47 protein-coding genes and 2 tRNA genes (2 of these 49 cut by a window edge) are annotated in these 57,671 nt (G+C 58.8%); 34 read left to right on the top strand and 15 right to left on the bottom strand.

Annotated elements, in window-relative coordinates; translation table 11 throughout:
• From CKW16_RS04700 to CKW16_RS04685, 4 genes are all read left to right on the top strand, one after another.
• Positions 1 to 613, top strand: partial view of an esterase-like activity of phytase family protein gene (locus tag CKW16_RS04700; RefSeq protein WP_095127421.1) — the 3' portion only. 377 nt of this gene lie to the left of the window's left edge; 613 of the gene's 990 nt are visible here — the last part of the coding sequence; the start codon falls outside the window, past its left edge; it ends in the stop codon at positions 611 to 613.
• Positions 610 to 1,134, top strand: coding sequence for a TIGR02281 family clan AA aspartic protease (locus CKW16_RS04695; RefSeq protein WP_095127420.1), 525 nt, complete (start codon positions 610 to 612; stop codon positions 1,132 to 1,134). The genes CKW16_RS04700 and CKW16_RS04695 overlap by 4 nt, the downstream gene beginning before the upstream one ends.
• Before the next feature lie 7 nt (positions 1,135 to 1,141).
• On the top strand, positions 1,142 to 3,409 hold the full coding sequence (gene parC / locus CKW16_RS04690) for a DNA topoisomerase IV subunit A (protein ID WP_095127419.1): 2,268 nt from the start codon (positions 1,142 to 1,144) through the stop codon (positions 3,407 to 3,409).
• Positions 3,410 to 3,585: 176 nt separating this feature from the next.
• Complete coding sequence (locus CKW16_RS04685) at positions 3,586 to 4,299, top strand: membrane integrity-associated transporter subunit PqiC (RefSeq protein ID WP_095127418.1); 714 nt, start codon at positions 3,586 to 3,588, stop codon at positions 4,297 to 4,299.
• A gap of 249 nt (positions 4,300 to 4,548) precedes the next feature.
• Here the strand turns inward: CKW16_RS04685 and CKW16_RS04680 are convergent, their stop codons facing one another.
• On the bottom strand, positions 4,549 to 6,090 hold the full coding sequence (locus tag CKW16_RS04680) for an AhpA/YtjB family protein (protein ID WP_095127417.1): 1,542 nt from the start codon (positions 6,088 to 6,090) through the stop codon (positions 4,549 to 4,551).
• A gap of 135 nt (positions 6,091 to 6,225) precedes the next feature.
• Here CKW16_RS04680 and serB point away from each other — a divergent pair, with 135 nt between their 5' ends.
• Entirely contained in the window at positions 6,226 to 7,440 is a 1,215-nt protein-coding gene (serB, locus tag CKW16_RS04675; RefSeq protein ID WP_095127416.1) for a phosphoserine phosphatase SerB, read from the top strand.
• A gap of 138 nt (positions 7,441 to 7,578) precedes the next feature.
• Here serB and CKW16_RS04670 read toward each other — a convergent pair whose 3' ends face one another.
• The gene (locus CKW16_RS04670) at positions 7,579 to 9,357 is read right to left on the bottom strand and encodes a molecular chaperone (protein ID WP_095127415.1); all 1,779 of its coding nucleotides are present in this window, start codon (positions 9,355 to 9,357) and stop codon (positions 7,579 to 7,581) included.
• Between the two features lie 199 nt (positions 9,358 to 9,556).
• Here CKW16_RS04670 and CKW16_RS04665 point away from each other — a divergent pair, with 199 nt between their 5' ends.
• On the top strand, positions 9,557 to 9,958 hold the full coding sequence (locus CKW16_RS04665) for a lectin OAA (protein WP_095127414.1): 402 nt from the start codon (positions 9,557 to 9,559) through the stop codon (positions 9,956 to 9,958).
• Positions 9,959 to 10,014: 56 nt separating this feature from the next.
• Here the strand turns inward: CKW16_RS04665 and asd are convergent, their stop codons facing one another.
• Genes asd through CKW16_RS04650 form a run of 3 tightly spaced genes read right to left on the bottom strand, consistent with a single transcriptional unit; the run spans position 10,015 to position 13,290 of the window.
• Positions 10,015 to 10,875, bottom strand: coding sequence for an archaetidylserine decarboxylase (asd, locus tag CKW16_RS04660; protein WP_095127413.1), 861 nt, complete (start codon positions 10,873 to 10,875; stop codon positions 10,015 to 10,017).
• Positions 10,876 to 10,893: 18 nt separating this feature from the next.
• Positions 10,894 to 11,709 carry a rhodanese-like domain-containing protein gene (locus CKW16_RS04655; RefSeq protein WP_095127412.1) on the bottom strand — a complete coding sequence of 272 codons (816 nt, stop codon included), beginning with the start codon at positions 11,707 to 11,709 and terminating at the stop codon, positions 10,894 to 10,896.
• 42 nt (positions 11,710 to 11,751) lie between these two features.
• On the bottom strand, positions 11,752 to 13,290 hold the full coding sequence (locus CKW16_RS04650; protein ID WP_095127411.1) for an HDOD domain-containing protein: 1,539 nt from the start codon (positions 13,288 to 13,290) through the stop codon (positions 11,752 to 11,754).
• A gap of 166 nt (positions 13,291 to 13,456) precedes the next feature.
• On the opposite strand from CKW16_RS04650, the gene motA reads away from it, so the two are divergent.
• The 5 genes from motA (at position 13,457) to CKW16_RS04625 (ending at position 16,911) form a co-directional block, all read left to right on the top strand.
• Positions 13,457 to 14,308: a flagellar motor stator protein MotA gene (gene motA, locus CKW16_RS04645; RefSeq protein ID WP_074873180.1), complete on the top strand. Its 852-nt coding sequence runs from the start codon at positions 13,457 to 13,459 to the stop codon at positions 14,306 to 14,308.
• A gap of 3 nt (positions 14,309 to 14,311) precedes the next feature.
• The gene (gene motB / locus CKW16_RS04640) at positions 14,312 to 15,346 is read left to right on the top strand and encodes a flagellar motor protein MotB (protein ID WP_095127410.1); all 1,035 of its coding nucleotides are present in this window, start codon (positions 14,312 to 14,314) and stop codon (positions 15,344 to 15,346) included.
• 253 nt (positions 15,347 to 15,599) lie between these two features.
• Positions 15,600 to 15,869 carry a hypothetical protein gene (locus CKW16_RS04635; protein WP_095127409.1) on the top strand — a complete coding sequence of 90 codons (270 nt, stop codon included), beginning with the start codon at positions 15,600 to 15,602 and terminating at the stop codon, positions 15,867 to 15,869.
• Positions 15,870 to 16,327: 458 nt separating this feature from the next.
• Complete coding sequence (locus CKW16_RS04630; protein ID WP_095127408.1) at positions 16,328 to 16,582, top strand: type II toxin-antitoxin system HicA family toxin; 255 nt, start codon at positions 16,328 to 16,330, stop codon at positions 16,580 to 16,582.
• Positions 16,579 to 16,911, top strand: coding sequence for a type II toxin-antitoxin system HicB family antitoxin (locus CKW16_RS04625; RefSeq protein ID WP_095127407.1), 333 nt, complete (start codon positions 16,579 to 16,581; stop codon positions 16,909 to 16,911). Before CKW16_RS04630 ends, CKW16_RS04625 begins: the two co-directional genes overlap by 4 nt.
• Before the next feature lie 115 nt (positions 16,912 to 17,026).
• Here CKW16_RS04625 and CKW16_RS04620 read toward each other — a convergent pair whose 3' ends face one another.
• From CKW16_RS04620 to rsgA, 4 genes are all read right to left on the bottom strand, one after another.
• A complete protein-coding gene (locus tag CKW16_RS04620; protein ID WP_095127406.1) occupies positions 17,027 to 17,512 on the bottom strand; it encodes a toll/interleukin-1 receptor domain-containing protein in 486 nt (161 codons plus the stop codon).
• Entirely contained in the window at positions 17,512 to 18,471 is a 960-nt protein-coding gene (locus CKW16_RS04615) for a caspase family protein (protein ID WP_095127405.1), read from the bottom strand. The genes CKW16_RS04620 and CKW16_RS04615 overlap by 1 nt, the downstream gene beginning before the upstream one ends.
• A gap of 3 nt (positions 18,472 to 18,474) precedes the next feature.
• Positions 18,475 to 18,882, bottom strand: coding sequence for a TIR domain-containing protein (locus tag CKW16_RS04610; RefSeq protein ID WP_095127404.1), 408 nt, complete (start codon positions 18,880 to 18,882; stop codon positions 18,475 to 18,477).
• A 212-nt stretch (positions 18,883 to 19,094) separates the two neighbouring features.
• A complete protein-coding gene (gene rsgA / locus CKW16_RS04605) occupies positions 19,095 to 20,126 on the bottom strand; it encodes a small ribosomal subunit biogenesis GTPase RsgA (RefSeq protein WP_046056847.1) in 1,032 nt (343 codons plus the stop codon).
• Positions 20,127 to 20,233: 107 nt separating this feature from the next.
• On the opposite strand from rsgA, the gene orn reads away from it, so the two are divergent.
• The 4 genes from orn to CKW16_RS04585 all read left to right on the top strand — a co-directional run bounded on the left by orn (position 20,234) and on the right by CKW16_RS04585 (position 27,716).
• Positions 20,234 to 20,776 (top strand): oligoribonuclease, encoded by a 543-nt coding sequence (gene orn, locus CKW16_RS04600; protein WP_008035288.1) that lies wholly within the window; start codon positions 20,234 to 20,236, stop codon positions 20,774 to 20,776.
• Positions 20,777 to 20,956: 180 nt separating this feature from the next.
• Positions 20,957 to 21,568: a trimeric intracellular cation channel family protein gene (locus CKW16_RS04595; protein ID WP_008153267.1), complete on the top strand. Its 612-nt coding sequence runs from the start codon at positions 20,957 to 20,959 to the stop codon at positions 21,566 to 21,568.
• A gap of 436 nt (positions 21,569 to 22,004) precedes the next feature.
• A complete protein-coding gene (locus CKW16_RS04590) occupies positions 22,005 to 23,000 on the top strand; it encodes a hypothetical protein (RefSeq protein ID WP_095127403.1) in 996 nt (331 codons plus the stop codon).
• A 78-nt stretch (positions 23,001 to 23,078) separates the two neighbouring features.
• Positions 23,079 to 27,716, top strand: coding sequence for an RHS repeat domain-containing protein (locus CKW16_RS04585; RefSeq protein WP_256580443.1), 4,638 nt, complete (start codon positions 23,079 to 23,081; stop codon positions 27,714 to 27,716).
• Between the two features lie 57 nt (positions 27,717 to 27,773).
• Here CKW16_RS04585 and queG read toward each other — a convergent pair whose 3' ends face one another.
• Positions 27,774 to 28,868 carry a tRNA epoxyqueuosine(34) reductase QueG gene (gene queG, locus CKW16_RS04580; protein ID WP_095127401.1) on the bottom strand — a complete coding sequence of 365 codons (1,095 nt, stop codon included), beginning with the start codon at positions 28,866 to 28,868 and terminating at the stop codon, positions 27,774 to 27,776.
• A gap of 63 nt (positions 28,869 to 28,931) precedes the next feature.
• Between queG and CKW16_RS04575 the strand changes: the two genes are divergently transcribed.
• The 12 genes from CKW16_RS04575 (at position 28,932) to CKW16_RS04520 (ending at position 43,935) form a co-directional block, all read left to right on the top strand.
• Complete coding sequence (locus tag CKW16_RS04575) at positions 28,932 to 30,431, top strand: NAD(P)H-hydrate dehydratase (RefSeq protein ID WP_095127400.1); 1,500 nt, start codon at positions 28,932 to 28,934, stop codon at positions 30,429 to 30,431.
• Positions 30,419 to 30,889, top strand: coding sequence for a tRNA (adenosine(37)-N6)-threonylcarbamoyltransferase complex ATPase subunit type 1 TsaE (tsaE, locus tag CKW16_RS04570; protein WP_046045717.1), 471 nt, complete (start codon positions 30,419 to 30,421; stop codon positions 30,887 to 30,889). Before CKW16_RS04575 ends, tsaE begins: the two co-directional genes overlap by 13 nt.
• Positions 30,890 to 32,317 carry an N-acetylmuramoyl-L-alanine amidase gene (locus tag CKW16_RS04565; protein WP_095127399.1) on the top strand — a complete coding sequence of 476 codons (1,428 nt, stop codon included), beginning with the start codon at positions 30,890 to 30,892 and terminating at the stop codon, positions 32,315 to 32,317.
• Positions 32,314 to 34,224 carry a DNA mismatch repair endonuclease MutL gene (mutL, locus tag CKW16_RS04560; RefSeq protein ID WP_095127398.1) on the top strand — a complete coding sequence of 637 codons (1,911 nt, stop codon included), beginning with the start codon at positions 32,314 to 32,316 and terminating at the stop codon, positions 34,222 to 34,224. Before CKW16_RS04565 ends, mutL begins: the two co-directional genes overlap by 4 nt.
• Positions 34,224 to 35,195, top strand: coding sequence for a tRNA (adenosine(37)-N6)-dimethylallyltransferase MiaA (gene miaA / locus CKW16_RS04555; protein ID WP_095127397.1), 972 nt, complete (start codon positions 34,224 to 34,226; stop codon positions 35,193 to 35,195). The genes mutL and miaA overlap by 1 nt, the downstream gene beginning before the upstream one ends.
• Before the next feature lie 94 nt (positions 35,196 to 35,289).
• The gene (gene hfq / locus CKW16_RS04550) at positions 35,290 to 35,550 is read left to right on the top strand and encodes an RNA chaperone Hfq (RefSeq protein WP_007902656.1); all 261 of its coding nucleotides are present in this window, start codon (positions 35,290 to 35,292) and stop codon (positions 35,548 to 35,550) included.
• A gap of 12 nt (positions 35,551 to 35,562) precedes the next feature.
• On the top strand, positions 35,563 to 36,864 hold the full coding sequence (gene hflX, locus CKW16_RS04545; RefSeq protein WP_095127396.1) for a ribosome rescue GTPase HflX: 1,302 nt from the start codon (positions 35,563 to 35,565) through the stop codon (positions 36,862 to 36,864).
• A 96-nt stretch (positions 36,865 to 36,960) separates the two neighbouring features.
• Positions 36,961 to 38,133 carry an FtsH protease activity modulator HflK gene (gene hflK, locus CKW16_RS04540; RefSeq protein WP_095127395.1) on the top strand — a complete coding sequence of 391 codons (1,173 nt, stop codon included), beginning with the start codon at positions 36,961 to 36,963 and terminating at the stop codon, positions 38,131 to 38,133.
• Positions 38,133 to 39,002, top strand: a complete 870-nt coding sequence (gene hflC, locus CKW16_RS04535) for a protease modulator HflC (protein WP_056746351.1) — start codon at positions 38,133 to 38,135, stop codon at positions 39,000 to 39,002. Before hflK ends, hflC begins: the two co-directional genes overlap by 1 nt.
• Before the next feature lie 316 nt (positions 39,003 to 39,318).
• Positions 39,319 to 40,506 carry an ATP phosphoribosyltransferase regulatory subunit gene (locus CKW16_RS04530; RefSeq protein WP_007939588.1) on the top strand — a complete coding sequence of 396 codons (1,188 nt, stop codon included), beginning with the start codon at positions 39,319 to 39,321 and terminating at the stop codon, positions 40,504 to 40,506.
• Between the two features lie 54 nt (positions 40,507 to 40,560).
• Entirely contained in the window at positions 40,561 to 41,850 is a 1,290-nt protein-coding gene (locus CKW16_RS04525; RefSeq protein ID WP_095127394.1) for an adenylosuccinate synthase, read from the top strand.
• Positions 41,851 to 42,000: 150 nt separating this feature from the next.
• Complete coding sequence (locus CKW16_RS04520) at positions 42,001 to 43,935, top strand: methyl-accepting chemotaxis protein (RefSeq protein ID WP_095127393.1); 1,935 nt, start codon at positions 42,001 to 42,003, stop codon at positions 43,933 to 43,935.
• 107 nt (positions 43,936 to 44,042) lie between these two features.
• On the opposite strand, the gene CKW16_RS04515 is transcribed toward CKW16_RS04520, so the two are convergent.
• From CKW16_RS04515 to CKW16_RS04500, 4 genes are all read right to left on the bottom strand, one after another.
• Entirely contained in the window at positions 44,043 to 45,608 is a 1,566-nt protein-coding gene (locus CKW16_RS04515; RefSeq protein ID WP_095127392.1) for an iron ABC transporter permease, read from the bottom strand.
• Entirely contained in the window at positions 45,608 to 46,618 is a 1,011-nt protein-coding gene (locus tag CKW16_RS04510) for an extracellular solute-binding protein (RefSeq protein WP_095127391.1), read from the bottom strand. The genes CKW16_RS04515 and CKW16_RS04510 overlap by 1 nt, the downstream gene beginning before the upstream one ends.
• Before the next feature lie 191 nt (positions 46,619 to 46,809).
• A tRNA-Leu gene (locus CKW16_RS04505) sits at positions 46,810 to 46,896 on the bottom strand.
• 166 nt (positions 46,897 to 47,062) lie between these two features.
• Positions 47,063 to 47,149, bottom strand: a tRNA-Leu gene (locus tag CKW16_RS04500).
• Positions 47,150 to 47,375: 226 nt separating this feature from the next.
• Between CKW16_RS04500 and rnr the strand changes: the two genes are divergently transcribed.
• The 7 genes from rnr to dnaB all read left to right on the top strand — a co-directional run bounded on the left by rnr (position 47,376) and on the right by dnaB (position 54,681).
• A complete protein-coding gene (gene rnr, locus CKW16_RS04495) occupies positions 47,376 to 50,006 on the top strand; it encodes a ribonuclease R (protein WP_095127390.1) in 2,631 nt (876 codons plus the stop codon).
• Positions 50,003 to 50,770, top strand: a complete 768-nt coding sequence (rlmB, locus tag CKW16_RS04490) for a 23S rRNA (guanosine(2251)-2'-O)-methyltransferase RlmB (protein WP_095127389.1) — start codon at positions 50,003 to 50,005, stop codon at positions 50,768 to 50,770. Before rnr ends, rlmB begins: the two co-directional genes overlap by 4 nt.
• Before the next feature lie 316 nt (positions 50,771 to 51,086).
• The gene (rpsF, locus tag CKW16_RS04485; protein WP_003217491.1) at positions 51,087 to 51,509 is read left to right on the top strand and encodes a 30S ribosomal protein S6; all 423 of its coding nucleotides are present in this window, start codon (positions 51,087 to 51,089) and stop codon (positions 51,507 to 51,509) included.
• 28 nt (positions 51,510 to 51,537) lie between these two features.
• A complete protein-coding gene (rpsR, locus tag CKW16_RS04480) occupies positions 51,538 to 51,768 on the top strand; it encodes a 30S ribosomal protein S18 (protein ID WP_002551829.1) in 231 nt (76 codons plus the stop codon).
• A 36-nt stretch (positions 51,769 to 51,804) separates the two neighbouring features.
• Positions 51,805 to 52,698, top strand: coding sequence for a hypothetical protein (locus CKW16_RS04475; protein ID WP_095127388.1), 894 nt, complete (start codon positions 51,805 to 51,807; stop codon positions 52,696 to 52,698).
• Positions 52,699 to 52,717: 19 nt separating this feature from the next.
• Positions 52,718 to 53,164, top strand: a complete 447-nt coding sequence (gene rplI, locus CKW16_RS04470; protein ID WP_003197251.1) for a 50S ribosomal protein L9 — start codon at positions 52,718 to 52,720, stop codon at positions 53,162 to 53,164.
• Positions 53,165 to 53,286: 122 nt separating this feature from the next.
• Entirely contained in the window at positions 53,287 to 54,681 is a 1,395-nt protein-coding gene (gene dnaB / locus CKW16_RS04465; RefSeq protein WP_095127719.1) for a replicative DNA helicase, read from the top strand.
• 30 nt (positions 54,682 to 54,711) lie between these two features.
• Here the strand turns inward: dnaB and CKW16_RS04460 are convergent, their stop codons facing one another.
• Positions 54,712 to 57,671: the 3' portion of a dermonecrotic toxin domain-containing protein gene (locus CKW16_RS04460; protein WP_095127387.1), read on the bottom strand. Its footprint extends 1,015 nt past the window's final position; the window shows 2,960 of its 3,975 coding nt (coding positions 1,016–3,975); the start codon falls outside the window, past its right edge; the stop codon is at positions 54,712 to 54,714.

Below are 57,671 nucleotides of genomic sequence, written 5' to 3'. Positions count from 1 at the left end.
CGAATCCCATGCTGCGATTCTGCAAGTGCCACCCGTTGGGCCATCGTCCTGGCTGAAGATCTCGCCGATTCTGATTCGTGAAGCCCGGGCCAGCGGCATGCTGCTGCACTTCAATGCGTTGTTCGAGGGCCTTGCGATCAATCCAGCGGGTGATCAATTGTGGCTCGCCGCCGAGCGTCAAAGCCGTGGTTTGTTGCTGATCAAGCGCAAGCAAACGGTATGGGATTGCGATGGTGGCTGTGTGTTGCTGAGCGAAGCCGGGAAAGAAATGCAGCCGGCGCAGTTTCCCCGAGCCAAAGCAGTGTCCCGAGACTTTGCCGACCTGTCGCTGTTCAACGGCAAGCTGTTTACCCTTGAGCGCAACGCTTACCAGATCTGCCGCCGTGATTCGGTGACGGCCAAGGTCGAGCGCTGCTGGTCGTTTGCCAATGAAGCCTTGCAGGCGCATCGCCGCTATTCAAATCCTTACGGCCTGACCGAAGCGTTGATTGTTGACGCCGAGGGCGCGTGGATTGGCACCGACAACAACAACGATGCCCGCGCCGATGGCGAGGAACGTCCGATCGTCTGGCGCTTTTCCGCGCCTGAAGGTGGCTGGAGTGCCAAGTCATGAGTCAGCAGCCACCGGGCAAACGCGCCGGTCGGGTATTTATGGTGCTGGCCTGGTGCGCGGCGCTGTTTCTGGCGACGCGGTTTTTCGGCCAGTGGGAAGCGCGTCAGCAGAATCCCAACACCGTCATCAGCTCTGAGCAGGGCGAAGGGTTTATCGAAGTGAAACTGGCCAGCAACACACAGGGTCACTTCGTTGCCAGCGGCCAGATCAACGGTCAGCCGGTGGATTTCATGCTCGATACCGGGGCGACCGACGTGTCGATCCCGGCGGAAATGGCCGAACGGCTGAAACTGGAAAAGGGCTTTGGGGTGACCCTGAGCACGGCCAACGGTCGCACCCAGGGTTACCGAACCCGCATCGACCGGCTGCAACTGGGCGACATTGTGCTGCGTGATGTGCGCGCCCTCGTCGTGCCAGGCCTGGATGGCAAGCAAGTGCTGCTCGGAATGAGCGCGCTGAACAAACTTGAATTTACCCAGCGCGGTGGCACCATGCTGCTGCGCCAGACAACGAACCGATGAGGCCCGCATGAGCGACTCCCTTGATCTCAGCCTGGACGGTGTAGAACGCCGGTCACTGGCTGACTTCACCGAAAATGCCTACCTCAACTACTCCATGTACGTGATCATGGACCGTGCCTTGCCGCATATCGGCGACGGCCTGAAACCGGTACAGCGGCGCATTATCTATGCGATGAGTGAGTTGGGGCTGGACGCCGATTCCAAGCACAAGAAATCGGCGCGTACCGTCGGTGACGTACTCGGCAAGTTCCACCCGCACGGTGACTCGGCCTGCTACGAAGCGATGGTCCTGATGGCCCAACCGTTCAGTTACCGCTACACGCTGGTCGACGGCCAGGGTAACTGGGGTGCGCCGGATGATCCCAAGTCCTTCGCCGCCATGCGTTACACCGAAGCGCGGCTGTCGCGTTATTCCGAAGTGCTGCTCAGCGAACTGGGCCAGGGCACTGCGGATTGGGGCCCGAACTTCGACGGTACCCTCGACGAGCCGCTGGTGTTGCCGGCACGTTTGCCGAACATCCTGCTCAACGGCACCACCGGCATCGCCGTGGGCATGGCCACCGACGTACCGCCGCACAACCTGCGCGAAGTCGCTACGGCGTGCGTGCGTTTGCTCGATGAGCCGAAAGCCACGGTCGAACAGCTCTGCGAACACATCCAGGGCCCGGATTACCCGACCGAAGCGGAAATCATCACGCCGCGCGCCGACCTGCTGAAAATGTACGAAACCGGCAAGGGCTCGGTGCGCATGCGCGCCGTGTACCACATCGAAGACGGCGACATCATCGTCACCGCGCTGCCGCATCAGGTTTCGGGCGCCAAGGTGCTGGAACAGATCGCGGCCATGATGCAGGCCAAACCGTCCAAGGCCCCGCAGATCGCTGACCTGCGAGACGAGTCCGACCACGAAAACCCGTGCCGGATCGTGATTATTCCGGGCGCACGCAAAAACTTTGACCATGACGCGCTGATGCAGCACCTGTTCGCCAGCACCGAGCTGGAGTCGAGCTACCGGGTCAACATCAACATCATCGGCCTCGACGGCAAGCCGCAGCTGAAAAACCTGCGCGCGCTGTTGGTCGAGTGGCTGGAATTCCGGGTCCAGACTGTGCGTCGTCGCCTGCAATTCCGTCTGGACAAGGTCGAGCGTCGCCTGCACCTGTTGGACGGTTTGTTGATTGCCTACCTCAACCTGGATGAAGTGATTCACATCATCCGCACCGAGGAGCACCCGAAAGCCGCGCTGATCGAGCGTTTCGCCCTGAGCGAAATCCAGGCCGACTACATTCTCGACACCCGTTTGCGTCAGTTGGCGCGACTGGAAGAAATGAAGCTGCGTGCCGAGCAGGATGAACTGCTCAAGGAACAGGCCAAGCTGCAAGCCCTGCTGGGCAGCGAAGCCAAGCTGAAAAAGCTGGTCCGCACCGAACTGATCAAGGACGCCGAAACTTACGGCGACGACCGTCGCTCGCCAATCGTCGAGCGCACCGAAGCCAAGGCCCTGACCGAGCACGATCTGCTGCCGAACGAGAAAGTGACCGTCGTCCTGTCGGAAAAAGGCTGGGTTCGTTCCGCCAAGGGGCACGAAATCGACGCCACCGGGCTTTCCTACAAGGCCGGGGATGGTTTCAAGGCCTTGGCGCCCGGTCGCTCCAACCAGTTTGCGGTGTTTATCGATTCCACCGGTCGCAGCTATTCGGTGGCCGCGCACACGCTGCCATCGGCCCGAGGCCAGGGCGAGCCACTGACCGGTCGTCTGACGCCGCCACCAGGGGCGAGCTTCGAATGCGTGCTGATGCCGGAAGACGATTCGCTGTACGTGATCGCCTCTGACGCCGGTTATGGTTTCGTGGTCAAGGGTGAAGACCTGCAAGCCAAGAACAAGGCGGGTAAGGCGCTGTTGAGCCTGCCGAACAACGCCAAGGTGATTCTGCCGCGTCCAGTGGCTGATCGTGAGCAGAACTGGCTGGCCTCGGTGACCACCGAAGGTCGCCTGCTGATCTTCAAAATCAGCGATCTGCCACAATTAGGTAAGGGCAAAGGCAACAAGATCATCGGGATCTCCGGTGAGCGTGTGGCCAGTCGCGAAGAATATGTCACGGACATCGCCGTATTGCCGGATGGCGCCACGTTGGTGCTGCAGGCCGGAAAACGTACCTTGTCACTGAAAGCAGACGACCTCGAACACTACAAAGGTGAGCGTGGACGTCGTGGTAACAAATTGCCACGTGGCTTTCAGAGGGTAGATGCGCTGCTCGTCGAAAACCTCAATTAAGCGTCCTAGAGCGCTCGATCTACGATTTAACGCGTAGATCGACGCTTTGGCGCTGGAGTCGGAACGCATATTCACGGATGATATGGCCTTTCAAGCGCCGGCGTGGCCGAGCGTTCTTCACATTTATTGAGTATTTTCACTGTGGTTAGCCTTGTGGCAACCACCTGGATGGGACGATGACTGCTCTGCGCCTTCCTTTTATTTTGATGCTCGCCGGCGTTCTTGGCCTGGCGGGTTGCAGCACTCACCAACCGGTGTCGCTGTATCAGCTGGACAGCGGAAGTCCGGCTCAGCCTGCGCAAAGCGCGGGCATGGCTGTATTGCTGGGTCCGGTAACTGTAGCTGATTACCTTCAACGCGAAACGTTGTTGCAGCGACAGCCGGATGGCAGCCTGCAAGCGTCGGCCGATGGTCGTTGGGCGGGTAGCCTGTCATCCGACATCGATCAGCTGCTGCTGCGCCAGGTAGCGGGTCATCTGGACAGCCAGCGCGTGGTGCTGGCGCCAGCGACAGTGGGCTTCACGCCGGATGTGCAGGTTCTGCTGACGATTACTCGCCTGGACTCGGGTGAGGCGCAACCGGCGATCCTTGATGCGCAATGGCGTCTGATCGACCGTCGTGGCCAGGTTCGTGATAACCGCATCATTCACCTGCAGGAACAGCATGCAGGCGGCACGGCGGCTCAGGTTCAGGCTCAGGGTGTATTGCTTCAGCGTCTGGCCGAGCAACTGTCGACGGCGCTCAAGCCGCTGGCCAATCAGCCACCGATCGCCGAAGCGCCAAAAAAACCGGCTGCCAAGCCGGCGGCACCTGCGGCGGAAGCGGAAAAGCAGCCGAAGATCCCGATGGCTTCGCCGATCCGGACCGATATGGAAGTGTTCAGGTTCTAAGCCTGGATTGAGCCAAGAACAAAGCCCGCCATGTGCGGGCTTTGTTGTTTCTGCAGTTTAGAGCTCTCTGGTGCTGCTGGCGGCCTCTTCGCGGGCAAGCCTCGCTCCTACAGGGTTTGTGTCGTTCATGCGATTGGCGTACGACACCGAACCTGTAGGAGCAAGGCTTGCCCGCGATGGCATCAGTGAGGGCAACAAAAAGCCCGCAGACGAGTGATCATCTGCGGGCTCGGTTGTAACTTCTATGGCTTACGCCCGACGCTCATGCATTCGCGCCAGTTGCCGCTCGAGCATCGACGGATAAGGCTCCATCAGCCGCTCTACGCAACAAGCACCCTCAGGGCTTGCGATCGGTCGGATTCGTGCGCGCTGGCGGATCAGCGCGTCGTCACCGATCTTGCGCTCCACCAGCAACAGGTTGCGGCTGTGTTGCGACAGGGCCAGTGCATCCTGAGCGGTTTCAGTCAGCAGCAGATCAATCTGGCTCAGGCCGAACAGCTCGTCACCCAGTGTCAGGCCCAGCTGCAATTGCAGGGTGATGCCGCTGTCGGCGACTTCGATCTGCAACTGATGGCCCAGAGCTCGCAACAACTCACCGCAGCAGATGGCGTTGGTCAGGTAGTCGTCGCCGCTGTCTTCGGTGTGGAACAGCATCAGCGTGCTGCCATCGTTCAGGGTGTGCAGCTCACTCTGGTAGAGCGAGGCGGCTTGATCGAGGCAGTCGCGATAGCGTTTGAGCAGTTCTTCCAGACGTGTGCGGGGCAGACGACGCAGTTGATCCTGAGCGCCCAGTTGCACGGCCAGCACCGCGCTGTGCTGCGGCACGTTCGATAGTTGCGGTTTTGCTACCGGTTTCGGCGCGGTCGATGCTGATTCATCACGCAAGTCGGCAAATGCATCGTCGTCATCGTCGTCATCATCGTCTTCAACGGTGCTGACAATGCGCCGTGGCGCAGGTTTGAGGCCGGCCACAGGCTTGGTTTCATCGAAACTCGGGTCACGCAAATTACGCACTTCGAAGGTTGGCTCGTTATCGTCCGCGTCTTCGTAGTCGCTTTCGTCGTATTCAGGCTCGGGAGCGGGTTCCAGCTCGGCGGGCTCTGGCGCGAAGTCGGCGTGCAGCTGGCGAGCCAGGTCGCCGATCTCATCCTGACGCTCGGTGGCCGGGGTGTATTCGTCGATATGGCGCAGCCACACCCGCAATTGCAGCAGCGGCGTGGAGATGTGCCGACCCAGGCGCAGGCTCAAGGCCAGGGACAGCGCCAGCAGAATCGCGCTCAAAATGCCCATGCTTTGCAGGCTGATGGTCATCGGCTGCTGGAACTGATCCATGTCCAGGCTGATGCGCAGTTGCCCGGCGGTCACGTCCTGGAAAGTGATCTTGCTCTGGTACATGCCTTCGGCTTCGCCCAGCAGGCTATGCTTGGGGCGCTGACCGGCTTCGGCGAGGATGCGGTTGTCCACGCTGTAGATGGCAGCGTGAGCCACCAGCTTGTTTTTGGTCAGGTTGTTGAGCAGCACGTTGAGGCTGAGGATGTCGTTGGACACCAACAGCTCCGTGGCGGACGTGGCAGTCTGGGTGGTCAGGCTTTCACCCAGGGCATCCGCCTGCTCGTGCATGGCCTGCTTGAACTGCAAACCCATCACGCAGGCATAGATCACCAGGGCCAGAGCGACCAGGATCACGTTATGGCTGGCGATGCGCAATGCAATCGGTACACGGCGGTGGCGCAGTGCACGGAAGATCAGCAGAAAGAAGTTATCGGTTTTTACTGGCGTGGGCCGGTTCACTTGAGCTCGGCTCTTTTGTCCGTGAAGTTGACGCGCAGTATAGCGACAGGCCCTAGACCGTCAAAGCGCTCACGGTGCCCGATGGTCACTGAATGTGGGTAGAATGCGGTTTTTTTCCACCTGCGGGGGTGCGCCTTGCGCGAAATCGTCCTGATAAACATCACGGGAGTCGACCGTCCGGGTCTGACTGCGGCCATTACCGGCGTTCTGGCCCAGGGTGGTGTGAACATTCTCGACATTGGTCAGGCGGTGATCCACGACACCCTGTCGTTCGGCATCCTGGTTGAAATTCCTGACACCGAGCAAGGCAAGTCGGTGCTCAAGGACATCCTGTTCACGGCTTACAAACTCGATCAGCAGGTGCGTTTCACGCCGGTGTCCGAAGAGGATTACCAGCAGTGGGTCGGCAATCAGGGCAAAAAACGCCACATCGTGACCCTGCTGACCCGCAAAGTAACCGCCGGGCAATTGCAGGCCGTGAGTTCGATCACCGCCAAATATGGCCTGAATATCGACCACATCGATCGTCTGTCCGGGCGCATGCCGCTGGACACCCCGGCCGATCAGGGCAAGGGTTGCATTGAGTTTTCCGTTCGTGGTGAAGCGGCTGATCCGCAAGCGCTGCGGGCCGAATTCCTCAGCGTCGCTCAGGAATTGAACGTCGACATCGCCTTCCAGGAAGATTCGCTGTTCCGTCGTAACCGCCGTCTGGCGGTGTTCGACATGGACTCGACGCTGATCGAAGCCGAAGTCATCGACGAACTGGCCAAGGCTGCCGGTGTGGGCGATCAGGTGTCTGCGATCACCGAGCGGGCGATGGCCGGCGAATTGGACTTCCGCGCCAGCTTCAAGGAACGCCTGGCCTTGTTGAAAGGGCTGGACGTCAGCGTGCTGGATTCCATCGGTGCCTCCCTGCGACTGACAGAAGGTGCCGAAACCCTGTTCGCCGAGCTCAAGCGTCTGGGCTACAAAACCGCCATCCTGTCGGGCGGCTTTACCTACTTCGCCAAGCAATTGCAGGCCAAGTTGGGTATCGACTATGTGTTCGCCAACGAACTGGAAGTCGTGGACGGCAAAGTGACTGGCGTGGCGGTCGAGCCGATTGTTGATGCACAGCGCAAGGCGGATCTGCTGAAGGAGCTGGCGCACAAGGAAGGTTTGCGTCTGGAGCAGACCATTGCGGTCGGCGACGGCGCCAACGATTTGCCAATGCTGGCGATTGCCGGGTTGGGCGTCGCGTTCCGTGCCAAGCCACTGGTGAAACAGTCGGCGAAGCAGGCGATTTCCAACCTTGGGCTGGATGGCGTGCTGTATCTGCTGGGCTTCCGGGATCGCGACGGGCAACTCTGAGTCTTGTATTGGCTGACAGGGCCTCTTCGCGGGCAAGCCTCGCTCCTACAGAGGTTGCGTTGTTCAAACGGTTAACGCTGAACCTGTAGGAGCAAGGCTTGCCCGCGATGGGGGCGCCGCGGTCTTACAGATTCACCCTCAAAGCGACTTCCACAACGAATCAAAATCCTCCTCAGCGCCGCTCACCGCGGCGTTGTCGTTTCTGGCGGCCTCCAGCGAGCGATAAGCAAACTGATTAAAGCTGTTGGTGCTCGCCACCCGCCGATCCAGCCCGGCTCGGCGTTCCTGGCCGTTGGTGTTGATCAGCACTTTGCTGCCTTCCTGAAAGGGCAGGCGCGGGGCAAGCAGCGTGGCGGGCAGGTCGATGGCGCTGATCTCCGGTAGCAAAAGACCGCGAAGATATTGGCTGTGGTCATCACGGGTGCGCACCAGTTGCAGGCCGCAAGGCTCGGCGCAGGGCGCAACCTGCTCGACGCCCATCTGCGTGCCGCCGCCGCGCACCTGGCGGATCCAGCGCACCACCGCAATGCTCCAACCCTGACCGGCAGAATCCTCGATTCCGACCATCTCACCCGCCTGTAACTCGGCAGGCACAGCGCCGGGCCAGGCCAGGCAGTAACCGCCGGGGCTGTGATTGATCACTGACAGGACGTGGGTCGGGAAGTGCTGATTGCGGTCGGATGCTTCGTGGCTGTCGTCATTCTGAAGCTGCGGGTATTCGATCTCTTCGTAGGGCAATAGAGCGTCTGCATTGCCTTGGGGAGCGGCGTCGAAGGCCTGGTGCCATTGGTCCTTTTCCCGGCCGGCCACTGACGTTACCGAAAATTGTGCAGGCCGGGCGCCGTGGTTTTTCAGGATGTCGCTGAATGAGCGTTGCCCACCCAGATAAAAGTGCAGCGCGCTCATGCCTATGCACAGGGTCAACGTGCCTTGGCCGACGGTGCGCTGGAAACTGCGTTCGGCAGTCTGGCCCCAGGCGGCATGAAGGTGTTGCAACGTATCCAGGCTTAACCCTGCTGGCACGGGTAGCGGTGATGAACTGTCGTTTTTTTGCAAATGAGCTTCAATCGCCGCGACCAACGGCTGCGGATCAATCCCCAGTAGGCTCTCTTGCTGCTCGACCCGGAACTTGGTGCGGTAACGCGGTCCGGTGTCGAGGTCTGGCACGACGGCGAACAGTCCGGTGGCCGGGTTGCCGGGTTGCAGCTTGATCCATTGGCTCCAGGGCTCCAGCACCTCGGCAACCCGGGCAATCTGGTGCTGGCGCAGTTGGTTGCAGCGTGAGGCGCCCAGCAGCAAGGTGACCACGTAAGTCTGTTCGATGCTCAGGTTTTGCGTCTGGCTGGCCAGCTCATCGCGCAGGCTCGTGTGCTGGAGTCGGTGCGCGCAGGCGATCCGGTAGATTTGATGCAGCTCCAGCCACAGGCCTTCCGGCACCGGGCAATAGAGTTTGGTAGCGCGAATCAGCGGCCCGTTCAGGCAATGGATTGCCCGTTGCAGCGCCTGGGTCAGCAGCGGCGCACGGTCCTTGCTGAATTTCGGTGTGATGCGCACGACGATCTGTTTATAACCAATGGCCAAGTGACTTTGCAGCGCCTGGCAGAGGTTGGCGATCTTGCGGGAACGCTCGTCGAGGACAATCGACTGATGCAGGAAATGCTGCTCAAGGTGTTTGCAGACGTAGTACACCTCGGGCCGTAGCAGTTCGAGCAATTGCAGGCGATTGTCGCTGGGCGTGAGCAGCTGGTTGAGTTCGCTCAAGCCTTGATACAGCTGGCGAGCGGTTTCGCCGATGTTGGCTTTGGGTAGATTGGCGATCCAGCGCTTGAGATCACGCGGGGTGGCTTCACAGAACGACAGGCGTGACTGCGTCGGGATCGGGGCGCGTAGCAGGAGGTGGGGGCTGGTCTCATTCATGCCGTGGAAAAACTCCAACCGGTAAATGGGCAGTGAATGACCTGACTGTAGCAGCTATGGATTTCTACCGTTTGTCTGTCAGTCAAATGCCCTCCGGGCGTACTACTAATCTGACAGTCGTGCGACTGGATACGCACAGTCGTACGGCCTGCTGCCTACGCAGGGCAGGTCTCTTTGTAACTTCAAGGAGATGAAGTTTATGTCTAGATATGTAGTGGCAAATCAATGGGGCGGTAGTTCGGCACCCTGGCATCCGGGCGGAGACTGGGTGTTAGGCGCGCGGGACAACCAGAACGTTGTCGCGATCGAGATCAAATCGGGCGATGGCGGGAAGAGTTTCACCGGCACCATGACGTATGCGGGTGAAGGTCCCATTGGTTTCAAGGCTCAGCGCACGGGCCAGAACCAGTACAACGTTGAAAATCAGTGGGGTGGCAACGATGCCCCGTGGCATCCGGGTGGCAAATGGGTCATCGGAGGCCGGGATAATCAGAACGTTGTGGCGTTGAGCGTGACCTCCAGCGATGGAGGGAAAAACCTCAGTGGCACCAATACCTACGCCAACGAAGGGCCGATCGGCTTCCGAGGACAGATAGAGTAACGGGACCACCGAAATATCCGACCCCGCGAAGACGTTCGCGGGGTTCGGATCAGGGATCAGGCTTTTGCCAGAGCCATGCCCTGGCCCATCTGCACCGGCGAACCGGCCGCCAGTTCTTCAGCCCACTTAACTTGATCAGGCCCGAACAGCACGACAGCGGTCGAACCCAGTTTGAACCGACCCAGTTCTGCACCTTTCTCCAAATGGATCGGCGCACGGGCAGCTTCGTCGTAGCGGAAGGTTTTCAGCTCGCGTTTCGGCGGCGTGACCAGCCCGGCCCAAACGGTTTCGATCGACGCAACGATCATGGCGCCCACCAACACCACGGCCATCGGCCCGCGCTCGGTGTCGAAAATGCACGCCACACGCTCGTTGCGGGCGAACAGTTCCGGAACGTTTTCGGCGGTGGTCTGGTTGACCGAGAAGATCCGGCCCGGGATGTAGACCATCTCGCGCAGGGTGCCGGCCAGCGGCATGTGCACGCGGTGGTAGTCCTTCGGCGACAGATAAATAGTCGCGAAATCACCGCCCATGAATGGCGCTGCGTTGGCAGCGTCGCCGCCCAGCAATTCCAGCACGCTGAAGCTGTGACCCTTGGCCTGGAACACGCGACCGTGTTCGATCGGGCCAAGTTGGCTGACCGCGCCGTCGGCCGGGCTGAGGATCGCGCCTGGCGTCTCGTCCAGCGGGCGAGCGCCGTCCTTCAAGGCGCGAGTGAAGAACGCATTGAAATGCTCGTAGGCCGTCAGGTCTTCGACCAGTGCCTGCGACATGTCCACTTGATAACGCTTGGCGAACCAGGCGGTGAAGGCGTTCTTGAACCAGCGCACGCGGCATTCGGCAATGCAGCCGGCCAGTCGCGACAGCAGGTGATGGGGCAGCAGGTATTGGCTGAGGATAAACAAACGCTTATTCATTAACTGTCCTTAAAAACCTTAAATCTCTACGGGCGTATCGGGGTGGTTGCCCCATTCGCCCCAGGAACCGGCGTAGCCTTTGACCCGCGGATAACCGAGGGATTTGGCCACCAGATAGGTGAAGCCAGAACGGTGGTGAGTCTGGCAGTGGGTAATCACTTCTTTGTCTTTGCTGATCCCGAGTTTTTCCAGGATCTGCGGCATGTCGGTACGGATGCGCAGGTTGCGCGTCTGATCCATGCCCGCGGTCCATTCGAAATTGACCGCGCCGGGAATGTGCCCGGCCTTGGCCGCCAGGACTTTCTCGCCGGAGTACTCCAGCGGCCCGCGTGCGTCCCAGATCGCCAGGTCGGCGGCACCGAGACGGCTTTGCAGGTACTCGCGGGTGGCAGTGGGTTCGTCGTGCAAGGTCAACGCAACCGGCCCGCCGACCGCTGCCGGGATCTGGATCGACATGGGCAAACCTTCTGCCAGCCAGGCCTTCAGGCCGCCGTCGACATAGTGGTACTTGCTGTGGCCGATGACATCCAGCAGCCAGATAAAGCGCCCGGCCCAACCGCCGCCCTCGTCGTCATAGACCACGTAGACCGCGTTTTTGTTGTGTCCCAGTTCACCGAACAACGCTTCGAGTGCCGCTTGCGGCGGCATCAGTCCCGGCGCAGGCGCCTGACCGAGTTGCGTGCGTTTCGGATCGACAAAACGCGCACCAGGGATATGCCCTTCGGCATAGCGGGCGCTGCTGGTCAGGTCCACCAGAATCAGTTCGCGGGAGTCGAGACGGGCGAGCAAGTCGCTCGGCTCGATCACCAGCGGCAAGCCAGAGAAGTCAGACATGTGAGGTCTCCAGAACACAAAGGGGAGGATTGTATCGCAGCGTCATTGGCCGCGGTGACTAAAGCTGTGCAGCGCTTTCTCGATGCATTGCGCGGTTTTGCCGAAGGCTTGCACGGTGATTTCCGAGAACGGCCCGCCGCCCTGATCCGCCACCACAATCATGATCACCCGACCATTATTGACCAGTGAGCGCAACAGCAAGTGTTCGCCGCCGAACTGTGAGCGCAGGCTGGCCGGCAACAGGGTCGAAAATTGTGCGTTGTTGGCCGGCGTCAGGCGTACCTGGGCTTGCTGCGAGAGCAGGCGTTGCAGCACGGTGCTCTGGCTGACGGCGAAGTTCAGACCGGCCACTTCTTTTGGCAGCCCGGCCGTCTGGTGCACTCGCAGATTGTCATGGGTACGGTCGGCCATCAGGATCATCACCCGACGCATGCCGCACGCGACCAAAGCGTCCCGGGCAGACGTGGTCAAGTGCATGGCATTGGTGAAGCGACTCGGCTCGACCAGCAACTCGGCACACTGTCTGCGCCATTTCGCCAGGTCTTCGGCAGTCGGTGCCGGGGCCGGCAGCAATCCGGCGTGGACACGGTTCATGCCCCACGGCCAGATCAGCGACACGGCCGGGTGCCAAAGGTCTGGCATTGCATGATGACGGGCGCTGTTGGCGGCCTGTTGGTGCAACTGCTGCTGCACTTCGTCCATCGGTATTTGCAGGTAAAGGCTGGTCAGATACTGCCAGCGTTCACTGTGCGGACTGTCCCAGGCCTGTTGTGCCGACAGCGCCAGTCCGTTGGCCAGCAGCACCGTGTTGGCCGGTTGATTGAGCCAGCGGCGCAGGGTCGGATCGTCATCGAGGCGGTTCTGCTGGCGCAATGGATGATCGCTGTCGCGCGCGATGCGCAGCACTTTCACCAGCTCACGTTGCTCGTTGAGCAGCAGCCGATAACCCTGTTGCACCCAGATCGGCAGGCGCCAGATGTCCACGAGCGCCAGGCAGATATCCAGCAGACGAGCGCCGAACAATTGCTTTTCAACTTTGCGTGCCGACTCGCCTTTATGGATGACCCGCAGCTCCCACTCTTCGAGCAACTGCGGGTGAGTCAATGCCATCGGCCAGAGCGGCGAGAGAAACAGCAGGCTGCCCCAGTGGATGTCCTGCCACAGCCGCGCCAGGCGACTGGCGAAAAAACCGTTGGCCTGTTGGGTCGCGTGCTGGCTGATCAGTTGTAGCTGACGCAGGGCCACCGGAATTTCTAACTGAGGTTCGGCGGGCAGGCGGGCGAGCAGTTCTTCGGTGCGCTTCAAACCGAGGCGATTGATCGCCACCTCAAGGTTTTCCGCAGGCTCGGTCATGCTGCCATGGGTGTGGCGATTGGCTTCGCGAATCACGCTCAAGGCCAGCGCCGGGCTGTCCTGTATCAGTTCGGCAATATCGCGCAAAGAGCTGCGACTGTTGGCGATGGCCTTGCAGACACGGTCATGACTGGCTTGCGGAACCGGCAGGCGCACGCCATCGAGAAGCTTGACCCAGCCTTCGAGAGTGGTTGGTTTTGGAGTTGGAACGTTCGTTTCGTTAGCCATGGTTGGACGCGATCATCGTCTGCATTACCTATGCCCGGAGCGGGCCAAATTGGCTTTTCGCCTGAACTGGCTATAGTCTGGCGCAGTTTTGCCGATAAGTAGAAGAAGAGATTTTTTAACTTCCGAATATGACCTTGAACCCGACTCAGTAAGTGCTCTCCTACCTATGGCTAAAATTATCGGCATCATCGTCGTATTCGCGAGCGTGCTCGGCGGATACGTGCTCTCCCACGGCAAGATTGCCGCCCTGATTCAGCCCTTCGAGGTGTTGATTATCGGTGGCGCGGCCCTCGGTGCATTCCTCCAGGCCAACCCTAGTTACATGACCATGCACGTACTCAAGAAATCCTTGGGCATGTTCACTTCGCGTTTCAGCCACACGTTCTATCTGGAAGTGCTGGGCCTGATCTACGAGATCCTCAACAAGAGCCGCCGCGAAGGCATGATGGCTATCGAGGGCGACATTGAAGATGCCGCTGCGAGCCCGATTTTCGCCAAGTACCCGGCTGTGCTCAAGGACGAACGCATGACCGCGTTCATCTGCGATTACCTGCGCATCATGTCCTCCGGCAACATGGCTCCCCATGAGCTTGAAGGCCTGTTCGACATGGAGCTTTACAGCCTCAAGGAAGACCTCGAGCATCCATCCCACGCGGTGAACGGCATTGCCGACGCCATGCCTGGTTTCGGTATCGTCGCGGCGGTACTCGGTATCGTGGTGACCATGGCTTCCCTGGGTGAAGGCGATCAGAAATCCATCGGCCTGCACGTCGGTGCGGCACTCGTCGGTACCTTCTTCGGTATTCTCGCGGCGTACGGTTTCTTCGGTCCGCTGGCCCATTCCCTGGCCCACGATGCCAAGGAAGAACTCAACGTCTACGAAGCCATCAAGGCCTCGCTGGTGGCTTCGGCTTCCGGCATGCCGCCATCGCTGGCGGTGGAATTCGGCCGCAAGGTTCTGTACCCGGCGCACCGTCCTAGCTTCGCTGAGCTGGAACAAGCGGTTCGCGGTCGCTAAGTCATGGAAAATAACCAGCCGATAATCATCAAGCGCGTCAAGCGCATCGCCGGTGGGCATCACGGGGGCGCCTGGAAAATCGCCTTCGCGGACTTCGCGACGGCGATGATGGCGTTCTTCCTTGTGCTGTGGCTGCTGTCCACCGCAACGCCTGAACAGAAGATCGCCATCGCCGGTTACTTCAAGGACCCGGTCGGTTTTTCCGAAAGCGGCACGCCGTACATCATCGACCTGGGCGGCACGCCGACCCTGGCGCCGGAGAACACCCTCAACCCCGAGGTGAAATCTCAGCCGCAGCCAGACAAGGTGACCATCGACGCCGAGCAGGTTGAAGGCATGGCCGAGCAGGTCGAGAAGGAGCGTCTCGAGCTGTTGCTGCAAGAACTGCAGAACAAGGTCGAAGAGAACCCGCAACTCAAGAAATTCAAAGACCAGATCCTGTTCGAGATCACGCCGGACGGTTTGCGCATCCAGATCGTGGACGCCGAAAACCGGCCGATGTTCGACTCCGGCAGTGCCCGTCTGAAGCCGTACTTCGAAGACATCCTGCTGGCCATGGCTGACACCATTAAAGCGGTGCCGAACAAGATCAGCATCAGCGGCCACACCGATGCCAAGCCGTACTCGGGCACGGGTGATTTCGGTAACTGGGAGCTCTCGGCCAACCGTGCCAACGCGGCACGTCGTGCGCTGATCGCTGGCAGCTATCCGGATGCACAGGTGGCGCGGGTCGTCGGTTATGCCTCGTCAGCACTGTTCGATCGCGAGAACCCGTTCAATCCGGTCAACCGCCGTATCGACATCGTGGTACTGACCAAGAAAGCCCAGCGTGCCATCGAAGGTTCGCAAGGTGCGGAACCGGCGCCAGAGCAAACGCCAACGCAAGGGCAGGGCGGCCCGGGCGAAGTGCCCGTCACGCCAGCCGATCCGAATGCGTTGCCGGCGGATAAGGAACCGTTGCCGGCGCATGAGCTTCGCGAGCGTTTGAACCTGTTCGAAGATCCTGCGCCGAAACCGGCGGAACCGCCGAAGCAGTGACCCATAAAAGAGCCGACAGCGATGTCGGCTTTTTTGTGCCTGCAAGAATGTATTTAGATCTACCTGATCGCGGTAAAAATCAAGGAATGAGGGCATGTCCGAGAAAGGTGTAGGAAGTATCCGAGACGTATAAACCGGGTTTTTCTTCGCTTAAGGCTCGCCTATAGTTTGTCCGTCGCCGACGAATCGGTGATCGACTTTAGCCAGTCGAACCACAGATGAAATCTCTCGAAATTATCCGGAGTTTTGACCCATGGCTAAATACCATCCGCTCCAAGGCAACTTTAGCGTCGGCCCGACGCTATACATCGACACTGAAGCCCGTGCTTCCGACCTTCTTGAAACCGCCGTCCACCGACTCAAAGCCGCACGTAATCTGCTTAACAGCGTCACTTGCCTGTGCGTGAAGGATGCCGAAGGTCATGATCTAGAGCATTTCGCCAATGCTGCTCACATATTGATACAGGATGGCTGCGACGCCTTGGATGCGCTGGGCTGGAGGCTGGAAAAAGAAGCACGCTGAAGATTGGAAAGCCGCGGTATTCGCGGCTTTTTTGTCACACATGTCTAGTCCTGAAATAGGTTTACACCTGTTTCACCCTAACGCTCGATGCATCGCATCGGGCGTTTGTATTTTAAGGACGGTTGTCTCTGCTTTAATTGGGGCGCCAGTGCCTGGCTGCAGTTGATGAGAAGTCCTCAACCCTTACAATCGCCCACAACACGCCCCCTATCGGTTGAAGTGCTTCGGTGCTGAGACCGCTTAGGGGGTTTTTATTGCCTAGGATTTTTCCGTCTTGCCGGTCGCGTTTCTGTCAGTCTTGGTCATTTTCATCCGTCCAGGCCCAGAAGAATCAGATTCGGGAAGCCATCTTCCAGCTGGGAGCATCAGTTGGCCTGCCATGCGCTTGGGGTGTGGACAGGGCCGATGAGTCAGGATTCAGGGTTGCTTTCTTTTGCGCGGTATCATAATTTCATACCATGAATAACAAACAGCTCAGCACCCTGAAAGCAGTATTCTCAAGGCCGACCCCTGCCGCGCTGGAGTGGGCCCGTATCGAGTCATTATTCGGTACCGCTGGCGCCAAGACCATTGAAGGCAATGGGTCCCGGGTGCGCTTTGAGCTGAACGGTGTGGTCGCCACCTTTCACCGACCACACCCGGACAAAGAAGCAAAGCCCTACCAGGTTCGTGATGCTCGGGCTTTCCTTGAACAAGCAGGAGTCACCCCATGAGCGTAATGAATTACAAAGGCTATGCCGCCCGAATTGAATACAGCGAGGAAGATGGCCTGTTTGTCGGCCATATTGCTGGTATCAGAGATATTGTTGGGTTTCATGGCGAGTCAGTACAGGAGCTTCGAGATGCATTTGAAGAGGCCGTCACTGATTATCTGGAGACTTGCACCAAGCTCGGGCGCACACCGCAGAAGCCCTATTCTGGCCACCTCAGTCTGCGTTTAGCGCCGGCACTCCACGCAACTGTCGCCGTAAAAGCGCAGCTAGCCCACAAGAGTATCAATCAGTGGGTAGCTGACGTTCTTGATCGTGAGGTGCATGCCTGACCACTGCCATTGCACCTTCCTGAAAAGAAGCCAGAAGGTGTAAACCTTGTTCAGGGCGAGACACGAGACAAAATACAAAAAAAGCCGCGATCATCGCGGCTTTTTTTTGCACCTGTCAGAAACCGCGTCGGATGCGGTTCTTGAGTTGATCGTGGAACAGGTCTGCATTTCCTTTGTAGATGCCGCGAACCGACTCACTGATCGATTCCAGTCCCATCGAGCGTTTGGTTATCACCTCCTCACGATAAGCATCAATGAAAAAATTGATGTCCGTATCGCCGCTCAGTTTCGGCCATTTGTCGAGGTACAACGGTAAAGCGCTGGGGCCAACCTGATACGAGCAGATGCGGCGATTGCTGATCGTCGCTTCTCCGATTTCGAACGGCACCCACCAGGACTGTGCGGTGTTCTCCGAAATCACGGCGAGCAAGTGCGTGCACGCGGTGATGTTGCGGGTGATGACCCCGGTGATGTCGTCAGTGGTTTGTGATTCCGGATCCAGCACGTCGAAGTACGTCTTGATGTTGGCCTGAATCAGACGGGTGTTGATGGCGATGGCGTGGGGCCGATCGCTATGGCGGTAGCTGATAAACACAGGCATCAGAAATGTCCCTTGATCGCGAGCTCGCGGTAATAGGCGCCGAGGGCGGTGAGGCGGCAACCGGTGGAATGGATGGCCGCGTAGTACATGTGCTCGGCGTCCACCGGTTCGATCAGGCTGTGGCGGTTGCACTTTTGCAGTTGGGCGAAGATTTCGCCGTGCTCCGGGTCGAACGTGGCTTCGGTAGGTTCGTAGCTCGGGTCGAGGGCGAACATTGATTCCGCCTCTTCGAACCAATCAGGCAGTTTGCGCAGAATTTCTTTGGGGATCAGCGGCGAGACTTCTCGCAATGAAATGAACTGTGACACATTGGTCTTGAAAACAGGTCGTTGTTCCCAGGCATCGAGCGCGTTGTCGACAAAGGAATAGAGGCTGCCGGGGGTGATTTTCCCCAATATATTTGCGGCGCCGCCGTGCAGGGCTTGCAGCAACAGCCCCGTGAAAACCCCGTGGTTGGCGCCTTCCATTGCCGGCTCTTCCTTTTTGCACGCGGTGAGGATGGTCATGCCTTCGCACACCATGCTGCTTTCGCTGCGTAGCGCCCGCACTTCGCCCGCCGAGCCCGCCTGGCAGCAGTCGAGAATAATCACTTTGTTTTTGATTTTTACAGCTTTGGTCGCCCAATTCAGGATGTCGCTGATGCGAATTCCATCTTTGGGGGATTTGTAGTCCTGGGGGATCAGCATGCCTTCGTCCGTGTCGACGTCGAAGTTGCCGTGACCGGCGAAGTACAGCAGTGCAACGCTGCAATCGCCTGAAAACAATTCCTGGATATGCCCTTCGAGCTTTTCACGGCTCAGATAATCTTCGGCGGAGGTCAGGACCAGGTTCTTGAAATTCGGATCGCCATTGGCGTCGGTTTTCAGCACCGAAGCCATGGCCATCGCGTCGTTGTTGCAGCCACTCAATTGCGAAACATGGCTGTAGTTATTAATGCCGATGAACAATCCCTTGCGCATGGTTCAGCCCGCCGCGTGAGTGCGAATGGCACTGATGATGCTGTTGGTGTTCCACGCGCACTCTGCGTGTGCTGCCCGGCGCACCACGGTAGAAATTCGCTCCGCACCAAACGGCTTCACCGCAATGATCACCTTGCCCATACGCCTGGCGATCTCGATTTCCTTGTTGATCCACTTGCTGTAGGTCGAATACATCCCCGCCATGATCAGCACTGCCGAGCAGAGCCGAATCTTGTTTTCGATGGCTTCTTCAAGTTGCTTGTCGGTTTTCGCGCCGATGATCGGGTTGTCCGGTGGCACCGAAAAATTCTTGAACGTGAAGCCGGGTTTCGCGTTGAGCAGGCGGACCAGATTGTCGTGGGCGTCTGAGTAGTTCCACGAGTGGCTGATGAACAAATGATAGGTTTGCATGGGTGTCCCTCGGTATCGCCAATGTGCGAAGAGGGCTTGAATGTATGCACTTGAGTGGTCGCAACAAGACCTGCACTGATAAAGAGAATTCCCTTACAAACAGGCGTGCAAGAGCCTTACAGAAGTCTCTGACGTTTAAAGGGTGAGGATATTTGTAGGATGCTACAAGCGGCGCGCCGCCCCGTCAGTGTCGAGGCAGCGGGCGCGTCTGTTTAGTAGCTGGTTTCCGGCAGGCTGGCGATGATTGAGCGATAGCTGTTCATCCGTTGCTGCTGCACGCGACCCTCTTCCAGTGCCTTGAGCAAGGCGCAACCCGGCTCGCGGTCGTGCTTGCAGTCGCGGAAGCGGCAGGTGCCGATCAAGTCGTTGAACTCGATGAAACCGGCTTCGACGTCGGCACGGCTGACGTGGCCCAGGCCGAATTCGCGGATGCCCGGGGAGTCGATCAGCTCACCGCCACCGGGGAAGTGGAACAACCGCGCGGTAGTGGTGGTGTGAGTGCCCTGGCCGGACAACTCGGACAGCGGGCCGACACGGGCTTCGACTTCAGGCAACAGGCTGTTGACCAGCGAAGACTTGCCGACGCCGGACTGGCCGACGAACACGCTGATGCGCCCGTCCAGTTGTTTTTGGAGTTGCTCCATGCCATTGCCGTGGTGCGCCGAGACTTCCAGCACCGGATAACCCAGGGTGCGGTAAACGGCCAGTAAGGCATTCAACGCCGGGGCGTTCTGCTCGTCGATCAGGTCGAACTTGTTGAGCAACAGCAGCGGACGAATCCCTGCGTGCTCAGCAGCGACCAGATAGCGGTCGATCAAGTTGGCATGGGGTTCGGGCAGCGGCGCGAAGACAATGACGATCATGTCGACGTTGGCGGCTACAGGTTTGAGCTGACCACGGCTGTCCGGACGGCAGAGTTCGGTTTTACGCGGCAGTTGCGCCACGATCACACCGATGCCCTGGTTGCCGGCACGCCAGACCACCTGATCGCCGGTCACCAGCGCCGGCAGGTTGGCGCGCAAGTGACAGCGGAACACCTGGCCGGCCAAATCACCATCGAGGGCTTCGACTTCGACCTGCACACCGAAGTGCGCGATCACCAGGCCCGTCTGTTCCGGACCCAGATCGCCACCCTCAAGTGCCTCGACAGCCGAGGACTCGCGTTTGGCGGCGCGGGCAGCGCGTTCGCCCTGAATCTTTTCGATGCGCCAGTTTTGACGACGATTGAGTTGGCGTTTGGCCATGGGTGTTCCGTATCAAGAATGCAGCGATTAGGTAAAACGGCCGCGAGTTTAGCACGCCCGGCTGCCGCCCTAGGCTAAACTGCGCAGCATTGCCTAGGAGCCGACACATGCAAAACCCGCAGAATCTGATCTGGATCGACCTGGAAATGACCGGTCTGAACCCTGATACCGACGTCATCATCGAAATGGCCACCATCGTCACCGACAGTGACCTGAACACCTTGGCCGAAGGTCCGGTGATCGCCATCCATCACAGCGACGAAATCCTCGCCGGCATGGACGAGTGGAACACCCGTCAACACGGCGGCTCCGGGCTGACCCAGCGCGTTCGCGACAGCCGTATCAGCATGGCCGAGGCTGAAGCCGAAACCATCGCTTTCCTGGAAAAATGGGTGCCGAAGGGCAAGTCGCCGATCTGCGGCAACAGCATCTGCCAGGACCGTCGCTTCCTTTATACCCACATGAAATCGCTGGAAAGCTTCTTCCACTACCGCAACCTCGACGTCTCGACGCTGAAAGAGTTGGCCGCACGCTGGGCGCCGGACGTGCGTGACAGCTTCAAAAAGGGCAGCACTCACCTGGCCCTGGACGACATCCGCGAATCGATCGCCGAGCTGCAGCATTACCGCAAGCATTTCATCAAGTTCTGATCCGGCAGCGTCTGCACTGACGCCTTCGCGGGCAAGCCTCGCTCCTACAGGGGATGCGCGAACTCTGTAGGAGCGAGGCTTGCCCGCGAAGAAGTCGACTCGGTCTACCTGCGTGAACGCCCCCTTTTGGTGCTGCGACTAAATGGCTAGACTGCGCGCCTTCCTGCAAGGACCGCCGCCATGTTGCTGATGCTCTACCTGATCGCCATTACCGCCGAAGCCATGACCGGTGCCCTGTCTGCCGGTCGTCGCGGGATGGACTGGTTTGGCGTGGTGCTGATCGCCTGCGTCACGGCGTTGGGTGGGGGTTCGGTGCGTGACGTGCTGCTCGGTCACTACCCGCTGACGTGGGTCAAACACCCGGAATACCTGGTGTTGACCTCGGTGGCGGCGATGTTCACGGTGTTCGCTGCACGCTGGATGCGCCACCTGCGCTCGCTGTTTCTGGTGCTCGACGCCGTGGGCCTGGTGGCGTTCACCCTGATCGGTTGCATGACTGCGCTGGAAATGGGCCACGGCATGCTGGTGGCTTCGGTCAGTGGCGTAATCACCGGGGTGTTCGGCGGCATCCTGCGCGACATCTTCTGTAACGACATCCCGCTGATCTTCCGCCGCGAGCTCTACGCCAGCGTCTCGTTCGCAGCGGCGTGGTGCTACATGCTCTGCATCTACCTGCAATTGCCGGGTGAACAGGCGATTCTCATCACCTTGTTTGGTGGCTTCCTGTTGCGGTTACTGGCGATCCGGTTTCATTGGGAAATGCCGAAGTTCGTTTACAACGACGAAGCCTGAGTTGCTCTGCCTCGTTCTACTTTGCGCCCGAACTTTTGCGGGAGGATGAGTGCTGCAAGATATCTCCGGAAATCAGGAATGCCGAAATAAATTGACCCACATCACCGGTCTATTTAAATCGTGCGTGCTGTAGCGCATTCGATTGCTGAAGTACTTTGTTTGTTTGATATGGGTTGGTGGTGGGGTGGGTAAAGTTTGCTTTGGAAGTGTTGAAAGTGTGGAAAATAATTACACTGAAATAAGTTGTTGTGGTTTGAAGTGTTTGGTTGCTGTCGTTGATTGTTAAGTGTCTTGTTTGGGTTTTGCTAAAGTTACATCTCCGTGTTATTACTTTTGATCAATGGCTTGCCGCTGACTGAATAAGTTGTTTGTTCGAGTGGTGAGTTAAATTGCGACCTGCGTGTCGCACGTCTAAAGCCATAGCAAGGAATAAACTATGAATGATTTACAAGGAAGTAACGCCTCTTCGGTAACCGTAGCAGGTCCGGCAGTGAAGTTGTCGAAGTTTGAAGTCAGGTTCGATGCCTTCTCCAGTGTTCAGTCCAAAAGTTTGTATGGTAATGGCCGGATGCAAGTCCGGGTCATGGTTTTTGCAGAAGGTGAGGATGCGGACGGGAACCCGGTGCCGCTGGCTTATTACCCGGATCTCTTGACGTTGAAGTTGATTCAATACCGGGACGGCCGGCCGTTAAGGGATGGCTGGACTGTGAGCAGTACTGAGAACGAATATACCCATGACATGCCGGGTGGCAGCCAGGCGGCGTTGGCCAGCAAGGTATCGACACAATCTTTGGCAACCCGACCTGTTGAATTCTGGGTGTCCTCGAACCGAGCGGAGTCTTTGGATATTGCGGCCGAAATCACGGTGGCCGGGAAAGTATTCAGGACCAACAATACGGCCAACCCGTTTGGTGATAGATATGATTCTGCTGTAACACTCATCGCCGTCCCCCCTGTTACCTATACGGTTGAGCAGTTTTCCTGGGTGCCGCAGCGTGTCGGTGGCGAGTTGGACGGTGATGTTATCTATCGCTATCAACTGGGGTTGTACCTGTCCGCCAAACAAGTTCGTTTGTTGTCGTGGACTAGCACACAATACGCTCCACATTATCCACCCGTAGAATTTTGCAGTTCTGGTGACCTGGGGAGTGGTAAATCGATACGGCATTTTATGGGCGTCTTTCCCGCAGTACATGTCAGTCGGGTTGATGTGAACCTGCCGGGTGGTGCTTCGCATCATTACTATCTTCCGGTAAACCAGAATCGTGGTGAACTAACGGTTGTTCTTGGGCAATCTACCAAGTATTACGATAATGCGCGCGTGCGTCGGGAACCTTATCGGTTTTCTATTATTGATGAATATGGTAATGAACACCGATTGATGATCGGTATCAATTTAACTAACGCCAACTTCACCTTGCTGCGTGGCTGATGGCTGATGGCCGGTGGCTGGCTAATGCCGGCTACCTCTCGCGTGTTTCTATTGATTTATATATTTATTTGATAAGGAGTGCTTGGTGCTATGGATAGCTCAAGTCTGTATTCCAATGCTTTTAATTTTGAAGATTTCATCTCGGGCGGGGTTGATCCGCGCACGGGGTTATATACGGCGGCTCTATCGCTGTGCGAGATAAAGTCCGGTGCGTTGAACGGTCCATCGCTGCCTGTTCAGTTGCAATTCAATCCGCTCAATCGTACTGACAGTGGTTTTGGTTCGGGTTGGGCGTTGGCATTGACGCGTTATGACGTGCTTGGCAAGACGATAATGTTGTCCAACGGCGAGAGTTATCAAGCCGCGGAGACCTCCGGCGTGTTGGTGTTCAACGAGCTCAAGCTCAACACCGTCAAGGTCACTAAACTTTCCAGCGTTGATTACCATGTGGTCCACAAAAGCGGGTTGCGCGAAGAGTTGCGGGTTTACGGCTCAAGCAACATGGCAGTACCGATGCGGATTGTCTCGCCCAAGGGTGCAACGGTGGTGCTGGCGTACACTTCGATCAATGGACGTCCGGTGCTGAGTGAAATCAGGGAAGCAGAGGCGGGGAGCTCGGGGCGCGTGCTGTTGAGCGTGATTCGCAACGCGAACGTGCGAGTGGTGATGTACCCGGGCTCGGCCTGTGAGGCGAGTTTCATGCTCTCGCAATCCAGCAGCCAGGCAACGGTGAGCCTGCCCAAGGGAGGCGCCTGGGTTCTGGGTTTGCAGCAAATTGGCGGTGTGACGTGTGTGACCTCGGTGGAAACCCCCCAGGGGGGCCGCGAGACCATCAGTTACAAAGCGGTCGGACATCGCCTTCCCCCGCAGGCGCCTATGCAATCGATACCGTGCGTCAGTTCGCATACCGTTTTCCCCCGTCATGGTCAGCCAGCCATCACTCGGCAGTACCAATTCTCGGACGCCAACTTTCTCGGCGGGGCGGCAGGTATCAACTGGTCAAACACAGGGGATAACCTCTATCGCGCGGCCACCCGGTTTACTTACAGTTCTACCGAGCGGCTGATGTCGGGAGACAGGGTTCACCGGTTTGTCGTGCGTACCTACAACAAGTTTCATCTGTTGATTAAAGAAGTCGCGACGTGCGGCGATGCCGTCAGTACTCAGGACATCGAATATCACTTGCTGCCTGGGGAAAGTCTTGCCAGACAGCCTGCACAGTTCCGTTTACCGAAAACCCAGACATGGGTGTACGAAAATCGTTCGTCGAAGCTCAAATCCGTTCCCAAAGTCACGGATACCGTCTATGACGAGTACGGAAATCTGCTCAAGAAGGTTGAGCCCAATGGCGTGACAACCGTATTTGAGTATTACCCCGTCGGCGGGAGCGACGGCTGCCTCGCCGACCCGTTGGCGTTTGTGCGTTTTGAAAAGCAGCGGACGGTCATTCCGACTGCCGGGCTGGCAGCGGCGGCGACGAAGATCACTCGCTCGCGGTACCAATTGTTGCCGCTGCTTGAAGGGGCCGTTACGCCAGATGTGGTGCTCGTGCAGGAGCAGTTGCTTGAGGTCATTGGGAGCCATGCAACGCTGCGCCTGCAGACCGATCACGAGTATCTCAGCAGTCCCGCCGACCCTCGGCGCCACGGTTTGCCGCAGCAGCAGACCATGACTCAGGACAACAAGTCGACCCTGCTGCAATTCGAGTACGTGCTCAATGGCACCTCCCTGACCCGCAAAACCACACAGAGAGGATTCGACCGTACCAGCAAGACGACGACCCAGGTCTTCTCCGCGCTCAACGGTGTGAAACTGTCCGAGCACAATGAAGACGACAGCATGCTGACATTCGAATACGACTCGCTGGGTCGGGTCGTGAGCGAAACCGTGGCGCCCGACACGATCTTCAAGGCAACTCGTATCACGTCCTATGAACTGGCCCGAGGGAGTGACACACCTGCCGCGATTCTCGGCACCGATGCCAACAATGTTCAGCACAAAGTCATTTACGACGGCCTGGATCGGGTGATTGGCATCGAGGAGCAAGACAGCGACTCGACGCAGAATTCGGCGGGGGGCGTAATGAAGCCGGTGCTCACGGCCCGGCACGATGTGCTGGGGCAGAGGATCGAAGAGGTTCGGACCGATTGGTGGGCGGGACGCCAAGTGGTAATGAAAACAGGTTTTGTCTTTGATGACTGGGGGCAGATCAAAAGCATTCTTCACCCCGATGGTCGGACAGAGCACCAGGACATTGATCCGGTATCGCGCACCGAAACCCGATGGGTCGACGGTATGGGCAAAAAAGTCACCCGCTTCAATTTCTTCGACAAGCCGGAAAGCGTCGAGGTGTTTGATCTTCAGCAAGGAAGCCTGGGCAAGACGACGCAAGTTTATGACGGGTTGGGCCGTACGGTCAGCCAGACGGATCCGGTCGGCAACGTGACCCTTTTTGAATACGATGTATTCGATCGTTTGTGTGTCAGCGTATTGCCCGATGGCACCCGGGTGGAAACCGCCTATGCCAGTCACAGTCGGGCCGCGTTGCCCACTGAACTCAAAGTGGCCCAGCGCAGCGTGGGGCAGCAAGTGTTCGATGGCTTGGGCCGAATGACCGAAAATCGTGTCGGCGGCCGGGTGTCCACATTGGGCTACACGGCAGGCCACTCCCAGCCGGCCTGGAGTCGCACGGCCGGTGGCGATCAGATCCACTATCACTATGAGTCCGGCCTCAGCGGATGCATGACGTCGCGCAACGCGGGCGAACTGTTGGCCGGCTACCACTACGACGCGCTGGGCCTGCCGACGAAGCTGGCGGAGCAAGGGCGCGAAGCTGTTCGAGAGTACTACCCGTCCGGACGTCTGAAAGCTGAAACACTGACCGGTGCAGGTCACCGCCATAACGTTCGTTATAGCTACTCCCTGGAAGGGCGTCCGCTGACCTTCACCGATGCCCTCGGGGACGAACACAAAACTGACTACGATGAGTGCGGGCGTCCGATTTCCTATGAACAACCTTCCCTCAAGGCAACTTTTGCCTATAACGGTCTGGGTCAGCTGATCACGGTCAGCACCGTGGAGAAGACCACGCAACGCTCGCTGGTCACTCGGATCACCTATGACGACCAAGGGCGAGAGGCCTCGCGTCGTTTTGAGATCAGTGGCCAGGAAGCGCACACCCTGACGTCGAGTTACACCCTGGCGAACAAGCTGGCGCAGAAGATCTGGAGACAGGGCGGCACGTTGTTGCGCGATGAGCATTTCAGCTATGACGTGCGTGGACGCCTCCGCCAGTACACCTGCACGGGCGAGCAGCGGCCGGTCGACCCCTATGGCAAGACGATCAACCGGCAAACCTACGTGTTCGATGCGATGGACAATCTCCTGACCCTGACAACCGAATTTTCGGGCGGCGTGAACGTGGCGAGCTATCGGTACAGTGCAGCAGATCCGACACAGTTGATCGGCATTTCTCACACGCACAAGGATTATCCAGCGCCAGTGGAGTTGCGGTACGACGCCAGTGGTCGATTGATCAAGGATGAGCAAGGACGTGCCTTTACTTACGATGTGCTGGGACGATTGACTCAGGTGGCCAGCGCGGTCGGAGCGGTTATCCGTGGTTATCGGTATGACGGTCAGGATCAGTTGGTCGAACTTTCGCAACCAACGGGGGCGGCCACCTTGCGCGTCTATCGAGACGATCAGGTTGTCAATGAGATTCGCGGCAACGACAACTGCACGCTGATGCGCCAGGACGCGATTGTGCTCGGCCAGCAGTCGCGTGGGCAGGACGCGGGAATCCGGCTGTTCGGTGTCGACCAGCAGCAGACGGTGCTCACTGAGTTGAAAGGAACGCAGCACCAGGATCTGGCGTTCACCCCTTACGGTCATCATCCGGCCGAGGGCGGATTGTTCAGTCTGTTGCGCTTCAGTGGCGAGCAACTTGATCCCTTGACCGGTTTGTACCTGTCAGGCAATGGCTACCGGGCCTACAGTCCGACGCTGATGCGTTTCCTGAGCCCCGACAACATGAGCCCATTTGGTAAGGGGGGGCTGAATCCTTACGCCTATTGCGGGGGCGATCCGATCAACCGCGTCGACCCGACCGGGCACTTCTGGAAGGCGCTGTTAGGGGTGTTTCTGGCGGTGGCAGGCGTGGTGATCACCGTTCTGACTGCCGGAGCTGCAACACCCTTGGCGATCTTGAGTATCGGGCTGGCTGTCGCGTCTGCCGCGGTGGGTATTGCGGATTCGATCATTCAGGAGGTTGCCCCGCATCTGGATCCCAGCGGGATTCTCGGCTGGGTGAGTCTGGGGTTGGGCGTGGGCTCGATGGGCGCTGGCTGGGTCAACTCGGCCACCAAGGGGGCAGGAGGTTTTGCTTCGAAAGTCGCCAATGGTTTATCGAAGGGGCCGAGCGCCGGGGGGATTTACGGTGCGCTTGAGCTCGGTTACGGCCTGTCTGATCAGTTGGGCGCGTTTGATTCGAAAGGTTCCAGTGGCGTTGACCCTTACGCGGGTGTCGACCCCTCAAACATTACCGGAGCCGCGATATTCAAGAATAGGCCCTCGTCCGAGCGTGGGACGTTGTCCTCTCGCATGACCCAGGCATCAGGGGCCAGACAGGGGCGGCCGCGCGAGGCGGCTGGCGACGAGGGCGGTTCCCATTCTCAGGTGCGGGAACTTTCGGCACATCGTCTGGCGTTTACCTAAGCTTTTTCGACGCCGCGATCTTGTGAGGTCATTGCGATGAATGGCGCGTTCCGGGTGTCATACCGGTTTGATTGCCAAGGTTTTTGAGGCGCGTTGTTCGTGCTGCTGCAACGCCCACTCCACATGCTCGCGAACCAAATCGGACGGGCTCTCGCGCCGCGCCTTCAAGGCTTCCAGCACCGGAATCGTTGAGGGCGCATTACCCAAACCCACCGCCAGATTGCGCAACCAACGCTCATAACCCGCTCGCCGTAACGGCGAACCTTCGGTACTGCTAAGGAACTTCTCCTCATCCCACATGAACAGCTCTGCCAACTCCGCGTTGTCCAGATTGTGCCGTGGCTTGAAGTCGCTTTCGCCGGACGGACGGGCGAAGCGGTTCCACGGGCAGACGATCTGGCAGTCATCGCAACCAAACACCCGATTGCCGATCAGTGGCCGCAAATCTTCCGGGATCGCGCTTTTCAGTTCGATGGTCAGGTAGGAAATGCAGCGTCGGGCATCCAGCACGTACGGGCCGACGAAGGCGTTGGTCGGGCAGATGTCGAGGCATGCGGTGCAACGGCCGCAATGTTCGGTGCTGTGTGGCGGGTCAACCGGCAGCGGTAGGTCGACAAACAGTTCGCTGAGAAAGAAGTAACTGCCGGCCTTGCGATTCAGGACCAGGGTGTTTTTACCGATCCAGCCAAGACCGGCCTGTTCCGCGATGGCTTTTTCCAGCACTGGCGCGCTGTCGACGAAGGCTCGGAAACCAAACGGGCCGATTTTGGCCTGAATTTTATCGGCCAGTTGTTGCACGCGTTTACGGATCAACTTGTGGTAATCACGGCCCAAGGCATAACGCGAGACGTAGGCTTTTTCCGGTTGTGCCAGTCGTTTGGCCATTTCGGTGTCGCCCGGCAGGTAGTCCATGCGTAGGGAAACCACCCGAAGTGTGCCGGGCACCAGCTCTTCCGGGTGTGAGCGTTTGCTGCCGTGGGCGCCCATGTAGTCCATTTCGCCGTGGTAGCCGGCCGCGAGCCAGCGCTCCAGGTGCTGCTCATGCTCGGCCAGGTCGAGGCCGCTGATGCCGACTTGCTGAAAGCCCAGCTCGCGGCCCCAGTCCTTGATGGATTGGGCGAGGGCGGGCAGGTCTGTGGTAATTGCGGGCATGAGGCGAGAGAAACCGGAGCTGAGGTGCGTATAATTCTGCCAGACATCGGAGCCCGAAGACGCATGCCGCACACTAAAGATGATTTACCCGACGTGCTGTATAGCGCCGCGCAAGTGCGAGCACTCGATGCGAGCCTGATCGCGGCCGGCACACCGGGCTTCGAATTGATGCAGCGCGCGGCGCGGGCGACCTGGCGTGCGCTGGTCCGGCATTGGCCGACGGCGAACGAATTGAGTGTTGTGGCCGGCCACGGCAATAACGCCGGCGACGGTTATCTGGTGGCCGTGCTGGCCCGACGTGCCGGCTGGCATGTACGGGTGTTGGCGGCTGGTGACCCCAAGCGTTTACAGGGTGACGCGGCATTGGCCCATGCAGAGGCCGTGTCCGAAGGTGTCGCGGTTCAAGCCTGGAGCGCACAGTCCGAGTTGCGCGGTATCGTGCTGGATGCCTTGCTCGGCACCGGTCTGACGGGAGAGGTGCGAGAACCCTACGCGGGCGTCATCGCAGCGATCAATGGCAGCGGGCTGCCGGTTGCGGCAGTGGATATCCCTTCGGGGTTGTGTGCTGATACCGGCCGAATACTCGGCGCTGCGGTGCGGGCTGACCTGACCGTGACGTTCATCGGCCTGAAACTGGGTCTGTTCACTGGCGATGCTGCAGACGTGGTCGGCGAGTTGGTGTTCAACGATCTGCAAGCCTCCCCCGAGTCGTTTAACGGAGTCGCCATCAGTGCACGTCGCCTGACGGCCAGTTCCTTGCCGCGTCTGGCGGGCCGGGCTCCAACCTCCCATAAAGGCAAGTTCGGCCATGTATTGCTGATCGGCGGTGATCGCGGCTTTGGCGGCGCCATCCTGCTGAGCGCGCAAAGTGCGCTGCGTAGTGGTGCGGGCATGGTGTCGGTGGCGACGCGCAGTGAGCATGTTCCGGCCGCGTTGGCGAGAATCCCCGAAGCCATGGTGCTGGGCACTTCGTCGGCCAATCAACTGATGGAACTGCTGCAAAAGGTTTCCGTGCTGGTTGTCGGCCCAGGCTTGGGTCAGGCTTCCTGGGGGCGCAGTCTTTTGTCGGCGGCTGCCAACGCGCCGCTGCCGCAAGTCTGGGACGCCGATGCATTGAATCTGCTGGCCACAGAGCACGTGAGCTTGCCCAAGGATTGTGTGATCACACCGCATCCGGGCGAGGCGGCGCGACTGCTGGGGATATCAACTGCCGAAGTTCAGGCTGACCGCCCCGCTGCCGCTCACGCATTGAGCAAAAAATACACAGCTGTCGTGGTGCTGAAAGGCGCCGGCAGCCTGATCGCCAGCCCCGAAGGGCGCCTGGCGTTGTGTCATCAAGGCCATCCGGCCATGGCCACCGCCGGTTTGGGTGATGTGCTGGCCGGTCTGGTCGGCGCGTTGCTGGCTCAAGGCATGGAGGCGTTCGACGCCGCCTGCCTGGCCGTTTGGCTGCATGCCAATGCCGGCGCGCAAGAAGGTAAATCGGGCCGTGGGCTGGCGGCCAGTGATCTGATTCCAGCCATTCGTCAGTTGTTGGAGGAGCAAGCACCGTGTCTGAAGTAACCCTGTACCTGGCTGATGAAGAGGCGATGACCGCATTTGGCGCACGCATCGCACAAACCACCGAAGGGCACGGTCTGATTTTTCTCGAGGGAGATCTGGGCGCGGGGAAAACCACGCTGTCCCGGGGCATCATCCGTGGCTTGGGGCATGTGGGCGCGGTAAAAAGTCCGACCTTCACCCTGGTCGAACCCTACGAGATTGGCGACATCCGGGCCTTCCATTTCGACCTCTACCGCCTGGTCGATCCTGAAGAGCTGGAGTACCTCGGTATCCGCGACTACTTCGAAGACGACGCGTTGTGCCTGATCGAGTGGCCCGAAAAGGGTGCAGGCTTTTTGCCAAAGCCCGACCTGACCATTACCATTAGCCCGCAAGATGGCGGGCGTTCGCTGAAAATTTTGTCCCAGGGCTCGCGTGGCGAGTCGTGGTGTGCCGCTTTGGCATTGGAAACCAATTAAATGATGGGGTTAGGTATGCGCTTTCGCGCGATGGTAGCTGCCGTAGGATTGTTGTTTTTGGCGGTGACCGTCGACGCTGTGGCTGAGACGAAAGTCAACAGCGTTCGCCTGTGGCGGGCTCCGGACAACACACGACTGGTGTTCGACCTGAGCGGTCCCGTCCAGCACAGTGTCTTTACCCTGACCGCCCCGGATCGGCTGGTCATCGACATCAATGGCGCATCCCTGGGGGCGCCGCTGAACGTCAACAGCTCGAACACTCCGATCACCGCCATGCGCTCGGCTCAACGTACGCCGACCGACCTGCGGGTGGTCATCGACCTGAAAAAAGCCGTGACGCCGAAAAGTTTTACCCTGGCGCCAAACGCCCAGTACGGCAATCGCCTGGTGGTCGACTTGTTCGATAACGCCGCCGACGCCGCGCCAATTCCGGCGCCAACCAATGTCGCGACGGTCGCCCCGGTGCCGGTCACTCCGGTGGAGCCTGCGGTGAAGCTGCCGCCAGCCCCGGCCGGCAAGCGCGACATCATTGTGGTCATCGATGCCGGTCACGGCGGCGAAGACCCGGGTGCCTCCGGCTCTCGCGGTCAGCGTGAAAAAGACGTGGTACTGGCCATCGCCCGTGAACTGCAGCGTCAGGTCAACGGCATGAAAGGCTTCCGCGCCGAACTGACCCGCACCGGCGACTACTTCATCCCGTTGCGCGGCCGTACTGAAATCGCCCGCAAGAAGGGCGCCGACCTGTTCGTTTCGATTCACGCCGACGCCGCACCTTCGGCCGCTGCCTTCGGTGCCTCGGTGTTCGCCCTGTCTGATCGCGGCGCGACCTCGGAAACGGCCCGTTGGCTGGCCGACAGCGAAAACCGTTCCGACTTGATCGGTGGTGCCGGCAACGTCAGCCTGGACGACAAGGACCGCATGCTGGCGGGCGTGCTGCTCGACCTGTCGATGACTGCCTCCCTGACCTCCAGCCTCAACGTTGGCCAGAAAGTCTTGAGCAACATCGGTCGCGTCACGCCGCTGCACAAACAGCGCGTTGAGCAGGCCGGGTTCATGGTGCTGAAGTCGCCTGATATCCCGTCGATCCTGGTGGAAACCGGGTTCATCTCCAACGCCAACGAAGCTTCCAAGCTTGCCGCTGCGAACCACCAGCAAGCGCTGGCGCGTTCGATCAGCAGCGGCGTGCGCCAGTTCTTCCAGCAGAATCCGCCACCGGGCACCTACATCGCCTGGCTGCGTGATTCCGGTGGGATCGCGCAAGGTCCTCGTGACCATCGGGTGAACCCCGGCGAGACGCTGGCGATGATTGCCGTGCGATATCAGGTGTCTCCGGCCACGCTGCGCAGCGCCAACAAACTGTCGAGTGATGAGCTCAAAATCGGTCAGCACTTGACCATCCCCGGCACTGAACTGGCGGCCAAAGAATGAACCAGGTGCTGACCAACACGGCTCGCATCGAGCTGCTCAGCCCGCGACTGGCGAACCAGATTGCCGCCGGTGAGGTGGTTGAGCGCCCGGCTTCGGTGATCAAGGAGCTGCTGGAAAACAGCCTCGACTCCGGCGCCAAGCGCATTGATGTCGATGTGGAGCAGGGCGGCGTCAAGTTGCTGCGGGTTCGCGACGATGGCAGCGGCATTTCGGCCGATGACCTGCCGCTGGCTCTGGCGCGCCACGCCACCAGCAAAATCCGCAATCTGGAGGACCTCGAGCAGGTCATGAGTCTCGGGTTTCGCGGTGAAGCACTTGCCTCGATCAGCTCGGTGGCGCGTCTGACCCTAACATCCCGCACCCGTGATGCCGATCAGGCCTGGCAGGTCGAGACCGAAGGCCGGGACATGGCGCCTCGCGTGCAACCAGCGGCCCATCCGGTGGGCACATCGGTGGAAGTGCGCGACCTGTTCTTCAACACCCCGGCACGACGCAAGTTTCTCAAGACCGAAAAAACCGAATTCGATCACCTGCAAGAAGTGATCAAGCGTCTGGCGTTGGCGCGCTTCGACGTGGCGTTCCATCTGCGCCACAACGGCAAGACCATCCTCAGCCTGCACGAAGCCCATGACGACGCGGCCCGTGCCCGGCGTGTGGCGGCAATTTGCGGTTCGGGTTTCCTAGAGCAGGCGCTGCCGATCGAGATCGAGCGCAATGGCCTGCATTTGTGGGGTTGGGTCGGCTTGCCGACGTTCAACCGCAGTCAGGCGGACTTACAGTATTTCTTTGTGAACGGCCGTGCCGTACGCGACAAACTGGTGGCCCACGCGGTGCGCCAGGCCTATCGCGACGTGCTGTTCAACGGTCGGCACCCGACATTCGTGCTGTTTTTCGAAGTCGATCCGGCAGGCGTTGACGTCAACGTGCACCCGACCAAGCACGAAGTACGTTTCCGTGACGGGCGCATGGTTCACGACTTCCTCTATGGCACCCTGCACCGCGCCTTGGGCGATGTGCGGCCGGAAGACCATCTGGCCGCGCCTGTCGCGACGGCCATCGTTCGACCGACCGGCATTGATGCTGGCGAGTTCGGTCCACAGGGCGAAATGCGTCTGGCGGCCAATGCCTTGCTGGAACAGCCTCAGGCCCAGCCGTCGTTCAATACGCCGGCCGGCTCGGGCGCTGGTGCCGGTTATCAATATCAGTACTCGCCGCGCCCTCAATCGGGTGTGCCTGCGGCTGAAGCTCAGGCCGCCTACCGTGAGTTTTTTGCGCCGCTGCCAGAAGCCAACGCGGTCGCGCTACCGGCCGGGCAGGATGATATTCCGCCGCTGGGTTATGCACTGGCGCAGCTCAAAGGCATTTATATTCTTTCGGAAAACGCCCAGGGCCTGGTGCTGGTGGACATGCACGCCGCTCACGAGCGGATCATGTACGAACGCCTGAAAATCGCCATGGCCAGCGAAGGCCTGAGCGGTCAGCCGCTTCTGGTGCCGGAGTCGCTGGCAGTCAGTCAGCGCGAAGCCGATTGCGCCGAAGAACACGTCGCGTGGTTCCAGCGCCTGGGCTTTGAATTGCAACGTCTGGGCCCGGAATCCCTGGCCATCCGGCAGATTCCGGCCTTGCTCAAGCAAGCTGAAGCCAATCGATTGGTCAGTGATGTACTGGCGGATCTGATGGAGTACGGCACCAGTGACCGGATTCAGGCGCACCTGAACGAATTGCTCGGCACCATGGCCTGCCATGGCGCGATTCGTGCGAATCGGCGTCTGGCCCTGCCGGAAATGAACGGTCTGCTGCGGGATATGGAAAACACCGAACGCAGCGGTCAATGCAACCATGGCCGACCGACCTGGACCCAATTGGGCCTGGACGATCTGGACAAACTGTTCTTGCGCGGTCGTTGATGAACCAGCTCCCTCCTGCGATTTTCCTGATGGGGCCGACCGCCGCCGGCAAGACCGACCTGGCCATCGAACTCACCAAAGTCCTGCCTTGCGAGCTGATCAGCGTCGATTCGGCGCTGGTCTACCGTGGCATGGACATCGGCACCGCCAAGCCTTCAAAAGAGCTTCTGGCTGAATTTCCACACCGTTTGATCGATATTCTTGATCCGGCAGAGAGCTATTCGGCCGCCGATTTCCGTCGTGATGCCCTCGAAGCCATGGCCGAGATCACCGCGCGGGGCAAAATTCCGCTGCTGGTGGGCGGCACAATGCTCTATTACAAGGCTTTGATTGAAGGTCTGGCAGACATGCCGGCGGCTGACCCGGCCATTCGCGCACAGATCGAAGAAGAGGCTGCACGCCTTGGCTGGCAAGCTCTGCACGAGCAATTGGCGGTCATCGATCCGGAATCTGCAGCGCGTATACATCCGAACGATCCTCAGCGCCTCAGTCGAGCACTGGAAGTTTATCGCGTCAGCGGTCAGAGCATGACTGCGCTACGCTTGCAACAATCTGCGCAAAGTACTGAAGCAGCCGCTTCGGGACTGCAACAATTGCCCTATACTGTCGCGAACTTGGCCATTGCTCCGGCAAATCGCCAGGTACTGCATGAGCGAATTAAACAAAGATTCACTTTAATGTTGGAACAGGGATTCATTGACGAGGTCGTAGCCCTGCGTAAGCGAAGTGACCTGCATGCCGGGTTGCCGTCTATACGTGCAGTAGGCTACCGACAAGTCTGGGACTACCTGGATGGCAAGCTGACGCAAGCCGAGATGCAGGAGCGTGGAATCATTGCCACGCGCCAATTGGCGAAGCGCCAGTTCACCTGGCTGCGCAGTTGGGCTGATTTACACTGGTTGGACAGCCTGGATTGCGACAATCTGCCGCGCGCCTTGAAATACCTGGGGACCATCTCCATATTGAGCTGAGTCCTTGCAATTGCCGTCTATCCTTGGGGGTCTGACGGCCACAAGCCATCTGTTTACCTATTTTTTATATTGAATCCTTAAAGGAGTGCGGCACATGTCAAAAGGGCATTCGCTACAAGACCCTTACTTGAATACTTTACGTAAAGAGAAAGTGGGGGTTTCCATCTACCTGGTCAACGGGATCAAACTGCAAGGTACGATCGAGTCTTTCGACCAGTTCGTTATCCTGCTGAAAAACACCGTCAGCCAGATGGTTTACAAACACGCTATCTCTACAGTGGTGCCGGTTCGTCCAATTCGTCTGCCTAGCGCAACCGAATCCGAAGCAGGTGACGCTGAGCCAGGTAACGCCTGATAGGAGTCTCCTTTGTTCTTTGAGCGCCACGGTGGTGGTGAGCGAGTGATCCTCGTTCACTTGGATGGACAGGACCCTGAGGCGCGCGAAGATCCGCAGGAGTTTCAGGAACTGGCTAATTCGGCGGGCGCCGAGACCGTTGCGTTTTTTAACGTGCCGCGTCATCGGCCAACCGCCAAATTCCTCATTGGCAGTGGCAAGGTCGAGGAACTGCGCGACCTGGTCAAGGCCGAAGAGGCCGATCTGGTGATTTTCAATCACATCCTCACGCCCAGTCAGGAACGTAACCTCGAACGTGTTTTCGAGTGTCGCGTGATCGACCGCACCGGTCTGATTCTCGATATTTTCGCCCAGCGCGCCCGTACCCATGAAGGCAAGCTCCAGGTAGAACTGGCCCAGCTTGACCACATGAGCACCCGGCTGGTTCGTGGCTGGACTCACCTTGAACGCCAAGGTGGCGGTATCGGCATGCGTGGCCCGGGTGAAACCCAGCTGGAGACCGACCGTCGCTTGCTGCGGGTTCGCCTGCGACAGATCAAAGGCCGGCTGGAAAAAGTGCGCAGCCAGCGCGAACAGTCGCGACGCGGCCGTATGCGTGCGGATATCCCTACCGTGTCTTTGGTGGGGTATACCAACGCCGGTAAATCCACGCTCTTCAATAACGTGACGAAATCCGACGTGTACGCGGCTGACCAGTTGTTTGCCACGCTGGACCCGACCTTGCGCCGTCTGGAACTGGACGACCTGGGGCCGATTGTCCTGGCTGACACGGTGGGTTTCATTCGCCACTTGCCCCACAAGCTGGTCGAGGCATTTCGGTCTACCCTCGAAGAGTCGAGCAACTCCGACCTGCTGTTGCACGTGATCGATGCGGCCGAACCGGATCGCATGTTGCAGATCGAGCAGGTGATGGTGGTGCTGGGCGAGATTGGTGCTCAGGACTTGCCGATCCTCGAGGTCTATAACAAACTCGATTTGCTTGAAGGCGTTGAGCCACAAATCCAGCGCGACGAAAACGGTAAGCCTCAACGGGTCTGGCTGTCGGCGCGTGATGGCAGTGGTCTGGAATTGCTTGAGCAAGCCATTGCCGAGTTGCTGGGCAGTGAGTTGTTTATCGGTACCTTGCGTTTGCCGCAACGATTCGCTCGACTGCGTGCGCAGTTTTTCGAGCTCGGAGCGGTGCAGAAAGAAGAACACGACGAAGAAGGTGTCAGCTTGCTGGCCGTTCGATTGCCGCGCTCGGAGCTCAATCGGCTGGTCAGCCGTGAAGGCGTTGTGCCGACAGAGTTCATCGAACAACACACTTTGCAATAAAAGCCTGAAAAAGCGGTTGTGCCGCGGTGACAGGCATTCTGTAGCATTGGTCGGCGCGCCGTGGGTGCGTCTTTGCTTTATCAGATGGAGAGCGCTATGGCTTGGAATGAGCCGGGTGGCAACTCGAATAATCAGGATCCTTGGGGTGGCAAACGCCGCAATAACGGCGACCGCAAGGGACCACCGGATCTCGACGAGGCCTTCCGAAAGCTGCAGGAAAGCCTGAACGGGTTGTTCGGTGGTGGTAAGAAACGCGGTGATGACGGTGGCGGTTCGGGCAGGAGTAGCGGCTTCGGCGGTCTGCTCGGCATCGGCCTGGTCGTGTTGGCGGCCGTATGGCTGTACAGCGCGGTCTATGTAGTCGACGAGCAGGAGCAAGCCGTGGTGCTGCGCTTCGGCAAGTACTACGAAACTGTCGGCCCGGGTCTGAACATCTATTTCCCGCCGCTTGATCGCAAGTACCTGGAAAACGTCACGCGTGAGCGTGCCTATACCAAGCAGGGTCAAATGCTCACTGAAGACGAAAACATCGTCGAAGTGCCGCTGACCGTGCAGTACAAGATCAGCAACCTGCAGGACTTCGTGCTGAGCGTTGATCAGCCGGAAATCAGCCTTCAGCACGCGACCGAAAGTGCCTTGCGCCACGTGGTGGGTTCCACCGCGATGGACCAGGTGCTGACCGAAGGTCGTGAATTGATGGCCAGCGAAATCAAGGAGCGTCTGCAACGCTTCATGGATACCTATCGCACCGGCATCACCGTCACCCAGGTCAACGTACAGAGCGCAGCCGCACCGCGTGAAGTGCAGGAAGCCTTCGATGACGTGATCCGCGCCCGTGAAGACGAGCAGCGTTCGCGCAACCAGGCTGAAACCTACGCCAACGGCGTCGTGCCGGAAGCCCGTGGTCAGGCTCAGCGCATCATCGAAGATGCCAATGGTTACCGTGACGAAACCGTCTCGCGAGCCAAGGGTGAGGCCGATCGCTTCACCAAACTGGTGGCCGAGTACCGCAAGGCACCTGAAGTCACCCGTGAGCGTCTGTACCTGGACACCATGCAGGAAGTCTTCAGCAACACCAGCAAGGTTCTCGTGACCGGCAACAAGAATGGCCAGAGCAATCTGCTGTACTTGCCGCTGGATAAAATGGTCGAAAGTGGTCGCAGCACCAGCACTTCGGTGACCGGTGCGGCAGCCACCAGCAATGAAGCGAATGCGCGTGCGGCAGCCGATCTGCAGCAACAGCCAGCACGTACCAGGGAGAGTCGCTGATGAGCAATAAATCGCTGATCGCCCTTATTGTCGGCGTCGTCGTGGCGATCGCTGCCTGGAACTGCTTCTACATCGTGGCTCAGACCGAGCGTGCGGTGCTGCTGCAGTTCGGTCGCGTGGTCCAGGCTGATGTTCAGCCAGGTCTGCATGTGAAAGTGCCTTACGTTAACCAGGTGCGCAAATTCGACGCACGCCTGATGACGCTGGATGCACCGACACAACGCTTCCTGACGCTGGAAAAGAAAGCCGTCATGGTCGATGCCTACGCCAAGTGGCGCGTGAAAGATGCCGAGCGCTTCTACACCGCGACTTCCGGCCTCAAGCAGATTGCTGACGAACGTCTTTCCCGTCGTCTGGAATCGGGCCTGCGTGACCAGTTTGGTAAGCGCACGCTGCACGAAGTGGTTTCCGGTGAGCGCGATGCGCTGATGACCGATATCACGGCTTCGCTGAACAAGATGGCGGAAAAAGAGCTGGGCATCGAAGTTGTCGATGTTCGGGTCAAGGCCATCGATCTGCCGAAAGAAGTGAACCGCAGCGTGTTCGAGCGCATGAGTTCCGAGCGTGAGCGTGAAGCTCGCGAGCACCGCGCCAAGGGTAACGAACTGTCAGAAGGCATTCGTGCCGACGCTGATCGTCAACGCCGCGTGTTGCTGGCTGAAGCCTATCGTGAATCCGAAGAGGTTCGCGGTGATGGTGACGCCCAGGCTGCTGCGATTTACTCCAAGGCCTACGGCCAGGATCAGGAGTTCTACGGTTTCTACCGTAGCCTGCGTGCCTACCGTGAAAGCTTCGCGAACAAATCCGACGTCATGGTCCTGGACCCAAGCAGCGACTTCTTCCGTTACCTGGAAAAAGCCAAGCCTTGATACGACGTTGACCTGAATCATCCCCCGCCTGACGGCTAACACCTCGGGCGGGGTGATCCTTTGGGAAAACGTGTGTATGATGCGGCAGCCGGGAAATTCCCGGCTTTTTTGCGTCTGCACGTTTGATTGCTGTTTTTTATGCAGGCGTCCGAGTTGAATGACTCGACAGGTTTTTCGAGGAAAGTGGTTGGTGAAGCCGATTTCAGGCTTTTCGCCGCGTTGTTCATGCGCGTGGTTTGCACATGAGCCGATCATTTTCTGCTTCACTCAAGGCTCGCCCAAAGGCTTGCCGCCCGGATCATAGGGGAATGGCGTAATGGCAACGGTAGACCGCTGGCTGCTGCCAGATGGCATCGAAGAAGTACTGCCACCAGAAGCGGCGCGCATTGAAGTCGCGCGTCGTCAGGTGTTGGATCTGTTCCAGAGCTGGGGTTACGAGTTTGTCGTGACTCCCCATATCGAGTACCTGGAATCCCTGCTGACCGGCGCGGGCCAGGACCTTGATCTGCGTACCTTCAAGGTCATCGACCCGCAATCGGGCCGGCAGATGGGTTTCCGTGCTGACATCACGCCGCAAGTGGCGCGCATCGATGCGCACACCTTGCGTCGCGAAGGCCCGAGCCGTCTGTGCTATGCCGGTAGCGTGCTGCACGCTCAGCCGCGCGCCTTGTCGTCCTCGCGCAGCCCGATCCAGCTGGGTGCCGAGTTGTACGGCGATGCCAGCCCGAGCAGCGACGTGGAAGTCATCAGCCTGATGTTGGCTATGCTGCAACTGGCCGATGTGCCGGATGTGCACATGGACCTCGGTCATGTGGGTATCTACCGCGGCCTGGCTCGCGCCGCCGGTTTGTCCGGTGAAGTTGAACAGCAGTTGTTCGATGCGTTGCAACGTAAGGCCATCGACGAGGTCATTACGTTGACCGAAGGCTTGCCTGCCGATCTGTCGGGCATGTTGCGGGCGTTGGTCGACCTGTGTGGCGGCCGTGAAGTATTGAGCGCTGCCCGCGAGCGTCTGGCGAATGCGCCAGCGCCGGTATTGGCCGCTCTGGACGACTTGCTGGCGATTGCCGAGCGTCTGTCCACGCGTTTCCCTGAGTTGCCGTTGTATTTCGACCTGGGCGAGTTGCGCGGCTACCACTACCACACCGGTGTGGTGTTTGCGGTGTTCGTACCGGGTGTTGGCCAGTCCATTGCTCAGGGCGGTCGTTACGACGACATCGGTGCCGACTTCGGTCGTGCCCGTCCGGCAACCGGCTTCTCTACCGATTTGAAAACCCTGGTGACCCTGGGGCGTGCTGAGATCGAGTTACCGTCTGGCGGTATCTGGATGCCTGACAGTACGGATGCGGCACTCTGGCAGCAGGTTTGCCAGTTGCGCAGTGAGGGTCAGCGTGTCGTTCAGGCGTTGCCTGGGCAACCTTTGGCCGCCGCCCGTGAAGCGGACTGCGACCGGCAATTGATTCAGCAGAACGGGCTTTGGCAAGTATCGCCACTGGCTTCTTGAGTTTTCCTGTCGGCCGCGGCCGGCACCAAGTTTGCGCGAATGAGGACAAGTGTTATGGGTAAGAATGTCGTAGTCCTGGGCACCCAATGGGGTGATGAGGGCAAAGGCAAGATCGTTGATCTGCTGACCGAACATGCTGCCGCCGTAGTGCGCTACCAGGGTGGCCACAACGCTGGTCACACCTTGGTGATCGATGGCGAAAAAACCGTCTTGCACCTGATCCCGTCGGGCGTGCTGCGCGAAGGCGTGCAATGCTTGATCGGCAACGGCGTGGTGGTTGCACCCGACGCTCTGCTGCGGGAAATCATCAAGCTGGAAGAGAAAGGCGTACCGGTGCGCGAGCGCCTGCGTATCAGCCCGTCCTGCCCGCTGATCCTGTCCTATCACGTAGCGCTGGACCAGGCGCGTGAAAAGGCCCGTGGCGAGCTGAAGATCGGTACTACCGGTCGCGGCATCGGCCCGGCCTACGAAGACAAGGTTGCACGTCGTGGCCTGCGCGTAGGCGATCTGCTCAACATGCCGCGCTTTGAAGCCAAGCTGCGTGAACTGGTGGAATACCACAACTTCATGTTGGTCGGTTTCTACAAAGAGCCAGCCATTGACTTCGACAAAACCCTGGCTGAGTGCAAAGAATACGCTGAACTGCTCAAGCCGCTGATGCTGGACGTGACTGCCGAGCTGCACGACCTGCGTCGGGCTGGCAAAGACATCATGTTCGAAGGCGCCCAAGGTTCGTTGCTGGACATCGACCACGGCACCTACCCGTACGTGACCAGCTCTAACACCACTGCTGGCGGCGTTGCTACCGGTTCGGGCGTTGGTCCTATGTTCCTGGACTACATCCTGGGTATCACCAAGGCTTACACCACACGCGTAGGTTCGGGTCCATTCCCGACTGAGCTGTTCGACGAAGTCGGTGCGCACCTGGCTAAACAAGGTCACGAGTTCGGCGCGACTACTGGCCGTGCTCGTCGTTGTGGCTGGTTTGACGCCGTTATCCTGCGCCGCGCTATCGATGTGAACAGCATCTCGGGCATCTGCCTGACCAAGCTGGACGTACTCGACGGTCTGGAAACCATCAACATTTGCGTCGGCTACAAAGATGCAGAAGGTAAGGACGTTGCCCCGACTGACGCTGACAGCTACATAGGCCTGCAGCCGGTGTACGAAGAAGTGCTGGGCTGGACAGAGTCGACCGTGGGTGCCAAAACCCTGGAAGAGCTGCCAGCTAACGCCCGTGCTTACATCAAGCGCGTTGAAGAGCTGATCGGTGCGCCGATTGACATTATTTCGACGGGGCCGGACCGCAACGAAACCATCGTTCTGCGTCACCCGTTCGCTTAATAAGTCGTTGATGTAAAACACAAAGGCCCCTTAATTGGGGCCTTTGTCGTTTCTGCCTGTCGGACGGCACGACCCTTGCTGTGAACTTCATTAAGCGCATCGCTTCTAGCGTGCCATCAATTTAATGGCGTTAAAGCAGAGGGATTCTAAGTGTCGGCCGTTCTCTCACTGTTACAAAGCCGTCTATTACGGCCTGTGTTCGTTACCCTTGGTATCGCACTGTTGGTGCAGGTGCTGGTGGCTGTCGCCCTGACTCGGAGCACAGTGACCGCACTGGAAGCCGATCTGGGTGTGCGCCTGGGTGCCGACAGTCAAAAACTTTCCGGTGAGTTGGAGCAAGCGGGGCGTGAAGTCACGTCGAGCCTCGACAGCCTCTCCACCAGTACTCGTCAGCGCCTTACGGCGGGCTTGTCCTCGCGATTGAAGGACGAGCAGGCACAACTGCGTGCGACGCTGGAGAAGGATCTGAAGGACTCCGCCAACGATATGGCGCAGCTTCTGGCTTCGGTCGCACCTCGCGCCATGTGGGACAGCGACGTTCCAACCCTGTCCGAATTCGCCCGCCGGGCTCAGCGTAATCCCAACGTGCTGTTCGTGGTCTACGACGACGCGACGGGGCAGCATCTGACGCGCTACCTCAACCGGGAAAACCCGATCAACAAAGCCCTTCTGGAAAAAGGCCAGGGCGAACGGGCGCTGGACAAGGTTCTGGATGCGGCGAAGAACGATCCATCGGTCTATTACCTGGAGGCCTCGATCAATCCTAACGGCGTGGAAATCGGCAAGGTCTTGATGGGCGTCTCGACCGCCTCGGTGGAAACCGATCTGGCGGCCCTGGACAAACGCTTCTCGGCGCTGATCGCCAGCAGCGATCAATTGGTGGGCGACAGCCTCAAGGGCGCCGCAGCTGATAGCGCAGCCGCGATGGGTGCGCGCTTGCAGTCGGCGCAATCCACGGCCTCTGAAATGCAAGCCAACACCACCAGCACTGTTCAGGAAGCGGCGGGCACTTTGCGCTGGCGCATCGGCATGGGCCTGGCGCTGGTAGGGTGCGGTGTGCTGCTGTTGCTCGCGGTGGTGTTGGGTCGTCGGGTGGTCAATCGCTTGAAATTGCTCATTGCTGCCATGGACGACCTGGCGGCGGGCGAGGGCGATCTGACCAAGCGCGTGCAGATCAACAGCAAGGACGAAATCGGCGACATGGCCTCGGCGGTCAATCGCTTTGTGGATAAGTTGCAGCCGATCGTGCGTGAAGCGGGCGATGTGGCTCAACGCACTGGCGTGGAAATCGGCGCCATGACTTTACGTAATGCCGGGGCCGATAAAGCAGCGGGCATGCAACGTGATGAAGTGGCCGAGAGCCTGCGGGCGTTGTCGCAAATGGCTGACGAAGCCCAGTCTGAAAGTCATGCCATGCAGGCTGCCTTGCAGCAAGTGGTGGACATTCGTTCGGCCACGGATGAAAACACGCGGACGTCGGCGAAAGTCGGCAGCCTGATCGAGGCGTTGGCCGGGCAGGTCGATACCGGGGCGAAAGTCATTGAGCGGCTGGCGCAGCAGAGTGAGCAGATTGAAGTGGTGCTGACGGTGATTCACGGGATCGCCGAGCAGACCAACCTGCTGGCGCTGAACGCGGCCATCGAAGCGGCGCGTGCGGGTGAGACCGGTCGCGGGTTTGCTGTGGTGGCCGATGAAGTGCGGGCGCTGGCGAGCAAGACGCAAAGCTCTACCGGCGACATTCAGGCGCACATCGTTGCTTTGCAGCAAGGTGCGCGTGAGGCGGTGGCCGCGATCGGTCAGGCCGGGCGTCAGGCCAGTGAAGGTTTGCTGGTGCTGCGTGACAGTGCGCGGTTGCAGCAGTCGGTGCAGGCGTCGGTCGAGCAAGTGCATGCGGCGATAGGTCTGGCAACGCAGGCAGCGGCGCATCAGGCGCAAGGCGCGCAAGCGGTGCGCGGTCGGGTTGAAACCATTCATGCGCAGGCTGAGAAAGCGGCTCAAGCGGTGGTGGAAACCACGGCCAGCGGCAAGGTGCTGGATGGCTTGGCGGCGCAGTTGAAGGCGAGTTTGGGGCAGTTCAGGGCCTGATCGGTTTTCTGGTCTGGCCCCTTCGCGAGCAAGTCGAATCGTCGCACCGCCGCCCCCACATTAGACCGCGATCAAATGTGGGAGCGGGCTTGCTCGCGAAGGCAATGTCAGCGGCTCAAATACATCCGGGTTGTTAAAAGGTAGACCGGCAACCCCGACACCAATATCAACAACGCCGCATAAGGCGCCGCCGCCGCAAACTCCACGTTCGCGGTATGCGCCCAGACTTCCGTCGCCAGCGTATTGAGCCCGGTCGGACTCAGCAGCAACGTCGCCGTCAATTCCTTCATCGCATCCAGAAACACCAGCGCAAACGCCGCGCCCAGCGCCGGGAAGATGATCGGCAACGTCACCCGACAAAACGCACTGAAGGACGACGCTCCGAGCGTGCGTGCAGCCTCTTCCAGTTGCGGCGCAGCCTTGTTCAGCGCCGTGCGAATCGGTGCCTGCGCCAGCGGCAGAAACAACAGCGCATAAGCAATCAGCAGCAGCGCAGAAGTCTGGTACAGCGCCGGCACATAATGCAGGGCGAAATACACCAGCGTCAGTGCGATCACCAGTCCTGGCAGCGCATGCAGCAGATACGGCAAGCGCTCGGCCCAGATCGCCAATTGGCCTTTGTAGCGGACCACCAGCAATCCCACTGGCACTGCCAACACCAGGCACAGCGCCGCGCCACCCAGCGACAACGCCAGGGAGGAGAGCAGCGCTTCGCTGATCGCAGCTACCGGGAACGCAGCCGACGAACCCGCTGCCAGCCAGTACGCCAGCATCCCGAGCGGAATACCGCTGCCGATGATCGCCAGTGCCAGGCAATAAAGTTGTCCAGCAGCAGCCCAAGGCCCCAGCCGAACCTGTTCCGCATGCCGGGCCGCGCCCTGACCGGTACGCACGTGTCGGCCCTTGCCGCGTACGCGCAGTTCCAGCCACAGCAGCATCAGACACAGCGCCAGCAACACGGCGGAAAGCATCGCAGCATTTGCGTTACTGAATTCCAGTTCGAACTGTTGATAGATCGCGGTGGTAAAGGTTTGCAGTCCGATGATCGACAACGCACCGAATTCCACCAGCATGTGCAGCGCGATCAGCAGTGAGCCGGCGAGTAGTGATGGCCAGAGCAGCGGCAGGGTAATTCTGAAAAACACGCCCCAGCGATTCTGCCCCAGTGTGCGGGCGGACTCTTCGAGAGAGGGATCGAGATTGCGCAGGGTCGCCGCGACCGGCAGAAAGATCAGCGGATACTTGGACAGGGTCATCACCAGGATCGCCCCGCCCAAGCCTTCGAAATGAGCGCTCAGCGATACCCAGGTAAAGCTGCTGACAAATGCCGGTACTGCGAACGGCAGGCACAAAATCACGCCCCACAAGCGCCGCCCCGACAAGTTGCTGCGCTCAAGCAGCCAAGCCAGCGACAGGCCGATCACGCCACAGGCGAGCGTCACACCGACCATCAGCGCCAGGGTGTTGCGCAGCAGGCCAAACACATAAGGGCGCCACAACAAATGCAGCGCCTCGGCCCAACCGGCCTGCCAGGTTTTGAGCGCGACATATGCCAGGGGCAACAGGCTGAGCACCACCAGCAGCAAAACCGGTAGCAACAGCCAGATCGATGGCCGCTTGCGCCGTGGCACATAACCCCTGCGCGCGACGGGGGTGGATAACGATGCGCTCATCAGTTCAAGCCAACGTCACGTTCCAGGTCCAGGGCTTCTTCGGCATTGCCGAGGTCAGCTGGCGTGACTTTCGGTGCTTCCAGCTCGCTGAACGGCTTGAGCCCACGATCCGATTCCATGCCTTTGTGCAGCGGGTATTCGGCGGTGGTCTGGGTGATCACGCGCTGACCTTCTTCGCTGGCCATGTAGGCAAGGAATTGCTGGGCTTCTTTTGGATGCTTGCTGGATTTCAGCACGGCCGCACTGGAAACAGTGATCAGTCCGCCGACATCGCCGCCGGTGAAATAATGCAGTTTCGAATCGAGCTGACCTTTTTCACGCTGCAAGGCGAACCAGTAATAGTTGTTCACCAGCACGGTAGCGACTTCGCCGTTTTCCACCGCCTTCAGTGCAACCATGTTGTTGCTGTAGGTCTTGCCGAAAGCACGCAAACCGGTCAGCCATTCTTCGGCCGCGTCCATGCCGTGCACTTTGATGATCGCCACGGCTTGTTCCTGAAACGCGCCGCTGGTGGGAACGAAGCCGACCTTTCCTTGCCATTTCGGATCGGAGAACTCCATGACTGACTTGGGCAGGTCTTTTTCATCGATCAGTTTCGGGTTGAAGGCGACCACGCGGACCCGGGCGGTGACACCGATCCAGGTGCCGTTGCCGGCGACGTAGTCTTTCGGCAGAACGGCAAGGGTGGCGGCATCGGTCTGTGCCAGCAGGCCTTGTTCGCCGAGTTTGTTCAGTGGTGGCGATTCTTCGGTGTAGATCACGTCGGCAGGGGAGCGATCGCCTTCTTCGACGACCTGGCTGGCGAGCTGGTTGCTGCTGCCTTTGCGCACATTGACGTGAATCCCGGTCTTGGCTTCGAAGGCTTTGGCGATGGCATCGCCGACTTCTTTGTGTTGACCGTTATAGAGTGTCAGGGAAACCGGTTCGGCGGCGTGGGTGAGGGGAGTGGCGAGTACCAGGCCGAGGAGGGTAAAGGTCAGGCCGCGGCGCAGGGTATTTCGAAACATCATTCGCAGGGTTCCTCACTGTTGCATTGCAATAACTTGCAACAATGATAAACGATATTGTTTCTCAAGTGCGCCTTGCGGGGGCGAGAAGGGTTTGCTAGAGCGTCCGGGATTAACTTCTCAAACCCCGGAAACGCAAAAACCCGCTTTCGCGGGTTTCTGTGAAATTCAAGATCATGACCTTGAATTTGAATTGGTGCCCAGAAGAAGACTCGAACTTCCACGACCTTGCGGTCACCAGCACCTGAAGCTGGCGTGTCTACCAATTTCACCATCTGGGCATTATCTTCAGCGTTGCCGCTGTTGATGTGGCGCACTATACGGAGAGCTTTTTGATCTGTAAACCCCTGATTTAGTTTTAATAAATCAGAGGCTTAGAATGCAAAAAACCCGCTTTCGCGGGTTTTTGTGTGAGCCTTGAAATTGAACTAATCTCAAGCTCGAAATTGGTGCCCAGAAGAAGACTCGAACTTCCACGACCTTGCGGTCACCAGCACCTGAAGCTGGCGTGTCTACCAATTTCACCATCTGGGCATTATCGGCAATGCGTCTGCGTCGTCGATGGCGCGCACTATACGGAGCGTCTTTTTAACTGTAAACCCCTGAGGTCGAAAAAACCTGGAAAATTTCCCCAATGGCATTTAATTCAGCTTCGGGCTGTCGATAAAGGGCTTTAGATGGGCTGTCATAGCCTGAAATTTCCCGTTTCATTACGCCTATGCCAAACTAACCCGCATATAGACAAGGTGAAAACTCTCTAATGGCCGATTGGCAGTCCCTCGATCCCGAGGCCGCTCGTGAAGCGGAAAAATATGAAAACCCTATTCCTAGCCGCGAACTGATCCTTCAGCACCTTGCTGATCGGGGTTCGCCTGCTAACCGCGAGCAGCTGGTCGAAGAGTTTGGTCTGATCACAGAAGACCAGATCGAAGCCCTGCGCCGCCGCCTGCGCGCCATGGAGCGCGACGCTCAACTCATCTATACCCGTCGCGGCACCTATGCGCCGGTGGACAAGCTCGACCTGATCCTGGGCCGCATAAGCGGTCACCGTGACGGCTTCGGCTTCCTGGTCCCGGACGACGGCAGTGACGACCTGTTCATGAGCCCGGCGCAAATGCGTCTGGTGTTCGATGGCGACCGTGCCCTGGCCCGTGTTTCCGGCCTCGACCGTCGCGGTCGCCGCGAAGGCATGATCGTCGAAGTGGTCTCCCGTGCCCACGAGACCATCGTTGGCCGTTACTTCGAAGAGGGCGGCATTGGTTTCGTCGTTGCGGACAATCCGAAGATCCAGCAAGAAGTGCTGGTCACGCCGGGCCGTAACGCCAACGCCCAGATCGGTCAGTTCGTCGAAGTGAAGATCACTCACTGGCCGACGCCACGCTTCCAGCCGCAAGGCGACGTGGTCGAAGTCGTGGGCAACTACATGGCGCCGGGCATGGAAATCGACGTTGCCCTGCGCACCTACGATATTCCTCACGTCTGGCCTGAGGCAGTGCTGAAAGAAGCCGCCAAGCTCAAGCCGGAAGTCGAAGAGAAAGACAAAGAGAAGCGCATCGACCTGCGCCATCTGCCGTTCGTCACCATCGACGGCGAAGATGCGCGCGACTTCGATGATGCGGTCTACTGCGAAGCCAAGCCGGGCAAGCTGCGTCTGTTCTCCGGCGGCTGGAAGTTGTACGTGGCGATTGCCGACGTTTCCAGCTACGTGAAAATCGGTTCGGCGCTGGACAATGAGTCCCAGGTTCGCGGCAACTCGGTGTATTTCCCCGAGCGCGTCGTGCCGATGCTGCCTGAGCAGCTGTCCAACGGCCTGTGCTCGCTGAACCCGCACGTCGATCGTCTGGCCATGGTTTGCGAGATGACCATCTCCAAGTCCGGCGAGATGACCGACTATTGCTTCTACGAAGCGGTGATTCACTCCCACGCTCGCCTGACCTACAACAAAGTCAGCGCGATGCTGGAAACGCCGAAACTCACCGAGGCGCGTCAGCTCCGTGGCGAGTACAACGACGTTCTGCCGCACCTCAAGCAGCTCTATGCACTGTACAAAGTATTGTTGGCCGCTCGTCACGTACGTGGCGCGATCGATTTCGAAACGCAGGAAACCCGGATCATCTTCGGGACCGAGCGCAAGATTGCCGAAATCCGTCCAACCATTCGTAACGACGCCCACAAGCTGATCGAGGAATGCATGCTGGCGGCCAACGTGGCCACCGCCGAATTCCTGAAAAAACACGAAATCCCTGCGCTGTATCGCGTCCACGATGGTCCGCCACCGGAGCGTCTGGAAAAGCTGCGCGCATTCCTTGGCGAGCTCGGCCTGTCCCTGCATAAAGGCAAGGACGGCCCGTCGCCGAAGGACTACCAGGCATTGCTGGCGAGCATCAAGGACCGTCCGGATTTCCACCTGATCCAGACCGTCATGCTGCGTTCGTTGAGTCAGGCGGTGTATAGCGCCGATAACCAGGGCCACTTCGGCCTGAATTACGAAGCCTATACCCACTTCACTTCGCCGATCCGCCGCTACCCGGACTTGCTCACGCACCGGGCGATTCGCAGCGTCATCCATTCGAAAATGGACACCCCGCACGTTCGCCGTGCTGGCGCGATGACCATTCCGAAGGCGCGCATCTATCCGTACGACGAAGCGATCCTGGAGCAGCTCGGCGAGCAGTGCTCGATGAGCGAGCGCCGTGCCGACGAAGCGACCCGCGACGTCGTGAACTGGCTCAAGTGCGAGTTCATGAAAGACCGCGTGGGCGAATCGTTCCCAGGTGTGATCACCGCCGTGACCGGTTTCGGGCTGTTCGTCGAGCTGACCGATATCTACGTCGAAGGCCTGGTGCACGTCACCGCGCTGCCGGGCGATTACTACCACTTCGATCCTGTGCACCACCGCCTGGCCGGTGAGCGTACCGGTCGCAGCTTCCGTCTTGGCGATACCGTTGAGGTGCGTGTCATGCGCGTCGACCTCGACGAGCGCAAGATCGACTTCGAGATGGCTGAAAAAACCATCAGCGCGCCGATTGGCCGCAAGAAGCGCGGGACTGAAACCGCTGCACCCGCTGCCAAAACGGCTGCAGAGCCGGCCCCGGCGAAAACCGGTCGTCGTCCTGCCAAGGAAAAGGCTGTCGAAGCCTATCGCCCGAGCGATGCCGCGGCAAAAAATGCTGAATTGCGCAAAAGCCGCGAAATGAAGCAGGCTTTGCTGTCTGAAGCGAAAAGTGGCGGTAAAGCGGCGTCTGGGGGAAAGACCGGACGGTCGGCGCCTGACAAGGCTCCCGGCGGCAAGCCAGCCAAACCGAGCAAACACCGTAAAGGCCCGCCAAAAGCGGGTTCTGCTCCAGCCGCCAAAAGCGGCGGGGCGCGTAAACCGAAGGCCAAGTCATGAGTCAGTTGGAAAAGATCTACGGCGTGCACGCTGTAGAAGCGTTGCTGCGTCACCACCCAAAACGCGTCAAGCAGATCTGGCTGGCCGAAGGCCGCAGTGATCCGCGCGTTCAGACGCTGATCGCGTTAGCAGCCGAAAATCGTGTCGCCGTCGGTAACGCCGAGCGTCGCGAGCTGGATGCCTGGGTTGACGGCGTGCACCAGGGCGTGGTGGCGGACGTGAGTCCGAGCCAGGTCTGGGGCGAGGCAATGCTCGACGAACTGCTCGATCGATCCGAAGGCGCACCGCTGTTGCTGGTACTCGACGGCGTGACCGACCCGCACAACCTCGGCGCTTGCCTGCGTTCGGCTGATGCGGCCGGTGCGCTGGCGGTGATCGTGCCGAAGGACAAGTCAGCCACGCTGACCCCAACGGTACGTAAAGTTGCCTGCGGCGCGGCGGAAGTGATTCCGTTGGTGGCCGTGACCAACCTGGCGCGCACCCTGGAAAAACTCAAGCAGCGCGGGCTGTGGGTCGTGGGTACGGCAGGTGAGGCTGAGGTCAATATTTATGACCAGGACATGACCGGGCCGACCATCTTGATCATGGGCGCTGAAGGCAGCGGCATGCGCCGCCTGACTCGCGATCTTTGCGACTACCTGGTGCACCTGCCGATGGTCGGTAGCGTCAGCAGCCTCAACGTGTCCGTCGCCACCGGCGTGTGCCTGTTCGAAGCTCAGCGCCAGCGCAGTGTCAAGGCTGCCGGGACCGGCAAAAAGTCCTAAGCTGCATGCGATCCAAATGTGGGAGCGGGCTTGCTCGCGAAGAGGGAGCGTCAGTCGACAGAAATGTTGCCTGACACACCGCATTCGCGAGCAAGCCCGCTCCCACAGTGGTTTGTGGTGAAGCAAAAATTGGTGTGTGAACGAACTGTTCAAATAATCACCAATTGCCTTGCACCTCTTCTGTCCCTTCTCTACAATTGCGCCCCTTGCTGTGACGGCAGGCACGCATGTGTCTATCGCAAGCAAGTCCATAAGTGTCATTCACTCCTTGTCTGACCGCTTTTGAGCGGCAGGCTACAACCCGTAAGGAGCATTCATGCGTCATTACGAAATCATCTTTTTGGTCCACCCGGATCAAAGCGAGCAAGTCGGCGGCATGGTAGAGCGTTACACCAAGCTGATCGAAGAAGACGGCGGCAAAATCCACCGTCTGGAAGATTGGGGCCGTCGTCAACTGGCCTACGCAATCAACAATGTTCACAAGGCTCACTACGTGATGCTGAACGTTGAGTGCACTGGCAAGGCCCTGGCCGAGCTGGAAGATAACTTCCGCTACAACGATGCAGTGATCCGTAACCTGGTCATCCGTCGCGAAGAAGCCGTTACCGGCCAATCCGAGATGCTCAAGGCTGAAGAAAACCGCAGTGAGCGCCGTGAGCGTCGCGACCGTCCTGAGCACGAAGGCGCTGAAAGCGCTGATAGTGATGACAGCGACAACAGCGATAACGCTGACGAGTAATCCACGGACCTTTTAAGGAGCCTATCAAATGGCACGTTTCTTCCGTCGTCGTAAATTCTGCCGCTTCACCGCTGAAGACGTGAAAGAGATCGATTACAAAGATCTCAACACTCTGAAAGCTTATGTATCCGAGACCGGCAAAATCGTTCCAAGCCGCATCACCGGTACCAAAGCACGTTATCAGCGTCAGCTGGCCACCGCTATCAAGCGCGCCCGCTTCCTGGCCCTGCTGGCCTACACCGACAGCCACGGCCGCTGAGACCGGGCAGTCGACACGTAGCAAAGGATTGAAAGCATGCGTGCCATAGCTGAGTTCATCATGCGCGGCCGTATGCAGGCCACTCTCGTAGTGGCCGGATGCGCAATACTGCCGTTGTTGTATTGGTTGGGTGCTGCCGCTGGTTGCCTTGTGCTCCTGCGGCGCGGATTGAAGGACGCCCTGGGCGTTCTTGCTCTGGGACTGCTGCCGGCGTTGATCTGGTGGCTTTACTCCGATGACCCACGGGCACTTCTGGTGCTGCTGGGGTCTTGGAGCCTTGCGTTGGTTTTACGCGCAAGCGAATCCTGGAACCGCGTGCTGCTGGTCAGCATAGCGATGGGAGTGGTGTTTTCAGTGGTGCTGGGGACGGTTTTTGGTCCCCAAATCGAGATGCTGGCGCAGGCTTTGATAAAAGTCATGCCGTCGCTACTCGGTGATGTCTACCAGAAGTTGTCGGTAGACGAGCAAGCGCATTTTGCGTCCCTGATCGCACCGGTCCTGACCGGCCTGATTGCGGCCTTGTTGCAAATCGTCAGTGTGCTGAGCCTGCTTGTCGGGCGTTACTGGCAGGCGTTGTTGTACAACCCGGGTGGTTTTGGTCGCGAGTTTCGCGCCATCCGATTCCCGCTTTTGCCGGCGATGTTGCTGCTGGCGTGCATGCTTCTGGGGCCGAACATCGGTCCGCAGATGGCCATGTTGACGCCGTTGTGCAGTGTACCGCTGGTGTTCGCCGGGCTGGCCCTGATTCACGGGCTGGTGGCGCAAAAGCGACTGGCCAGGTTCTGGTTGGTGGGGTTGTACGTCACGCTGTTGCTGTTCATGCAGCTGATCTATCCGTTGCTGGTGGTCTTGGCCATCGTCGACAGCCTGATTGATTTTCGCGGTCGTTCGACGCCGAAAGACGTCGATAGCGCGAACGGTGAAGGTTAAAAGTTAAGAGGATTTTCACATGCAACTGATCCTTCTGGAAAAAGTCACCAACCTGGGCAACCTGGGTGACAAAGTGAACGTTAAGGCTGGTTACGGTCGTAACTACCTGCTGCCTTACGGCAAAGCTACCGCTGCGACCGCTGCCAACCTGGCTGCGTTCGAAGAGCGTCGCGCTGAGCTGGAAAAAGCCGCAGCAGATCGTAAAACTTCGGCTGAAAGCCGCGCCGCCCAACTGGCTGAGCTGGAAGTGACTATCACTGCCACCGCTGGTGACGAAGGCAAGCTGTTCGGTTCGATCGGTACTCACGACATCGCTGATGCACTGACCGCCTCTGGCGTTGAAGTTGCAAAAAGCGAAGTTCGTCTGCCGAACGGCACTATCCGCAACGTAGGCGAATTCGACGTAGCCGTGCACCTGCACGCCGAAGTTGAAGCCACCGTACGCGTTGTCGTGGTAGCAGCTTAAGCAGCACTTGTCGGCTGGCACCCTCGGGTGCTTGCCGGTAACATCGGGCACGATCCTGTTTACAGGTCGTGCCCTTTGTCTTTCTGCAGTTCCTGATTTTCACAAAACTAATTCAAGTGGCCATGAACGATATCTCCGCTCCCGAGCAATACGATCTGCAAACCGCTGCCCTGAAGGTGCCGCCGCATTCCATCGAGGCCGAACAGGCCGTGCTCGGTGGTTTGATGCTGGACAACAACGCCTGGGAACGTGTGCTTGATCAGGTGTCGGACGGCGATTTCTATCGACATGACCACCGCCTGATCTTCCGCGCGATCGCCAAACTGGCGGACCAGAACTCGCCGATCGACGTCGTGACCCTTGCCGAGCAATTGGACAAGGAAGGTCAGACTTCGCAAGTCGGCGGCCTCGGATACCTTGGCGAACTGGCAAAAAACACGCCGTCCGTCGCCAACATCAAGGCCTATGCACAGATCGTTCGTGCACGAGCGACCTTGCGCCAACTGATCGGCATTGCCTCCGAAATTGCTGACAGCGCCTTCAACCCGGAAGGCCGCTCGGCTGAAGAGATTCTCGACGAAGCCGAACGGCAGATTTTTCAGATCGCCGAGGCCCGGCCAAAAACCGGCGGCCCGGTGAGCGTGAATGACCTGCTGACCAAGGCCATCGACCGCATCGACACCTTGTTCAACACTGACAACGCCATTACCGGCCTGTCCACCGGTTACACCGATCTCGACGGTATGACCAGCGGCCTGCAACCGTCTGACTTGATCATCGTCGCCGGCCGTCCATCCATGGGTAAAACCACCTTTGCGATGAACCTGGTGGAAAACGCCGTGCTGCGCAGCGACAAATGCGTATTGGTCTACTCGCTGGAGATGCCAGGCGAATCGCTGATCATGCGTATGTTGTCGTCCCTCGGCCGGATCGATCAGACCAAGGTTCGTGCCGGTCGCCTGGAAGACGACGATTGGCCGCGCCTGACATCGGCGGTCAACTTGCTCAACGATCGCAAGCTGTTCATTGACGATACGGCCGGTATCAGCCCGTCGGAAATGCGCGCACGGACCCGGCGGCTGGTGCGTGAGCACGGCGATGTCGCCCTGATCATGATCGACTACCTGCAATTGATGCAGATCCCGGGTTCTGGCGGTGACAACCGGACCAACGAGATTTCCGAGATCTCCCGTTCCTTGAAAGCCCTGGCCAAGGAATTCAACTGCCCGGTGGTGGCGTTGTCCCAGCTCAACCGCTCCCTGGAGCAGCGACCGAACAAACGCCCGATCAACTCCGACCTTCGGGAATCCGGAGCGATCGAGCAGGATGCCGACGTGATCATGTTCGTGTACCGGGACGAGGTGTATCACCCGGAAACCGAACACAAAGGCATCGCCGAGATCATCATCGGCAAGCAGCGGAACGGCCCGATCGGTACGTCACGACTGGCGTTCATCGGTAAGTACACTCGCTTCGAAAACCTGGCGCCGGGCAGCTATAACTTCGACGACGAGTAACACTGGCGTGCCGGCGGTTGATGACCTGTTTCAGCGGAACAGGGCTCTGATCGCTGGCTCGGTGTAGCCATAGTTCCAGCGCAGTTCGTTGTCGACGGGAATGTCGTCGATGGCAAAGAACGCATACAGCAGGTAGTTTTCCTTGCGCCCGCCTTGGGCTTGAACCTCCACGTCAAACGGCACGGCTTCGACGTTGTAACCTGCTGCTGCCTGTCGTGTCGGTTTGCCCTGCTTGTACTCAAAGATGGTATTCATTCGGGACAGTACGTTGTCTCCCGACAACAGAACGTTATGGCGCTTGGTGTGGGTGAACAGCTTTCTAGGCAGTACGTCGATGAGGAACGGGTCCTTTCTGGCAACACCGACATAACCGGGAATCAATCCTCCGCCATAGACGCCAAGAATCTCCCCTTTAGCCAGCGGCTTTTTGCTGCTCACCATGTCTTGCCCGATCAAGGTTCTTTCTTCGGGCGCCTTGCAGTCGGCTGCGGTGAATTTGCGTAGCGCCAATTTTTCTTCGTACAGGTTGGCAGCACCTTCGAAGCTTTCCCATTGAATGTAAGGTTTGACTGCTGCGGCCCCATAGCGGGTGGCGCCATAAGCAGATTTGGCCTGTTGCTGAATTTTTTTGATACGCAACGGCTGCCCTTGCAGATCCCTGATAGGGTAGCGGCCGTTGTTGGCGCGATCATAGCCACCGAGAGTGTTGGGGGCCTGTTGAAAGGAACTGATGCTGGACATGCGGTCGCGTTCGGCGGCAGTGAATGGCACAGGCATGATGTATTCGGTGGCGCTGTGATAGCTGCCGCTTGTCTCCTCCGGGATATCGAGGTGTCTTGACGAGGCAACGCCCGGTGTGCCGCCCGGTAATCCCATATCGGAATCGATCTCCCAGCCGCCCCCAACCTTTTGTCGTGCGTAGGGCTTGTACGCTCGATAGGGGCTGCGCGCATCAATGACTTGCCAACCCGGTTTGGCGTACTGCACCTGATAGTACAGGCGGTTTTCCAGCACGTAGTATTTGTACATGCCACCTTGTAGGGGGGGCTGTTCATAGACTCCGTCTGCGCGTAGCGACAGGTTCGTCGGTGTTTCTTGTCGGGCAAAATGGGTGTCAAGGGGGAAGCCCGGGTTTACGGGCTCGGTAGCCCATGACGCAGTACCTTCCCGAATAGCCAGAGGTTGTTTGTGCAGACGCTCTATGACGTTGTTGAGCGCGCTCTTCACACGGTCAGACCACCGGTTGTCATCTCTGCCCAAGGCAAGGCGTTCAGTTTCGGGTAGGACCGCTTTGATCGAGTTGTAGAGGTCGGCCAGTCCATTAAGCAGATTTCCCACAGCATCGTAAGCCCTGTACTGCGCGCCTTCTCGAACCAGAACTCTGCGATGAACGGCCGTGTCACTGCCGACGCTGCTCAGCAATGTGCCGTTGAGGGTTCTATCGCGCATTTCGATACGCACTGAGTCGGCCCAGTTGGGCAATTGCTCAAGGCTAGTGAGGATGAGTTGGTCAGTGTTAAGAGGGCGAGCGGAATCAAGATAAAGACCCTCATAAATACGTACTGTTTCAATTTCTCTGGAGTACTCGGCTGCTTCCTTTTCCATGAGTGGCAGCAACTGTTTTTCCCGCACGATTTGTTGTTCTTCCTGTCGGCTGATGCTGAGCGTTAACTGCTGCAGATAGCTTTTTGGAAGCGTTGGGTTCTTCGTGCGAATGTGTTCCTGTATTACGGTTTCCGGTTGTTCGGTCAGCGCATAAATCTGTGGGAACAGCAGGTCTTTTGTTACCGCAAGATGGGTCTCGAGACGCTGCGCCAGGCGCTCTGCGTTAGTGGCCGTGGACGGCGCCAGCCCGTTGAACAGTTCATTGAGCTCATCCGTTCTCAGCTTCTCGACAACGGTGTCTATTAGTTCTCCATTTCTGAGTTGAGCGTAGGTCAATCCAAGTTCGGGCTGTGTTGTATTGGCGGAGGCACCAAAAGTAAAAAGCGTTTCAGTCCCATCGACGACAGTCAGGCGTCGAGTGGTTGGCCAGCCGCTCAGTGTGGTGAGCAGGTGCAGCAAGATGAACGGTGAGTAAGGGCTGGTTTTAGTGCCTTTGCTACGCTCTATCTTGAAATCTTTTATTTCCCGCTTCAAATCAAAGCGCTTTAATACATCGGTCAAGAGTGCGGGCGGGCGTTCAGTGTTCAGATGAAGTTCAATGAGAGCCAATCTGTCTAATCCGCTGACCAGCAGAATGGGCTCGACGGCTTCTTGTCGGATATTGCGTGCGACAGTGCCAAGGCGCCTGATCAGTTTCAACTCATCCCAAGATGTTGGGTTCTCGTGCAGATGACGCCATCCGGCGGCACCGTTGTGCAACATCTGTGGGGTATGCCCGTTTGGGTCAGAGGGGTGTTGCAACTCCCACTGCTGGTTGGCGATGTCGACCTTTACTTCATAGAAATGGTCTTCCAGTGCTACATAGGTTTTTGCGTTGTGGTTATAAAGCCCTTGAGCGTCGGGGTGGATGTTCTCAGGTAGTTGAAGTGCCTGACGATAGGGCGTCAGATCGGGGTGCCAGAGTCGTTCGCTATTGTTGCGCAACCTGATTCTTACCAAGTTGGTGGCGAGCCCGGTGGTTTTGATTGCGCCGGCCGTGATGATGCCCAGGGCAGCGGCGTCTGCGACATCCAGCAGATCATTCAGTGCTTCATCGGTATCGCCACGACTCCAGGCGGCAACGCCATGATAGACAGAGTTGAGTAACTGCAAGGCTGTTACCGCCAGCATCACTTCCCCGATGATCGGTATGAAGGATGCGGCGAAAAATAACAGCGACTCTCCTGCTGCTTCGAGCTCCTGACGTTTTTTCAAGCTGCCGGCGGTGTTGGCATCTGCCGTGGGGACCGACAGCACACGTGCGTCAGCTTTCAGGTGGGCAATGCGATGCTTGAAGACCGTTTCATAGAAGTCACCGGCAATATCCACGCGCGCCAAGGGTTTGG

It is taken from the genome of Pseudomonas sp. Irchel s3h14 (assembly GCF_900187425.1).
Lineage (GTDB): Bacteria > Pseudomonadota > Gammaproteobacteria > Pseudomonadales > Pseudomonadaceae > Aquipseudomonas.
This window is presented reverse-complemented; position numbering and strand designations above follow the sequence as displayed.

Excerpts from the sequence above, each read along its gene's own strand:
- CKW16_RS04695 (WP_095127420.1), top strand. The coding sequence starts at position 610 with ATGAGTCAGCAGCCACCGGGCAAACGCGCCGGTCGGGTATTTATGGTG.
- parC (WP_095127419.1), top strand. The coding sequence starts at position 1,142 with ATGAGCGACTCCCTTGATCTCAGCCTGGACGGTGTAGAACGCCGGTCA.
- CKW16_RS04685 (WP_095127418.1), top strand. The coding sequence starts at position 3,586 with ATGACTGCTCTGCGCCTTCCTTTTATTTTGATGCTCGCCGGCGTTCTT.
- CKW16_RS04670 (WP_095127415.1), bottom strand. The coding sequence starts at position 9,357 with ATGAATGAGACCAGCCCCCACCTCCTGCTACGCGCCCCGATCCCGACG.
- CKW16_RS04665 (WP_095127414.1), top strand. The coding sequence starts at position 9,557 with ATGTCTAGATATGTAGTGGCAAATCAATGGGGCGGTAGTTCGGCACCC.
- asd (WP_095127413.1), bottom strand. The coding sequence starts at position 10,875 with ATGAATAAGCGTTTGTTTATCCTCAGCCAATACCTGCTGCCCCATCAC.
- CKW16_RS04655 (WP_095127412.1), bottom strand. The coding sequence starts at position 11,709 with ATGTCTGACTTCTCTGGCTTGCCGCTGGTGATCGAGCCGAGCGACTTG.
- CKW16_RS04650 (WP_095127411.1), bottom strand. The coding sequence starts at position 13,290 with ATGGCTAACGAAACGAACGTTCCAACTCCAAAACCAACCACTCTCGAA.
- motA (WP_074873180.1), top strand. The coding sequence starts at position 13,457 with ATGGCTAAAATTATCGGCATCATCGTCGTATTCGCGAGCGTGCTCGGC.
- motB (WP_095127410.1), top strand. The coding sequence starts at position 14,312 with ATGGAAAATAACCAGCCGATAATCATCAAGCGCGTCAAGCGCATCGCC.
- CKW16_RS04635 (WP_095127409.1), top strand. The coding sequence starts at position 15,600 with ATGGCTAAATACCATCCGCTCCAAGGCAACTTTAGCGTCGGCCCGACG.
- CKW16_RS04630 (WP_095127408.1), top strand. The coding sequence starts at position 16,328 with ATGAATAACAAACAGCTCAGCACCCTGAAAGCAGTATTCTCAAGGCCG.
- CKW16_RS04625 (WP_095127407.1), top strand. The coding sequence starts at position 16,579 with ATGAGCGTAATGAATTACAAAGGCTATGCCGCCCGAATTGAATACAGC.
- CKW16_RS04620 (WP_095127406.1), bottom strand. The coding sequence starts at position 17,512 with ATGCCTGTGTTTATCAGCTACCGCCATAGCGATCGGCCCCACGCCATC.
- CKW16_RS04615 (WP_095127405.1), bottom strand. The coding sequence starts at position 18,471 with ATGCGCAAGGGATTGTTCATCGGCATTAATAACTACAGCCATGTTTCG.
- CKW16_RS04610 (WP_095127404.1), bottom strand. The coding sequence starts at position 18,882 with ATGCAAACCTATCATTTGTTCATCAGCCACTCGTGGAACTACTCAGAC.
- rsgA (WP_046056847.1), bottom strand. The coding sequence starts at position 20,126 with ATGGCCAAACGCCAACTCAATCGTCGTCAAAACTGGCGCATCGAAAAG.
- orn (WP_008035288.1), top strand. The coding sequence starts at position 20,234 with ATGCAAAACCCGCAGAATCTGATCTGGATCGACCTGGAAATGACCGGT.
- CKW16_RS04595 (WP_008153267.1), top strand. The coding sequence starts at position 20,957 with ATGTTGCTGATGCTCTACCTGATCGCCATTACCGCCGAAGCCATGACC.
- CKW16_RS04590 (WP_095127403.1), top strand. The coding sequence starts at position 22,005 with ATGAATGATTTACAAGGAAGTAACGCCTCTTCGGTAACCGTAGCAGGT.
- queG (WP_095127401.1), bottom strand. The coding sequence starts at position 28,868 with ATGCCCGCAATTACCACAGACCTGCCCGCCCTCGCCCAATCCATCAAG.
- CKW16_RS04575 (WP_095127400.1), top strand. The coding sequence starts at position 28,932 with ATGCCGCACACTAAAGATGATTTACCCGACGTGCTGTATAGCGCCGCG.
- CKW16_RS04565 (WP_095127399.1), top strand. The coding sequence starts at position 30,890 with ATGATGGGGTTAGGTATGCGCTTTCGCGCGATGGTAGCTGCCGTAGGA.
- mutL (WP_095127398.1), top strand. The coding sequence starts at position 32,314 with ATGAACCAGGTGCTGACCAACACGGCTCGCATCGAGCTGCTCAGCCCG.
- miaA (WP_095127397.1), top strand. The coding sequence starts at position 34,224 with ATGAACCAGCTCCCTCCTGCGATTTTCCTGATGGGGCCGACCGCCGCC.
- hfq (WP_007902656.1), top strand. The coding sequence starts at position 35,290 with ATGTCAAAAGGGCATTCGCTACAAGACCCTTACTTGAATACTTTACGT.
- hflK (WP_095127395.1), top strand. The coding sequence starts at position 36,961 with ATGGCTTGGAATGAGCCGGGTGGCAACTCGAATAATCAGGATCCTTGG.
- hflC (WP_056746351.1), top strand. The coding sequence starts at position 38,133 with ATGAGCAATAAATCGCTGATCGCCCTTATTGTCGGCGTCGTCGTGGCG.
- CKW16_RS04530 (WP_007939588.1), top strand. The coding sequence starts at position 39,319 with ATGGCAACGGTAGACCGCTGGCTGCTGCCAGATGGCATCGAAGAAGTA.
- CKW16_RS04525 (WP_095127394.1), top strand. The coding sequence starts at position 40,561 with ATGGGTAAGAATGTCGTAGTCCTGGGCACCCAATGGGGTGATGAGGGC.
- CKW16_RS04515 (WP_095127392.1), bottom strand. The coding sequence starts at position 45,608 with ATGAGCGCATCGTTATCCACCCCCGTCGCGCGCAGGGGTTATGTGCCA.
- CKW16_RS04510 (WP_095127391.1), bottom strand. The coding sequence starts at position 46,618 with ATGATGTTTCGAAATACCCTGCGCCGCGGCCTGACCTTTACCCTCCTC.
- rnr (WP_095127390.1), top strand. The coding sequence starts at position 47,376 with ATGGCCGATTGGCAGTCCCTCGATCCCGAGGCCGCTCGTGAAGCGGAA.
- rlmB (WP_095127389.1), top strand. The coding sequence starts at position 50,003 with ATGAGTCAGTTGGAAAAGATCTACGGCGTGCACGCTGTAGAAGCGTTG.
- rpsF (WP_003217491.1), top strand. The coding sequence starts at position 51,087 with ATGCGTCATTACGAAATCATCTTTTTGGTCCACCCGGATCAAAGCGAG.
- rpsR (WP_002551829.1), top strand. The coding sequence starts at position 51,538 with ATGGCACGTTTCTTCCGTCGTCGTAAATTCTGCCGCTTCACCGCTGAA.
- CKW16_RS04475 (WP_095127388.1), top strand. The coding sequence starts at position 51,805 with ATGCGTGCCATAGCTGAGTTCATCATGCGCGGCCGTATGCAGGCCACT.
- rplI (WP_003197251.1), top strand. The coding sequence starts at position 52,718 with ATGCAACTGATCCTTCTGGAAAAAGTCACCAACCTGGGCAACCTGGGT.
- dnaB (WP_095127719.1), top strand. The coding sequence starts at position 53,287 with ATGAACGATATCTCCGCTCCCGAGCAATACGATCTGCAAACCGCTGCC.